This window comes from Streptomyces sp. NPDC020958, from assembly GCF_055562175.1.
Window position 1 is genome coordinate 1 of sequence record NZ_JBVHFU010000017.1, and the last position, 57671, is coordinate 57671.

A 57671-nucleotide genomic window follows, 5' to 3' on the forward strand; every position below is an offset into this window, starting at 1 on the left:
GAAGCTAAGCCTCACAGCGCCGATGGTACTGCAGGGGGGACCCTGTGGGAGAGTAGGACGCCGCCGAACAAATATTGGGAAAACCCCCGCATCCACGGATGCGGGGGTTTTCTGCGTTATAGGTCGCGTGACAGGTCTTTGAGGCCCCGGCCGCCTCCGCGCGAGGCGCACGACCAGGGTCTCAGAGTCGTCCCGCTGCCTTCAGAGCCAGGTACGCGTCCGCCAGTGCGGGGGCGAGATCGTCGGGTGTCGCGTCCACGACGGTCACCCCGTGCCGACGGAGTTGCTCCGCGGTCCGGTGTCGTTCGCTCTGGGCCTGGGCGGCCGCGGCTGCCTCGTACACCGCGTCGGTGTCTCCGCGGGCCGTCGCCATCCGGGCGATGCCCGGGTCGGCCACAGAGGCGAGGAGCACGGTGTGGCGTTGGGTCAGCTGGGCCAGTACGGGAAGCAGCCCCTCTTCGACCGGGGCGGCGTCGAGCGTCGTGAGCAGAACGATCAGTGAGCGTCGGGGAGCCGTACGGAGCGCCGTCGCGGCGAGACCCCGGGCATCGGTTTCCACGAGCTCCGGTTCGAGCGTTGCCATCGCGTTGACCAGAGAGGGAAGCACATCGCCTGCCGCGCGGCCCTGGACGAGAGCGCGGACTCGACGGTCGTAGGCCAGTAGATCCACGCGGTCGCCGGCGCGCGAGGCGAGGGCGGCCAGGAGAAGCGCCGCGTCCATCGAGGCGTCCAGGCGCGGCGCGTCGCCGACCCGGCCGGCCGAGGTGCGGCCGGTGTCGAGAACGAGCAGGATGTGCCGGTCGCGTTCGGGACGCCAGGTGCGTACCGCCACCGTGGACTGCCGCGCGGTGGCCCGCCAGTCGATGGAACGGGTGTCGTCGCCCGGGACGTACTCGCGCAGGCTGTCGAACTCGGTGCCCTCGCCTCGGGTCAGGACGCTGGTGCGGCCGTCGAGTTCACGCAATCGGGCGAGTTTCGACGGGAGATGCTTGCGGCTGGTGAACGGGGGGAGAACCCGTACGGACCAGGGCACTTTGTGGCCGCTCTGGCGGGAGAACAGGCCCAGGGGGCCGTAGGAGCGGATCGTGACGCGGTCCGCCTGGCGGTCGCCGCGGCGGGTGGGACGCAGCCGGGTCATGACGCGCCGCCGTTCGCCCGGGGGGACGGTCAGGCGGTGGCGTGAGGCCTCGGCCTCCGTTCCGGGTTGCCAGCTGCTGGGTGGCCAGCCGTCCCTGAGGCGGGCCCGGAGCAGGCGCCGGGAAGGGTTGGTGATCGTCAGGGTGACGTCCGCGGGTTCGCCGAGGCGGACCGACGTGTCGCCGGAGCGGCTCAGCACGAGGCGGCGTACGGGCGCCGCGAGGGCGACGTCGCAGGCGCAGGCCAGGGCCAGCGTGCCGTCGACCGTGAGGATCCCTGTCCAACCGGGTCCCCACAGGCCGACGGGAATCGATCCGATGGCCGCGATCAGGGCGGCCCGTCCGGTGAGCGGCATCAGCGGGGGACCGGGACGTGGGCGAGGATCGCGTTGATGACGGAGTCGGCGGTCACGCCCTCCATCTCGGCCTCGGGGCGGAGTTGGACCCGGTGGCGGAGGGTGGGCAGGGCGAGGGCCTTGACGTCGTCGGGGATGACGTAGTCGCGGCCGGTCAGCCACGCCCACGCGCGTGACGTGGCCAGCAGGGCGGTGGCGCCGCGTGGGGAGACGCCGAGGGTGAGGGAAGGCGACTCCCGGGTGGCGCGGCAGATGTCCACCACGTAGGCGGTGATCTCGGGGGACACGGAGGTCTTGGCGACCGCGGCCCGGGCGGCTTCCAGGTCGGCGGGGCCTGCCACGGGGCGTACGCCGGCGGCGCGCAGGTCGCGGGGGTTGAAACCGTCGGCGTGGCGGGTGAGGACGTCGATCTCGTCCTGGCGGGAGGGGAGCGGGATCGTCAGTTTGAGGAGGAAGCGGTCGAGTTGGGCTTCGGGAAGGGGATAGGTGCCCTCGTACTCGACGGGGTTCTGGGTGGCGGCGACCAGGAAGGGGTCGGGCAGCGGGCGGGGCGTGCCGTCCACGGTGACCTGGCGTTCCTCCATGGCTTCGAGGAGGGACGACTGGGTCTTGGGCGGGGTGCGGTTGATCTCGTCGGCGAGGAGGAGGTTGGTGAAGACCGGGCCGGGCTGGAAGGAGAACTCGGCGCTGCGGGTGTCGTAGACGAGGGAGCCCGTGACGTCGCTCGGCATGAGGTCGGGGGTGAACTGGACGCGTTTGGTCCCCAGCTCGAGGGCGGCGGCGAGGGCGCGGACGAGCAGCGTCTTCGCGACTCCGGGGACTCCTTCGAGCAGGACGTGTCCGCGGCACAGAAGGGCGACGACGAGGCCGGTCACGGCGGGATCCTGACCGACCACGGCTTTCGCGATCTCGGCGCGCAGGGCCTCCAGGGCGGCCCGGGCGTCGGCCGGGTTCCCGGTGATCCCGGCGTTGTCAGTGGTCGGGTCCATCATGGACGGCGTACCTCTCTTTCGAGGGCGTCGAGCTGGTCGGTGAGGGCGACGAGGGCCGTGTCGTCGCCGGGCGGCGGTCCGAAGAGCAGGGGGTGCAGGGCCTGTCCGTCGCCGTGCAGGTGGGCGGAGAGGGCGGGGATCAGGGCCTCGGGTGCGTGGGCCTGGGAGGCGGGGACGCCTACGAGGGGGGCGAGGCGGGTGCGAGTGGTGGAGCGAAGAGCGGCGGCCGCGCGGTCGCGGGCGTTGGCCTTGCGGTAGAGGCGGGCACGGCCTTCGACGGTTTCGGAGGCGCGGATCGCCACAGGGAGTTTCTCGGTCACCAGGGGGCCGAGTCGGCGTGCGCGCCAGAAGGCGGCGAGGCCCGCGGCGATGAAGAGCTGGAGTGTGCCCCAGAGCCATCCGGAGGGGAGCAGGTCGAACAGGCTTTTCTGGTCGCCCGCGCCGGTGGCCGAGGTGTCGTAGAACGAGGGGAGGTACCAGACCAGATGGGGCCGGGAGCCGAGGAGCTGGAGGGCGAGCGAGGCGTTGCCCTCCTTGTCGAGGTGGTCGTTGAGCAGGATGTCGGGCGAGCCGAGGACGACGGTGTCGCCGCCTTTGGAGGCGGCGGGGACGCGGATCAGCGTGGCCAGGCGCTGGCTGGGGTAGCAGGAGTCGGCGTCGAGGTGGGTGGTGGTGTAGCGGATGCCACCGGTGTCGGCGCTTCCCGCGCGGCGGGCTTCGGCCAGGTCGCAGTGCGGTTCGAGGGTGGACCTGGAGCTGGTGGCGGGGTCCGCGGTGACGCCTGGGGCGAGTCGTTCGACGGATGTGCTGCCCGCGGCGACGAGGACGATGCGGCCGCCCGACGTGCCGGTCGCCGCCCGCAGTCCGGACTGCTGGCGCGGTGTGAGCAGGTCGGGGACGGCGACGAGCAGGGTGGTGTCGGGGCCGGTCGCCGCGCGGGCTTCGGCGAGGGTGGTCACCACGCGGGTGGACACGCCCCGGTCGGCGAGGAGTTCGGCGACGGCGCGGCTGCCGGAGGGGTCCGCGGAGCGCGGGTCGAGGGTGCCGTGCCTGGTGTCGGAGCGGATGACGGCGATGGCGACCGCACCGGCGAGCAGGAGCACCACGGCGAGGACGACGCCTCGGGTCCGGGTCCACACCTGGCGGCTGCTGGGCGCGGTGGACGTGGTCGGGAGAGGGGCCGCCATGGCGGGGACCGCATCAGTGGTCATCGCGCGGCTCCCCGGTGGGCGTCGTGGGCCGTGCCGGGGGTGCTGCCGGTGAGCATCGGCCTGGTGCGTTCCAGGTCGCGGTCGAGTTCGGCGATGCGCTCGTACGATGCCTGGGTCGCCCGGCGTCCGCCGTATGTCACGTCGTCGAACTCGCGGGCGGCGGTGCGCAGCCGGTCGGTGTGGGCGGGCAGGGTGCGGCCGGCTTCGGCGGCGGCCTCGTCGGCGGTGCGGCCCGGGCGGACGTCGAGCAGGGCGCGTTCTTCCAGGGCGCGGACGACGGCGCGCATGCGTTCCTGGAGGGCCTGGCTCCAGTGGCCCTGGGCGGCGTGCGCCTCGGCCGCCGCGCGGTGTTCGGCGGCGCTGCGGGGGCGGTCGTCGAACAGGGTGGCGCCGGAGGCGGGCTGGTGGCGGGGGGTGCCCAGGCGCCACCACAGGGCGCCCAGGACGGCGACGACGGCCAGGACCACGATGACCAGGCCCAGCGTGCCTCCGGGTGTCGCGGACGCGGCGGCGGAGAGCAGGCGGTCGATCCAGTGGAAGACCGCGTTCAGTGCGCGCTGCAGCAGCCCGGGGTCGTTCTCGTGGTACATCCGTTTGGACAGTTCGTGCCGTGCCGCGTCCCGCGCGGGATCGCGCGGGACGGTCACGGGTGGCTCGTCGCCCGAACCGGTCAGCGTTGTCAGGCCCGCTTCCCGGGCCCGCAGCACGCCTCGTACGGCTTGGCCCGCTGCGCGTGGCAGGGCTGCCGGCACCGCGGTGAGGACTCCCCCCGTCCCGTTCACCGCATCAGCTCCCCGGGACGGCGCCGGGGGTGGCGGTGCCGTGGGTCCCGACACCGGAGGCGCGGGTCAGTTCGAGGTCGAGGGCCTCGCGGCGGATGCGCTGGTCGATGTAGAGGAGCACGGTGACGCCGGCGTTGATCGGGAAGGTGAGCATCGAGCCGATCACCGAGCCGATGCCGCTGATGACGAGGAACGTCCAGCCGGTGTTGTCGCCGGTGTTCTCGAGGAAGCCGGAGAAGCCGTTGCCGCTGACGACGGCTCCGAGCAGGGCGAAGGGGATCACGGCGAGCGACGAGACGATGTTGGCGATGATGCCGGCCAGGAACTGGATGCCGAAGACCCGCCACCAGGAGCCGCGGACGAGCTTGGCGGAGCGGCTCAGGGACTTGGTGATGCCCTGTTTCTCCAGCATGAGGGCGGGCGAGGCCAGCGAGAAGCGGATCACCAGCCACCCGGCGACGACGGCGCCGGCGAGGATGCCGAGGACGAGCAGGGCCGCGATGGCGCCGCCGGGTCCGCCGGCGACGGCGACGACGATGCCGGGCAGCGCGCCGGCGAGCAGGACGCCGACCGCGATGAGTCCCAGCAGGACGATGAGCCCGAACAGTTTGAGGACCTGGGGGCGGGCGTCGCGCCAGGCCTCGCCGATGGTCACGGCCCTGCCGAGCACGGCGCGGCTGGTGACGGTGGTCAGCAGGGCTGTCGCGATGATGGTGCCGACCAGGGTGATCAGCAGGACGGCGCCGGAGCTGACCACGACGCCGCCCGCGGCGCGGCTCACCTCGCTGAGGGAGGCGTTCGGGTCGTTGAGGACGTCGGTGGTCTGCGTGTCGTTCAGGACGAGGCCCTGCAGGAGGATCACCGCGACCTCGGTGACCACGGCGACCGTGAGCGAGATGCCGAGGACGGTGCGCCAGTAGGTGCGCATGGTGGAGACGGCGCCGTCGAGGATCTCGCCGACGCCGAGCGGGCGCAGGGGGATCACGCCGGGTTTGGCGGCGGGTGGGGGGCCGCCCCAGCCGCCGCCCCAGGCTCCGTATCCGCCGGGCGGCCCGTAGCCACCGGGGCCGCCGGGAGGGGTGGGTCCGCCGTAGCCTCCGTAGCCGCTGGGGGGCCGGCCGCCCCAGCCGGAGCCGGGGGGCGGTGGCGGCGGTGGTGCCTGGCCCGGTGCCGGGGCGCCGGTGGGCGCGGACCACTGGCCGGGCGGTGGCTGTTCCTTGGACCACTTCGAACCGGGGCCTTGTGGATCCGTGACCGGCTGGGCGGCAGGCTGTTCGGCGGGTCCTGCGGGGACGGGGCGGTCGGCAGGGGCGGACGCGCCGGGTTCCCGCCCGTCGGACGGGTCGGATCCGGGCGAGGCCCAGCCCGGAGTGTCGTTCATCGAAGCTCCTTCACGGTGCCCGTCCGCGGTCGCGGTGGCAGGTTGGCTGCCATCGTGCCATGGTGCGGTCGCCCAGTGACCTGCCGCGGTAGTGGCTGCACACCTTCAATTGTCCGCGGGATACGGGGAACACTGACCGCATGGCTGATCAGGACGCGTACATCGGCGAGGACAAGCGGCCGACGGGAACACCCGTGATCCGGTGGGAGGAGCCGCCCGAGGGGCCCGTGGTGGTTCTTCTCGACCAGACAAGACTGCCGGCGGAGGAGGTCGAGCTGGTGTGCACGGACGCACCGGCGCTGGTGGAGGCGATCCGCTCGCTTTCGGTGCGGGGCGCTCCGCTGCTCGGGATCGCGGGGGCGTACGGCGTCGCGCTGGCCGCCGCGCGGGGCTTCGACGTGGACGAGGCGGCGGCGGCGCTCGAGGGCGCCCGGCCCACCGCCGTGAATCTGTCGGTGGGGGTGCGCAGGGCCGCCTCGGCGTACCGGTCCGCCCTCGCCGCGGAGGGCGATCTGGGGGCGGCGGCCGCGGCCGCGCTGGCTGCGGCGCGGGCGCTGCACCGGGAGGACGCCGAGGCCAGCAGCCGGATGGCCGAGCACGGGCTGGCGCTCCTCGACGAGCTGTTGCCCGGCGGAGGGCATCGGATCCTGACCCATTGCAACACCGGTGCGCTGGTGTCGGGAGGGGAGGGCACGGCGTTCGCGGTGGCCCTGCGGGCGCATCGGGCGGGGCGGCTGCGGCGGCTCTGGGTGGACGAGACGCGTCCGTTGCTGCAGGGCGCGCGCCTGACGGCGTACGAGGCGGCTCGCAGCGGTATGGCGTACACCTTGCTCACCGACAGCGCGGCCGGTTCGCTGTTCGCGGCGGGGGAGGTGGATGCGGTGCTGGTAGGGGCGGATCGGATCGCGGCCGACGGTTCGGTGGCGAACAAGGTGGGGAGCTATCCGCTCGCGGTGCTCGCGCGGTACCACCATGTGCCGTTCATCGTGGTGGCGCCGTTGACGACGGTTGATCCCGGGACTCCGGACGGGGCGGCCATCGAGGTGGAACAGCGCCCCGGGTATGAGGTGACCGAGGTCACAGCGCCGCATGTGCCGGTGACGGGAGCGGGAGGCGGGGCTGCGGTGGCACCGTTGGGGACCCAGGCGTACAACCCGGCGTTCGACGTGACGCCGCCCGAGCTGGTGACGGCCGTCGTCACCGAGGAAGGCGTCGTTTCGCCGGTCACGGCCGAGGCCCTTGCCGAGCTGTGCGCCAGGTCGCGCCGGGGGACGACGAGTCAGTGAGGACATGGGTTGATCAGACGTGTGGTCGCCGGCGCTCTGCTGCTCTGCGGTGGGTTGCTGAGTGCGCGGGAACTCGAGCGGCGGGCTGCAGGCCGGAGCGGCGGGTGGGGCCTGCTGTGGCTTGCGGTGGCCCTGTGCGCCGGCGGCGTGCTGATCAGCCAGGCGTAGAGGCCGACGTGCGGGCGGGTGCCGGCGTCCCGGACTGACATCGACCTCGGTGGACCGGGGGCAGACAGTGACGGTTCCCTGCGACTATGGTCACCAGCCGGTGACCCTGGTCACCTGCGCAACCTTCACTGTTATGAGAATGGGATGATGTCGTTTATGAAGGGACGAGTCCTTGTCGTCGACGACGACAGCGCACTGGCCGAGATGCTCGGCATCGTGCTGCGTGGTGAAGGTTTTGAGCCGTCTTTCGTAGCCGACGGTGACAAGGCGCTGGCCGCTTTCCGTGAGACCAAGCCGGATCTGGTGCTGCTGGACCTGATGCTGCCCGGTCGGGACGGCATCGAGGTGTGCCGCCTGATCAGGGCGGAGTCCGGAGTGCCGATCGTGATGCTCACGGCGAAGAGCGACACCGTCGACGTGGTCGTGGGCCTGGAGTCGGGCGCGGACGACTACATCGTGAAGCCGTTCAAGCCGAAGGAGCTGGTCGCCCGGATCCGGGCGAGGCTGCGGAGGTCGGAGGAGCCGGCTCCCGAGCAGCTCACCATAGGTGACCTGGTCATCGACGTGGCCGGGCACTCGGTGAAGCGGGACGGGCAGTCGATCGCGCTGACCCCGCTGGAGTTCGACCTGCTGGTCGCGCTCGCCCGCAAGCCGTGGCAGGTGTTCACGCGTGAGGTGCTCCTGGAGCAGGTCTGGGGCTACCGGCACGCGGCGGACACCCGTCTCGTCAATGTTCACGTCCAGCGGCTGCGCTCCAAGGTCGAGAAGGACCCGGAGCGGCCGGAGATCGTGGTGACCGTCCGTGGTGTCGGATACAAGGCAGGACCGAGCTGACATGTCCGAGGACAGTGCCGCTTCGGCCCCCGGCCGGTCCGGGGACCGCCCGGAGCGGCCTGTCGGCGGAAACCGGCCCGGTTCGCGCCTGCGGCTGCTCTTCGAGGGCGGCCTGCTCCAGGGCGGGGTCCAGGGCAGCCCGGTGCTGCGGCTGCTCATCCGCTGGGTGCGCCGGCCGCTGCTGCCGGTCATGCGGCTGTGGCGGCGCAACATCCAGCTCAAGGTCGTCGTCACGACCCTGCTGATGTCGCTGGGCGTCGTTCTCCTGCTCGGCTTCGTCGTCATCGGCCAGGTGCGCAACGGCCTGCTGGACGCCAAGGTGAAGGCCTCGCAGTCCCAGGCCACCGGTGGCTTCGCGGTGGCCAAGCAGAAGGCCGACGAGGCCGGGGCTGGCAATGGTGGCACCGCCGCGTCGGCGGGCGGACGACAGTCGCAGAACGTCATCCAGTGGATGAGCGACCTCGTCGAGTCCCTCTCCAGCGGGGGCCAGGGAGCCTTCGACGTGGTGACGCTGCCCGCGGGCAACAACAGCGGCGGTGGGCGTAGCCCGCGCGGCTCCGGCCATGTGGACCCGACGGCGAGTGTGCCGGAGGACCTACGCACGCGGATCAACAGCGGCGCGGGGGCTGCTCAGAGCTACACCCGCGTCATCTATTTGGACAGCGACCGGCCGTCGCAGCCCGCCCTGGTAATCGGCAAGCAGGTCAACGACCCGAACGGCGACCGGTACCAATTGTACTTTCTCTTCCCGCTCACCCAGGAAGAGAAGTCCCTCAGTCTGGTCAAGGGCACGCTCGCGACCGCCGGGCTCTTCGTCGTCGTCCTCCTCGGGGCCATCGCCTGGCTGGTGGTGCGGCAGGTCGTCACGCCCGTGCGGATGGCGGCCGGGATCGCCGAGCGGCTGTCGGCGGGGCGGCTCCAGGAGCGGATGAAGGTCACCGGCGAGGACGACATCGCCCGGCTCGGCGAGGCCTTCAACAAGATGGCGCAGAACCTCCAGCTGAAGATCCAACAGCTGGAGGACCTGTCGCGGATGCAGCGCCGGTTCGTGTCGGACGTGTCGCACGAACTGCGCACCCCGCTGACGACCGTACGGATGGCCGCCGACGTCATCCACGAGGCGCGCGAGGACTTCGACCCGATCACCGCGCGGTCGGCGGAGCTGCTCGCCGACCAGCTGGACCGGTTCGAGTCGCTGCTCGCCGACCTGCTGGAGATCAGCCGCTTCGACGCGGGCGCGGCGGCGCTGGAGGCCGAGCCGATAGACCTCCGGGAGGTCGTACGGCGGGTGGTCAGCGGCGCCGAGCCGCTCGCGGAGCGCAAGGGCACGCACATACGCGTGGTCGGCGACCTGCAGCCGGTGGTGGCCGAGGCGGACGCGCGACGGGTGGAGCGGGTGCTGCGCAACCTCGTCGTCAACGCCGTCGAACACGGTGAGGGCAGGGACGTCGTCGTCAAGCTGGCCGCGGCCGGCGGCGCCGTCGCCGTCGCGGTGCGCGACTACGGCGTGGGGCTCAAGCCCGGTGAGGCGACCCGGGTCTTCAGCCGCTTCTGGCGGGCGGACCCGGCACGCGCGCGTACCACCGGTGGTACGGGGCTGGGTCTGTCGATCGCCCTGGAGGACGCACGGCTGCACGGCGGCTGGCTGCAGGCCTGGGGGGAGCCGGGCGGCGGGTCGCAGTTCCGGCTGACTCTGCCGAGGACCGCGGACGAGCCGCTGCGGGGCTCGCCGATACCTCTGGAGCCCAAGGACTCCCGGCGCAACCGGGGGCTCAAAGATGTCGCTCTGCCGCGCGGCGATGGGGACAAACGGGCCACCGTGCCGGTGCAGCCCGGCGGCGGCCAGACTTCGCCGCTCGCCTCGGCAGTGCAGTGGCCGGCCGTCGACCCGACCGCGCTACCCGGCAACGGTGCGCGCGTGGTACCCCGGCCGGCCGGCGGCGCACGGCATCAGGAAGGCACGCCCAAGCCCGGGTCGGCCGGAGACGGGAGCGCCGCCGCACCGGACGAGTTGAACAAGCCAGGGGAGGCATTTCGTGGGCGCTGACCGCGAGCGGGTCGCCGGGCGCACGTCGGTGCGCGCGGTGGTGTACGCCATCTGCGGAGCCGTAGTGCTGGCGGGCTGTGCCTCCATGCCGGACAGTGGCGATTTGCGGGATGTCGAGTCCACGCCGCGGCAGGACGCACAAGTGCGGGTCTTCGCCATGCCGCCGCAGCAGAATGCCTCGGCCAGCGCGATAGTTCAGGGCTTCCTGGAGGCCCTGACCAGCGACGATCCGCACTATGACACGGCCCGAAAGTATCTGACCACGGCTGCGGCGAAGATCTGGCAGCCGGATTCGCAGGCCACGGTGCTGGAGAACGGGCCGAGCATCCAGACCGACTCCCGGCCGGCCGGGAGGGAGGGAGCGGACAGCATCACGTACACGCTCGGGGGCAACCAGGTCGCCACTGTCGACGTCGAGCAGTCGTATACGCCCGCCGACGGCTCGTACAGCGAGAAGGTGCATCTGGCGAAGGATGCGAAGACCGGGCAGTGGCGGATCGACTCGCTGCCCCAGGGGGTCGTGATAGGCCAGTCCGACTTCCAGCGCCGGTACACGTCCGTAGACAAGTACTACTTCGCGTCTGACAGCTCGGACCAGACGAGCGGACAGCCGATGGCGGTCGCTGACCCCGTCTACGTACGCGGTCAGGTGGATGCCGTGACCCAGGTGGTGCGTTCGCTGCTCAACGGGCCCACCACCTGGCTCGGTCCGGTGGTCCGGTCGAGTTTCCCGACCGGTACGACCCTGAAGAAGGGCACGTCCGGGCTGACGCCCGACGACCGGAACAGGCTCACCGTGCCGCTGAACATCAAGGCGTCCAAGGTCGGCTCGGCCAGGTGCACCGAGATGGCGACCCAGTTGGTGTTCACGCTGCGGGACCTGACGAACACCGTGGACTCGGTTGTGCTGGAGGGTGCCGACGGTTCGCCGATGTGTGAAGTCAACGAGCGGCAGGCAGACATGATCGCTTGGCGCGCGCACACCAAGCGGCCCGACTACCTGTACTACATCGACACCAAGCACCGGCTGGTGCGGATGCCGTCCGGCGGCACTGGCACCACTGGCAAAGCCAGCACCACGCTCGTCCCGGTGTCCGGTGCCTTCGGCACGGGCACCAAGCCGCTGCGGTCGGTAGCGGTCGCCCGCGACGAGCGCACCGCGGCCGGCGTGAGCAGCGATGGCAAGGCGCTGTACGTCACCTCGATCGTGTCGGACACTGAGCTCGGCAACCCGGTGGTGAGCAGCCAGGGAGCGACCGCGGACGACCGGCTGACGGCGCCGAGCTGGGATGCCCGGGGCGACCTGTGGGTGGCCGACCGGAACCCTGACCGTGCGCGGCTGTACGTGCTGACGCACGGCTCGAGTCGGCCGCTGACCGTGCAGATTCCCGAGCTAGACGGTCGTATCAAAAGCGTGCGGGTTGCCGCCGACGGGGTGCGGATCGCGATCGTCGTCGAGAAGGACGGCCAACAGTCCCTGTTCATCGGGCGGATCGAGCGCAGTGGGTCAGACGGTCAGCAGGAGGTCTCGGTCCACGGACTACGCTCTGCGACCCCGGGCTCTGAGGAGGTCACCGCTATCTCCTGGGCGGGTGACAGCCAGCTCGTGGTGGTCGGGCGTGAGAAGGGCGGAGTACAGCAGACGCGGTACGTTCAGGTCGACGGCTCCACGCCGGACGAACAGGCGCCTGCGGCCCTAACGGGCGTGCTGGCGATCGCGGCCTCCGAGAACGAGCGGACACCGCTGGTGGCCGACTCGCAGGACGACGGGATCGTCTGGCTGCCGTCAGGGGCGCAGTGGCAGAAGGTGGCCAAGGACGGGTCGGCGCCGGTTTATCCGGGGTAGCGCCGGGGTGGCCATGCCGAAGCGGCCCGCCGGACGAACCGACGCACCGCTTCGGTACCTAGCCCGGTATGGGGACCGGTTACTTCGCCCAGCCGTACCCTTCCCAGGACGTGCAGCCCTCGTAGCCGATGTCATGGCTGTAGTCACGGGTACAGACCTTGATGTAAAAGTAGGCGCCACCGAGGTAGACGTGACATCCCACGTAGCCGTTGTTGGCGCCGTTGGAGTCCACGCAGTCGTCCTTGTCGAGGACGGTGCCGCTGCTGCTCCGTGCCTCCCAGCGCGTCACCGCGCTCTGGCCGTCGGCCTTTATGTCACGGACGCCAGCATTCATGGTGTCCTTGTCGATCGTGCCTTGGGCGGCGTTGGTCGGATTGGTGACCCACACCGGCGCGGCCTGAGCCTGAGTGGGCACGAGCATGACAATCGCGCCAGCCGTGCCCGCGAGCGTCGCGGCGATACGCCTCTTCATCGGGAATCCCCCAGTCTGCCTGTCGGCATCATGTATTGGTCGTGTACATGTTCGATCGGTTGGTAAATTACAGGCAAGACCTCTGCTGGCTCAAGCGATTTTGGATCTCCGCCCCGAGGGCTCGCTACAGCGGCGGGTACGCACCGGCGCTAGTTATCCACAGGGGTGGCCGACCGGCTGAGGCATTGGCACAGTGACGGTCATGCGGGGGTGGTGGCAGGACCTCACCGACCTGGTGCTACCGGCCGAGTGCGGAGGCTGTGGGGCGCCTCGCACGGTGCTCTGTGCGCAGTGCCGTGCCGCCCTGAGCGGGGCCGCACCGCGCCGGGTGCGACCGGTGCCGGAGCCGCCCGGGCTGCCGGCGGTGTACGCGGCGGCGCCGTACGCGGACGCGGTGCGGGCGGCTCTCCTCGCCCACAAGGAACGGGGTGCGCTGGCGCTCGCCGGGGCCTTGGGCGCGGCCCTGGCGGGAGCCGTGCGGGCCGGGTCGCGGGAGGGGCGGAGTGTGCGGATCGCCGCCTCCTGGCGGGACGGCGCGGCCGGTGCGGGTACCCCGACAGGTGACGGGAGGGACGGGGCCCGTGCCACGGCCCCCGTGCTGCTCGTCCCGGTGCCCTCGGCGCGGTGGGCCGTGCGGGCGCGGGGACACGATCCGATGCGGCGGATCGCCTTCGCGGCGGCCGCGGAACTGCGGCGCTCCGGCGTTCCGGCCCGGGTGGTACCGGTGCTGCGGCACCGGCGGGCCGTGGCCGACCAGTCGGGGCTCGACTCCCGGCAGCGGCTGGCCAATCTCGCGGACGCGCTGGAGGTGACGGCGAGCGGTGCACGGTTGCTCGCCGGGGGCCGGGTCGTCCTCGTCGACGACCTGGTGACCACCGGCGCCACTCTTGCGGAGGCGGCGCGCGCGGTACGGGAGGCCACGGCGCCTGGTGGGACAGGAGAAACCACAACGGCTGTGTATCGGCGCGCGACCTGGGAAGTAAGGGAGGAACGGAAGGCCGGATCGGGAGAAGAACCAGCGAAGTGGACACGGAACGCACCGGGAAAGACCGGAGGGAACTCCCTCGCGGGGCCGGTCCGTGCCGCTGTGATCGCGGCCGCACCAGATTCTTTCGAAAAGAACCGGAACTGACTGTCAACCAACATCGTTGCAGGTAGTGACGGGACCAATTCACTGGAATGGAGGTACGCATCAGTAGAGGGTGACGACAGCCGTCCGGGCGAGATATGTTCGGTTGTGAGGGAGAAAGCCGCAGGCCATGCCCCTCATATCCGAATGCCGTGCCGCGGTTTTTCCGTAATCATCGCGGTGCCGGGGTGCAGATCTTGCCCATGGGGGAGGAGGAGGTGAAGTCGCCGAGTCCGAGGCTCCGGGGTTCACCGGAGTCGGGTGCAAAAAGGGAGATGCTCCGCCAGTGGAGCGGAGCGATCCGGGAACGGAGTTCTGCGTGGACATCGTCGTCAAGGGCCGCAAGACCGAGGTGCCCGAGCGGTTCCGCAAGCACGTGGCCGAGAAGCTGAAGCTGGAGAAGATCCAGAAGCTCGACGGCAAGGTGATCAGCCTCGACGTCGAGGTCTCCAAGGAGCCCAACCCCCGACAGGCCGACCGTTGCGACCGAGTGGAGATCACGCTCCGCTCCCGCGGTCCGGTGATCCGGGCGGAGGCAGCGGCCAGTGACCCGTACGCGGCGCTCGACCTGGCGGCGGAGAAGCTGGACGCGCGGCTGCGCAAGCAGCACGACAAGCGGTTCTCGCGTCGCGGTTCGCGGCGGATCTCGGCCGCCGAGGTCCCCGACCACGTCCCGGGCGCGGCCACACTCAACGGGAACGGCACCCCCGTCCCGTCGGAGGAGACGGACGGCGTCCCCACCAAGAAGATCGGCTCGCTGGAGGTCCGGGGCGAAGGCCCGCTGATCGTCCGCGAGAAGACCCACGTCGCCTCCCCGATGAGCCTCGACCAGGCCCTCTACGAGATGGAACTGGTCGGACACGACTTCTACCTGTTCGTCGACTCCGAGTCCAAGGAGCCGAGCGTCGTCTACCGGCGGCACGCGTACGACTACGGCGTCATCCACCTCAGCACCGACCCGATGGTGACCCAGGCGGAGCCCCCGGCGGCGGGAGGCACGCTGGGCGGCTGACCCGCCCGGCAGACAGCTGAGCCTGTGCCCCTGGAAGCGCGTGTGCGCCCCCGGGGGCACCGGTGTGCGACCACTTCGCGCCCCGCTCTGGCACCGCGTTGTCGGCCCGGCATGGAATCATGGCGGCAGTGGCCCAACCGGTGGGCCGCTGCCTTGGGTTGGCGATGGCACAGCACCACAGGCCACAGCCTTCAGGGGGAGGAACGATGGCGGAAAGCTTCGGACCGATGCAGGACGGGGGCGCCCGCGACGGCGTCGTCGGCATGGGCCCGGACGCGGGCGGCACTCCACGCAGGGAACCGATCAGAGTCCTTGTCGTGGACGACCACGCCCTCTTCCGCCGCGGTCTGGAGATCGTGCTCGCCGCCGAGGAGGACATCCAGGTCGTCGGGGAGGCGGGCGACGGTGCCGAGGCCGTCGACAAGGCCGCCGACCTGCTGCCCGACATCGTGCTGATGGACGTCCGGATGCCCAAACGCGGGGGTATCGAGGCCTGCACCTCCATCAAGGAGGTCGCGCCCAGCGCGAAGATCATCATGCTGACGATCAGCGACGAGGAGGCCGACCTCTACGAAGCGATCAAGGCGGGCGCAACCGGTTATCTCCTCAAGGAGATCTCCACCGACGAGGTGGCCACCGCCATTCGCGCGGTGGCCGACGGGCAGTCGCAGATCAGCCCGTCCATGGCGTCGAAACTCCTCACCGAGTTCAAGTCGATGATCCAGCGCACCGACGAGCGCCGGCTGGTGCCGGCGCCGCGGCTCACCGACCGTGAACTCGAAGTGCTCAAGCTCGTCGCCACGGGGATGAACAACCGCGACATCGCGAAGGAGTTGTTCATCTCCGAGAACACCGTGAAGAACCATGTGCGCAACATCCTGGAGAAGCTCCAGCTGCACTCCAGGATGGAGGCGGTGGTCTACGCGATGCGGGAGAAGATCCTGGAGATCCGCTGAGGCGGCGACGCCGGCAGCCGGGCCGGCAGCCGTCAGCGCAGCGCGGCCACCAGGAAGCGGGTCACCTCCCGGATCAGGGGCTCACGCAGCTCGGGAGCGTCCACGCGTTCCACCCGCACCGTCGTGCAGTCCACCCAGCTCGCCGCCTCCACCAGCGCCTCCGCGACCGCCGGGACCGCCTTCGGGCCGTCCAGCGTGACCTGGCGGGCCACCAGGACCCCGCCGGCCTCGCGTGCCGGATCGACCCGGCCCACCAGACGGCCGCCGGCCAGCACCGGCATCGCGTAGTAGCCGTGCACCCGCTTCGGCTTCGGTACGTAGGCCTCCAGCCGGTGGGTGAAGCCGAAGATCCGCTCCGTGCGCGCCCGGTCCCAGATCAGGGAGTCGAACGGGGAGAGCAGCGTCGTACGGTGCCGGCCGCGCAGAGGTGCGGCCAGGACCCCGGGATCGGCCCAGGCGGGCTTCCCCCAGCCCTCCACCTCCACCGGGACCAGCCCCGAGTCGGCGATCACCGCGTCGACCTGCTCACCCTTCAGCCGGTGGTAGTCGGCGATGTCCGCACGCGTGCCGACCCCCAGCGACTGCCCGGCCAGCCGCACCAGGCGGCGCAGGCACTCGGCGTCGTCCAGGTCGTCGTGCAGCAGCTCCGGCGGGACCGCGCGCTCGGCGAGGTCGTACACCCGCTTCCAGCCGCGCCGCTCGACACACACCACCTCGCCGTACATCAGCGCGCGCTCCACGGCGACCTTGGTGCCGGACCAGTCCCACCACTCGCTGGTCTTCTTCGCGCCGCCCAACTCGGTGGCGGTCAGCGGGCCCTCGGCGCGCAGTTGCTTGATGACCTGGTCGTAGACACCCTCGGGGAGGTCGTGGTTCCAGTGCGGGCGGTCGCGGTAGGCGCGGCGGCGGAACGCGAAGTGCGGCCACTCCTCGATGGGGAGGATGCAGGCCGCGTGCGACCAGTACTCGAAGGCGTGGGTGTCCTGCCAGTAGGCGGCCTCCACCGCCCTGCGGCCCACGCGGCCGAGGCGGGCGTACGGGATGAGCTCGTGGGAGCGGGCGAGGACCGAGATGGTGTCGAGCTGGACCGCGCCGAGGTGGCGGAGCACGCCCCGGACGCCCGAGCGGCGGTCGGGGGCACCGAGAAACCCCTGTGCCTTCAGGGCGATACGGCGGGCTTCGTCCGCCGAGAGGGCGGCGGGGCGCGGAAGGGTCGTCATGTCCCGGACCCTAGAGGGTGCCACTGACAGTGCGGTACGAGCTGCGGTTCAGTCCCGTGCAGGGGCGGGGAGGTAGGGCGCGGCCGACGGCAGGCCCAGGTCCGAGGGGAGCAGGGAGCCCACCCAGCAGTCGCGTCGGACGCCCTTGTTGTTGAGGCAGGAGCGGAGGGTGCCCTCCATGGTGAAACCCGCGCGTTCCGCCACCGCGCGCGAGGGATGGTTGCCGACCTCGGCACGCCATTCGACCCGGTCGATCGCCATCTCGGTGAAGGCCCAGCGGGCGACGGTGCGGGTGGCCTCGGTGATGTAGCCGCGGCCACGGTGCTCCTGTGCGGCCCAGAAGCCCACCTCGGCCGTCCCCAGCGAGCGCATGGTGAGCGCGAGCATCCCGGCCAGGCCCTTGGTGGGGAGGAAGACCCCGAAGGTGAACATCGACCCGTCGGACCAGCCCTCGGGAACCATCTGCTCCGTGAAGCCGCGCGCGTGCTCCGGGAGGTAGGGGGAGGGAATCGTCGTCCAGCGCTGGATGTCGGGATCCTGGACGGCCGCGTACACCGCGTCGGTGTCCTGCGGGCCGACCGCGCGCAGCAGCAGACGAGGAGTGGTGAGCGTGACGGGTTCCATCGGCTGATTCTGCTCGGCCCGGCACCCGGCCCGCCATCTCTTTCGCGCTCCGTGACCGGGTGATCACATTTCGCGCAATTCCTCGGCCCGGCGCGGCACTATCTGCGCACCCCGGCCGTTGTCCCGTATGAATCGGAAAAGCAGCCGACGGTCGTCGGGCCGCCAGGCCTCCCGGCGCGCCCGGGTCCTCGCATACGATGGCCGTTGCTCAGTAAGTCAAATGGAAACCGACCGTCCCAGGCCCGACCGGCAAGGAGACAAACCCCCGTGTCCGTCCTCTCGAAGATCATGCGTGCAGGCGAAGGCAAGATCCTGCGCAAGCTGCACCGCATCGCGGACCAGGTCAACTCCATCGAAGAGGACTTCGTCGACCTCTCCGACGCCGAGCTGCGGGCCCTCACTGATGAGTACAAGCAGCGCTACGAAGACGGCGAGAGCCTCGACGACCTGCTTCCCGAGGCGTTCGCGACCGTCCGCGAGGCCGCCAAGCGCGTCCTCGGCCAGCGCCACTACGACGTGCAGATCATGGGCGGCGCGGCCCTCCACCTCGGCTACGTGGCCGAGATGAAGACCGGTGAGGGCAAGACCCTCGTCGGCACCCTGCCCGCGTACCTGAACGCGCTGGCCGGCAAGGGCGTGCACCTCATCACGGTCAACGACTACCTGGCCGAGCGCGACTCCGAGATGATGGGCCGCGTCCACAAGTTCCTCGGGCTGACCGTCGGCTGCATCCTGGCCAACATGACGCCGGCCCAGCGCCGCGAGCAGTACGCCGCCGACATCACCTACGGCACGAACAACGAGTTCGGCTTCGACTACCTGCGCGACAACATGGCGTGGGCCCAGGACGAACTGGTCCAGCGCGGCCACAACTTCGCCATCGTCGACGAGGTCGACTCCATCCTGGTCGACGAGGCCCGTACGCCGCTGATCATCTCCGGCCCGGCCGACCAGGCCACCAAGTGGTACGGCGACTTCGCCAAGCTGGTCCTGCGCCTGAAGAAGGGCGAGGCCGGCAACCCGCTCAAGGGCATCGAGGAGACCGGCGACTACGAGGTCGACGAGAAGAAGCGCACGGTCGCCATCCACGAGTCCGGTGTCTCCAAGGTCGAGGACTGGCTGGGCATCGACAACCTCTACGAGTCGGTGAACACGCCTCTGGTGGGCTACCTGAACAACGCCATCAAGGCGAAGGAGCTCTTCAAGAAGGACAAGGACTACGTCGTCATGGACGGCGAGGTCATGATCGTCGACGAGCACACCGGCCGTATCCTCGCCGGCCGCCGCTACAACGAGGGCATGCACCAGGCGATCGAGGCGAAGGAAGGGGTGGACATCAAGGACGAGAACCAGACCCTCGCCACGATCACCCTGCAGAACTTCTTCCGTCTCTACAAGCGCCACGACCACAACGGCAAGGAACTGCCCGGCCTGTCCGGCATGACCGGTACGGCCATGACCGAGGCCGCCGAGTTCCACCAGATCTACAAGCTCGGCGTGGTGCCGATCCCGACGAACAGGCCGATGGTCCGCAAGGACCAGTCGGACCTGATCTACCGCACCGAGGTCGCCAAGTTCGAGGCGGTCGTCGACGACATCGCGGAGAAGCACGAGAAGGGCCAGCCGATCCTGGTCGGCACCACCTCCGTCGAGAAGTCGGAGTACCTCTCGCAGCAGCTCTCCAAGCGCGGCATCCAGCACGAGGTGCTCAACGCCAAGCACCACGAGCGCGAGGCGTCGATCGTGGCGCAGGCCGGCCGCCGGGGCGCCGTGACGGTGGCCACCAACATGGCCGGCCGTGGTACCGACATCAAGCTCGGCGGCAACCCCGAGGACCTCGCCGAGGCGGAGCTGCGCCAGCGCGGCCTCGACCCTGAGGAGCACATCGAGGAGTGGGCGGCCGCGCTGCCCGCCGCCCTGGAGAAGGCCCAGCAGGCGGTGAAGGCGGAGTTCGAGGAGGTCAAGGCGCTCGGCGGGCTCTACGTCCTCGGCACCGAGCGGCACGAGTCGCGCCGGATCGACAACCAGCTGCGCGGCCGTAGCGGCCGCCAGGGCGACCCCGGTGAGTCCCGCTTCTACCTCTCCCTCGGCGACGACCTGATGCGCCTGTTCAAGGCCCAGATGGTCGAGCGTGTGATGTCCATGGCGAACGTGCCGGACGACGTGCCGATCGAGAACAAGATGGTCACCCGCGCGATCGCGTCCGCGCAGTCGCAGGTCGAGCAGCAGAACTTCGAGACCCGTAAGAACGTCCTGAAGTACGACGAGGTGCTCAACCGGCAGCGCGAGGTCATCTACGGCGAGCGGCGCCGGGTCCTGGAGGGCGAGGACCTCCAGGAGCAGATCCAGCACTTCATGGACGACACGATCGACGCGTACGTCGGCGCGGAGACCGCCGAGGGCTTCCCGGAGGACTGGGACCTCGACCGGCTGTGGGGCGCCTTCAAGCAGCTCTACCCGGTGAAGGTCACCATCGAGGAGCTGGAGGAGGCGGCCGGTGACCGCGCGGGCCTGACCGCCGAGTACATCTCCGAGTCCATCAAGGACGACATCCACGAGCAGTACGCCTCGCGTGAGGCGCAGCTCGGCTCCGAGATCATGCGTGAACTGGAGCGCCGGGTCGTGCTGTCGGTCCTGGACCGCAAGTGGCGTGAGCACCTCTACGAGATGGACTACCTCCAGGAGGGCATCGGCCTGCGCGCGATGGCCCAGAAGGACCCGCTGGTCGAGTACCAGCGCGAGGGCTTCGACATGTTCACCGCGATGATGGACGGCATCAAGGAGGAGTCCGTCGGCTACCTGTTCAACCTGGAGGTCCAGGTCGAGCAGCAGGTCGAGGAGGTCCCGGTCGAGGACTCCGCGGCGGCCGCGGAAGGCGTCCAGGACGCGGTGCCGGCGCAGGCGGGTTCCTCGCGTCCCGAGATCCGTGCCAAGGGCCTGGAGGCGCCGCAGCGGCGGGGCATGCACTTCTCCGCGGCCACCGTGGACGGCGAGGGCGGCCTCGTCGAGGGCGACTTCGACTACGACGACGAGAAGCCGGCCCGTTCCGAGGCCGACGGCCTGACCCGCGCGGAGCGCCGCAAGCAGGCGAAGGGCAGCCGCCGTCGCAAGTGACGGCGACGACAGCGGCTTCAGGAGGGCCGGCCATCCCGACGGGAGGGCCGGCCCTTCGGCGTGCGGGGCCTCGGCGGCCCTGGGGCCCCGGAGGGGCCGGGCCCGTCCGCTGTCTGCTCGCGTCGGGGGAGCACGGCCGTAACTCTCTCCCGGGCGTCGGCAAGCAGCCCGTCCTGGTCCCCGTCCCGTGCGGCCCCTTGACCGGTGCGCCGCCCGCGACGCTGCCGCCACCTCGCCACGATGGTCGTCATGGTGGCCGTCCCGGGTGGCGCCGTGGGCTGTTCCGCCGCTTGCGGTGCTTCGGCCGCCCGCGGAGCGCGTGGGCCGTCCGGGGGGCGTGGGCCTCGCCCCGGACGGCCCACGCGGTTGCTTGGCGTGGATCTCAACCGGTCCGGGGTGGGCGGGGGCCGCCCAGTTCCACCGCTGTGCAGCGCCAGCGCAGGTCGGGGCCCTGTTCCAGGCGGAAGGCCATGGCGCGGAGCTGGTCGCCTGCCGCGATGCGGGCGAAGACCTCCAGGGCGCCGGTGCGGGGGACGAAGTAGCCGATGTCGCGGACGACGGGATCGGTCCCGCGGGTGCGCAGGGGGCCGTGTTCGGCGAGGCGGGCCAGGTCGTCGTAGGCGGCGCCCGCGGTGTGCCGGAGCATCCAGTGGACCGGGCGGCGCCCGCTCAGCACGGCCAGCAGACGCTCCGCGAAGAGGTCGGTGGGCCGTGGGCCGGTCGGGGTCGCCGGTGGGCCGAGCGGCCTGCGGGAGGCGGGGGCGGCGGGGCGGCGGGAGTCGCGCCGGCCCGGTGGGCGGGTGGCGGTGGGGCGGGGCTGGGCGGTCCGGGTCATGACCTTGTTCATGGGGGGTCCCGTTCGGCGGCCCGGCTGGTACCGGGCGGTAACTTGAGGTTGGGGATCTTGTACGGGGACCGGGACGGCGGCGGCAAGGCGAGAGCGGCCCGTGTCAGGAGCCAGCAGAATTCACCTATCCGAGTGGTCGCGGGCGGGGAAAACCCGCCGGGCAGGCGGCGGTACCGGGTGAATCGAGGGGTGCCGGGTGGACGCCCGCGGAGTCCCCGCCCGGGACCCGAAAGGGGACGCCCGCACGTATCCTGAAGGCCCTCTCCGGAAGGCCCGACGGCCTTCGGGAGAGCGGCACCGGCAGAGTCGAAGCGTCCAGAGAGAGCGGCCAGCATGCGCGTCTACGTCCCCCTGACCCTCCCCGCGCTCGCCGAGGCGCACAAGACGGGCGAGCTGGGGACCGGTCCGTTCGTCGCCTACGCCGTCACACCCGCCCTGCGCGAGTGGTACCTCTCCGACGACATGGAGGAACTGGAGTACGCGGCGCTGAACCGCGCCGCGCTGGCCTCCCTGCGGCTGCTGGCCGCCGACCCGGACGCGCCGCGGCGCCGGGTCGTGGTCGCCGTGGACGTGCCCGACGGCGCGGCGGCGTCCGATCCGGACCGTGGCCTCGACCCGGCGGCCCTCGGTGAGGTACGGGTGGCCACGACGGTGGCGCTGGCCAGGGCGGCCGCCGTGCACGTCGACTCCGACGACGCGCAGGAGGACGTGACCGCGGCGGCCGGGGCGCTGCCGGCCGCGGACGGCGGGGACGACGACGCGCAGTTCGTGGTGGACGGTGCCGAGGACCACGAACTGCTCTGGTACGCCACGCAGGAGATCCCCCACCTGGTGGGACTCGGCTGACACCCACTGGGACCGCTTCCCGGGACCGCTTCCCTGTCAGTGGCGGCGGGTAGCGTTTTCGGCATGGGGAAGCAGGAACGCGCACACATCGTCTGGGACTGGAACGGAACGCTGTTCCACGACAACGACGCGATCATCGGAGCGACGAACGCGGCCTCGGCCGAGCTGGGCCTGGCGCCGATCACCCTCGAGCAGTACCGGGCGCTGTACTGCGTGCCGGTGCCCAGGTTCTACGAGCGGCTGATGGGGCGGTTGCCGACGCAGTCCGAGTGGGAGGTCATGGACGAGATCTTCCACTCGTACTACGCCGAGCACCGCGGCCGGTGCGGGCTGACCGAGGGGGCGGCCGAGCTGCTGGCCGGGTGGCGTTCGGTGGGGCGCAGCCAGTCGCTGCTGAGCATGTACGTGCACGACGAACTCGTGCCGCTGGTGCGTGGGTTCGGCATCGAGCCGCACTTCCTGCGGGTGGAGGGGCGGGTCGGGCCGTCCGGGGGCAGCAAGGCCGAGCACATGGTGCGGCACCTGCGGCAGCTGGAGGACGTCGCGCCCGGCCGGACCGTGGTGATCGGGGACGCGGCGGACGACGCGGTGGCCGCGCGGGCGGCGGGCGCGAAGGCCGTGCTGTACACCGGGGGGTCACACGGCCGGGCGAGCCTGGAGGAGGCCGGTGTGCCGGTGGTGGACTCGCTGGCGGAGGCGGTCGAGGAGGCGGAGAGACTCGTGGCGTGAGCCGGGGGCTCGGGAGGCTCGGGGGGCTCGGGGGCGCCGTTTTACCGCGGTATTGCCTGCGTGGGCTGTCGTCGCTGTGCAGAACGTCAAACTTGCACCCCCTGTTTTGTACACATACGGCTCATGACGGGCCCCCGGTCATGGGCGATAGCCTGGTGGCGTGATCAGCGCGATAGTTCGCGGGGGCGTCGCCCCTGCCCTGCGCCCGGTGAGCACGGAACAATTCCGTGACCGGGTGGCGGTCGCTGGTCTTCTCGGGCGGAGGGCGTCGACGACGGCCCTGGCAGTGGTGGCGCCGAGAGCGACGTCACACCCTCGGGGCCCGTCGAGAATGGCTGAATACCCCCCGCTCGTCTCACCCTGCGGCATAGCGTCGGAGCAGACCGGAGACCCCGGCCGTGGCGTCGAGCCGCAGGGGGAAGAGCCCGTACTTCCTTCTACGTCACGCAATGGCGCGCGACAGGAGCCAGAGGACAATGCAGACCAAGCTGGACGAAGCCAAGGCCGAGCTGCTCGATCGGGCCGCCCGGGTAGCTGAGAACAGCCCGGCCGGGGGCCACCTACCGACCGGGACGACGGGAGAGGTGGACCAGGAGTCCGTCCTCACGTTCCTCCAGCGCTACTACCTGCACACCGCACCGGAGGACCTGGCCGACCGCGACCCGGTCGACGTCTTCGGCGCCGCCGTCTCGCACTACCGTCTCGCCGAGACCCGTCCGCAGGGCACCGCCAACGTCCGGGTCCACACGCCGACCGTCGAGGAGAACGGGTGGACCTGCAGCCACACCGTGGTGGAGGTCGTCACCGACGACATGCCCTTCCTCGTCGACTCGGTCACCAACGAGCTGACCCGGCAGGGGCGTGGCATCCACGTCGTCATCCACCCCCAGTTCGTCGTCCGCCGAGACCTCACCGGCAAGCTGATCGAGGTGCTGCCGACCCCGGTCGCCGGCGAGGACCTGCCGCACGACACGCACATCGAGTCGTGGATCCACGTCGAGATCGACCGGGAGACCGACCGCGCCGACCTCAAGCAGATCACCGCCGACCTGCTGCGCGTCCTGTCCGACGTCCGTGAGGCCGTCGAGGACTGGGAGAAGATGCGGGAGCGCGCCGCCCGGGTCGCCGAGCAGCTCGGTGACGAACCGGTCCCCGCCGACCTGCCGCGCCCCGAGGTCGAGGAGGCCCGCGAGCTGCTGCGCTGGCTGGCCGCCGACCACTTCACCTTCCTGGGCTTCCGCGAGTACCAGCTGCGCGAGGACGACTCCCTGGCCGCCGTGCCCGGCACCGGCCTGGGCATCCTGCGTTCCGACCCGCACCACGCCGTCGACGAGGGCCACCCCGTCAGCCCGTCCTTCGAGCGGCTCCCGGCCGACGCGCGCGCCAAGGCCCGCGAGCACAAGCTCCTCGTCCTGACCAAGGCGAACAGCCGGGCGACCGTGCACCGGCCGTCGTACCTGGACTACATCGGCGTCAAGAAGTTCGACGCGGACGGCAACGTGGTCGGTGAGCGGCGCTTCCTCGGGCTGTTCTCGTCCGCCGCGTACACCGAGTCGGTGCGCCGGGTGCCGGTCATCCGGCGCAAGGTCGACGAGGTCCTGGAGCGGGCCGGGTTCTCGCCCAACAGCCACGACGGCCGCGACCTGCTCCAGATCATGGAGACCTACCCGCGCGACGACATGTTCCAGACTCCGGTCCCGGAGCTGGAGTCGATCGTCACGAGCGTCCTCTACCTCCAGGAACGCCGCCGGCTCCGTCTCTACCTGCGCCAGGACGAGTACGGCCGCTACTACTCGGCCCTCGTCTACCTGCCCCGCGACCGCTACACCACCGGCGTCCGGCTGCGCATCATCGACATCCTCAAGGAGGAACTCGGCGGTACCAGCGTCGACTTCACTGCCTGGAACACCGAGTCGATCCTGTCCCGGCTGCACTTCGTGGTCCGCGTCCCGCAGGGCACCGGGCTGCCCGAGCTGTCCGACGTCGACAAGGAACGCATCGAGGCCCGCCTGGTCGAGGCGGCCCGTTCCTGGGCCGACGGCTTCGCCGAGGCGCTCAACGCGGAGCTCGGCGAGGAGCGCGCGGCCGAGTTGCAGCGCAGGTACACCAACTCGTTCCCCGAGGGCTACAAGGCCGACCACACCCCGCGCGCGGCGGTCGCCGACCTCGTCCACCTGGAGCGGCTCACCGAGGAGACGGGCAACGACTTCGCCCTCAGCCTCTACGAGCCGGTGGGCGCCGCCCCCGGCGAGCGCCGCTTCAAGATCTACCGCAAGGGCGCGGCGATCTCCCTGTCCGCGGTGCTGCCGGTCCTCAACACGCTCGGTGTCGAGGTGATCGACGAGCGGCCGTACGAGCTGCGCTGCTCGGACCGGACCACCGCGTGGATCTACGACTTCGGGCTGCGCATGCCGAAGCTCTCGGGTGCCGCCAGTGGTGACTACCTGGGCGACGACGGCCGGGAGAGGTTCCAGGAGGCGTTCGCGGCGACCTGGACCGGACAGGCGGAGAACGACGGGTTCAACGCGCTGGTGCTGAGCGCGGGGCTGACCTGGCGGCAGGCGATGGTGCTGCGGGCGTACGCCAAGTACCTGCGCCAGGCCGGCTCCACGTTCAGCCAGGACTACATGGAGACCACGCTTCGCAACAACGTCCACACCACCCGGCTGCTCGTCTCCCTGTTCGAGGCGCGGATGTCGCCGGACCGGCAGAAGGCCGGCCTGGAGATCGTCGACGCCCTCCTCGAAGAGCTGGACGCGGCGCTCGACCAGGTGGCGAGCCTCGACGAGGACCGCATCCTGCGCTCCTTCCTGACCGTCATCAAGGCGACCCTGCGCACCAACTTCTTCCAGGAGACGGCCGAGGGCAAGCCCCACGCCTACGTCTCCATGAAGTTCGACCCGCAGGCCATCCCCGACCTGCCGGCGCCCCGCCCGGCGTTCGAGATCTGGGTGTACTCGCCGCGAGTCGAAGGCGTGCACCTGCGTTTCGGGAAGGTCGCGCGCGGCGGTCTGCGCTGGTCCGACCGGCGTGAGGACTTCCGCACCGAGATCCTCGGCCTGGTCAAGGCGCAGATGGTGAAGAACACCGTCATCGTGCCGGTCGGCGCCAAGGGCGGTTTCGTCGCCAAGCAGCTGCCGGACCCGGCCAAGGACCGGGACGCGTGGCTCGCGGAGGGCATCGCCAGCTACAAGACGTTCATCTCGGCGCTGCTCGACATCACCGACAACATGGTGGCCGGCGAGGTCGTGCCCCCGCAGGACGTGGTCCGGCACGACGAGGACGACACCTACCTGGTGGTCGCGGCCGACAAGGGCACGGCGACGTTCTCCGACATCGCCAACGAGGTCGCCGGCAGCTACAACTTCTGGCTCGGGGACGCCTTCGCCTCCGGCGGCAGCGCGGGCTACGACCACAAGGGCATGGGCATCACCGCGCGCGGTGCCTGGGAGTCCGTGAAGCGGCACTTCCGGGAGCTGGGCGTCGACACCCAGAGCGAGGACTTCACGGTCGTCGGCATCGGTGACATGTCCGGTGACGTGTTCGGCAACGGCATGCTGCTCTCCGAGCACATCCGGCTGGTCGCCGCCTTCGACCACCGGCACATCTTCATCGACCCGAACCCGGACGCGGCCACCTCCTACGCCGAGCGCCGCCGCCTGTTCGAACTGCCCCGCTCCAGCTGGGGCGACTACAACACGGAACTGCTCTCGGCGGGCGGCGGCGTCTTCCCCCGCAGCGCCAAGTCCATCCCGGTCAACAGCCACATCCGCGAGGCCCTCGGCATCGAGGACAAGGTGGCCAAGCTGACCCCGGCCGATCTGATGAAGGCGATCCTGCACGCGCCGGTCGACCTGCTGTGGAACGGCGGTATCGGCACCTACGTCAAGGCGTCGACCGAGTCCAACGCCGACGTCGGCGACAAGGCCAACGACGCCATCCGGGTCGACGGCGCCGACCTGCGCGTCAAGGTGGTCGGCGAGGGCGGCAACCTGGGCCTGACGCAGCTCGGCCGGATCGAGTTCGCCCGCCGCGGCGGCAAGATCAACACCGACGCGATCGACAACAGCGCCGGGGTGGACACCTCCGACCACGAGGTGAACATCAAGATCCTGCTCAACGGCGTGGTCGCGGACGGCGACATGACGGTCAAGCAGCGCAACAAGCTGCTCGCCGAGATGACCGACGAGGTCGGCTCCCTGGTGCTGCGCAACAACTACGCGCAGAACGTGGCCATCGCCAACGCCCTCGCCCAGTCCGGGGACATGCTCCACGCCCAGCAGCGCTTCCTGCGCCACCTGGTCAGGGAGGGCCACCTGGACCGCGCCCTGGAGTTCCTGCCCACCGACCGGCAGATCCGCGAGCGCATCGGCACCGGCCAGGGCCTGACCGGCCCGGAGACGGCCGTCCTGCTGGCCTACACGAAGATCACCGTCGCCGACGAGTTGCTGGCCACCACGCTGCCGGACGACCCGTACCTGAGCGGTCTGCTGCACGCGTACTTCCCGACGGCCCTGCGCGAGCGGTTCGCCGCCGCGCTCGCCACCCACCCGCTGCGCCGTGAGATCACGACCACCGTCCTGGTCAACGACACGGTCAACACCGGTGGTACGACCTACCTGCACCGGCTGCGCGAGGAGACCGGGGCCTCGCTGGAGGAGATCGTCCGGGCGCAGACCGCGGCCCGTGCGATCTTCCGCTCGGCCCCGGTGTGGGACGCCGTCGAGGAACTCGACAACAAGGTCGACGCGGCCGTGCAGACCCGGATCCGGCTGCACTCGCGCCGGCTGGTCGAGCGCGGCACCCGCTGGCTGCTCAACAACCGGCCGCAGCCGTTGCAGCTTCTGGAGACCGTCGACTTCTTCTCCGAGCGGGTCGAACAGGTCTGGCAGCAGCTGCCGAAGCTGCTGCGCGGCGCGGACCTGGAGTGGTACCAGCACGTGTACGACGAGCTGTCGGCGGCCGGTGTCCCGGACGAGCTGGCGACCCGGGTGGCCGGTTTCTCCTCGGCCTTCCCGGCGCTGGACATCGTCTCGGTGGCCGACCGCACGGGCAAGGAGCCGCTGGACGTCGCCGAGGTCTACTACGACCTCGCCGACCGCCTCGGCGTCAGCCAGCTGATGGACCGCATCATCGAGCTCCCGCGCGCCGACCGCTGGCAGTCGATGGCCCGCGCGTCCATCCGCGAGGACCTGTACGCGGCCCACGCGATGCTCACCGCCGACGTCCTCGCCGCCGGTGACGGCACGTCGACGCCCGAGCAGCGCTACCAGGCCTGGGAGCAGAAGAACACGGCGATCCTGGGCCGGGCCCGGGCCACCCTGGAGGAGATCCGCAGCTCGGACTCCTTCGACCTGGCCAACCTGTCGGTGGCCATGCGGACGATGCGGACGCTGCTGCGCACGCACGCGTAGCCGTACGACGCGAAAGGCGCCCCGGGCCGGTGCGGCTCGGGGCGCCTTTCGCGTACGTCCGGATCAGGTGGCCGGGGCGGTCGTCACCGGGGCGGCCTGCTTCGGCGGCGCGGCCGCCGGCTTGGGCTTCGTCTTGTCGGACTTGTCGCCGGTGAAGGACTCGTACTCGGCGAGGACCTCCTCGGTCGGCCCGTCCATGCGCAGCACACCGCGCTCCAGCCACAGCACCCGCTCGCAGGTGTCGCGGATGGACTTGTTGTTGTGGCTGACCAGGAACACCGTGCCCGCGCGCTGGCGCAGCTCGCGGATGCGCTCCTCGGAGCGCATCCGGAAGGACGCGTCACCGGTGGCCAGCGCCTCGTCGATGAGCAGCACGTCGTGGTCCTTGGCGGCGGCGATGGAGAAGCGCAGCCGGGCGCCCATGCCGGAGGAGTAGGTCCGCATCGGCAGGGTGATGAAGTCGCCCTTCTCGTTGATGCCGGAGAAGTCGACGATGTCCTGGTAGCGGTCCTTGATCTCCTCGCGGGACATGCCCATGGCGAGGCCGCCGAGGTAGACGTTCTTCTCACCGGTCAGGTCGCCCATCAGGGCGGCGTTGACGCCGAGGAGGGAGGGCTGGCCGTCGGTGTAGATGGCGCCGTTCTCCACCGGCAGCAGGCCGGCGACGGCCTTGAGCAGGGTGGACTTGCCGGAGCCGTTGGTGCCGATGAGGCCGATCGCCTCGCCCTTGTAGGCGACGAAGGAGACGCTCTTGACCGCGTGCACCAAGCGGGTGCCCGCCGCCTTCTCGGCCTGCTTGCGGCGCAGCATGCGGTTCAGGGCGGCGGTGGCGGAGCCGCGGCCGGCGCCGGTGCCGTGGACCCGGTAGACGATGTCCACCTTGTCGGCGACGACCGTGGGGATGGGGGTGTCGTTCACGTTCTCAGCCACGGCCGTACGTCTCCTCAGCCTTCCAGAAGTAGATGAAGCCGCCGACGCCCGCGAGCAGGGCCCAGCCGGTCGCCGCCGCCCACACGTGCGGGGGCAGCTGGCTGGAGTGGAAACTGTCGATCAGCGCGTAACGCATGAGGTCGATGTAGACGGCGGCCGGGTTGGTCTCCAGCGCGATCGTCACCCAGTGGGGCAGATGGTCGCCCTTGGTCAGCTTGTCGATGCTCCACATCACGCCGGACACGTACATCCAGGTGCGCAGGATGAACGGCATCAGCTGGGCGATGTCCGGGGTCTTCGCGCCCATCCGGGCCATGATCATCGCGACGCCGGTGTTGAAGACGAACTGCAGCACCAGCACCGGGGCGGCCAGCACCCAGGAGAAGGCGATGGGGACGCCGAAGCAGAGCAGGATGACGACCAGGGCGGCCATCGAGAACAGCAGCTGCTGGAGCTGCTGGAGCGCGAACGAGATCGGCAGCGCGGCCCGCGGGAAGTGCAGGGCCCGCACCAGGCCGAGGTTGCCGGAGATCGCCCGGGTGCCCGCCATGATCGAGCTCTGCGTGAACGTCCAGATGAACACGCCGGTGACCAGGAACGGGATGTAGTCCGGCACGTGCCGTTTGGTGCCGAGCAGGACACCGAAGATGAAGTAGTACACCGCCGCGTTCAGCAGCGGCGTCATGACCTGCCAGATCTGCCCGAGCTTCGCCTGGGCGTACTGGGCGGTGAGCTTGGCGGTGGCGAAAGCGGTGATGAAGTGGCGCCGAGCCCACAGCTGACGGACGTACTCCGGCAGGGAGGGACGGGCGCCGCTGACCGAGAGGCCGTGCCGGGCGGCGAGCGCCGCGAGGTCGTCCTCGGCCGTGACCGGAGTCGGGGGCGGTGTGTGGAGAACCTGGGTCACATCCGCTGCTTTCACTCGGGGGGTGGGGGTGCTGCGGCGTCCGGCTGGTCGCCCGGTCCCGTCACCCGGCGTTCGCTTACGCTTTTCTTTACGTTTTCTCACGTCGGGACGGGACCGTTTCGTCGCAACGGGAGCGTAGGCCGAGTTGGCGTCGGAACGCAACCGTTTCGTCGTCACGGAAGCCTGTGCGTCGTGACATTTCCGAGGTCAGGCCGCGATCGATTCGTTGCGGGAGAGGGCTCGGGGCCGCGTTCGCCACGGCGGTGAGCTGGGAGGGCTCGACGCCGGGCGGGTGTGGCGATCGGGTGGTGAGTGCCGTCGGAACGCAACCGTTTCGTCGTTACGCCCCTATGCTGGGGGCATGACGACGAACGCCGAGGAGTCCCAGACGCGTCCGCGCCGACGCGCCCCCGCCGGGGCGGCCGTCCTTCGCGAGGACGTGACCGAGGCCATCCGGGCCGCCGTCTTCGAGGAACTCGCGTCGGTCGGTTACGCCCGGATGTCCATCGAGGGCATCGCGCGCCGCGCGGGCGTCGGCAAGACCGCCGTCTACCGCCGCTGGCGCTCCAAGCTCCACCTCGTGCTCGACGTCGTCTCGGCCCTCGCCGTACTGGGCCTGCCGACGCCCGACACCGGCTCCCTGGAGGGCGACCTGCGCCTGCTGTACGAGGTCACCTCCCGCGCGCTGCGCCACCCGGTCGCCTCGCAGATCATCCCCGACCTCCAGGCCGAGGCGGCCCGCAACCCCGACATCGCCGAGGCCATGCAGAAGACGCTGCGCCAGGGCCAGGAGGGCGTCGCCAGCAAGATCATCGAGGCGGCGCAGCGACGGGGTGAACTCGCCGCGGACCTCGACGACGACCTGGCCATGGATCTGATCTCCGGCCCGCTGTACTGGCGTTCGGTGGTGATCCGGACCCCGAAGCTGCCGAAGGGGTACCTGGCGGCGCTGGCCCGCGGGACCGCGGAGGCACTCAAGGCGCTGTGAACCACCCGGCCGGGGCCCACGGCGGCGGCCGGCCGGACCGGTGGCGCCGGCGACGGTTTCGGGGCGTGGCTCGGCATCCTCCAACCGCCGGCCGCGGCGGGACCGGTACGGCTCGCCGGCGCCGGCGTCGCACCGGTGGGGTGCCGGTCACCGCCGCGTGCCGGATCGCGCTGCTGACCGGCGCGATCACCGCGCGCGTCCGGGGGGGGGTGGCGGTTCAGCCCCGGGCCGCCTCCGGGTGCAGGCGGAGCCATCCCTGCCAGGCCGAGGTGATCATGTCCTGGACGTCGTGCTTGGCCTTCCAGGTCAGTTCCGTGGCGATGCGGTCGGCGGAGGCGACCACACTGGCCGGGTCGCCGGGGCGGCGGGGGGCGACGGCCGGGGCGAGGTCGTAGCCGGTGACCGTGTTGATGAGGTCGATCATCTCGCGGACCGAGACACCCTCCCCTCGCCCGATGTTGAGGGTCAGGGAGCGGCCCGGCTCGGCCTGGAGGGCGCGGGCCGCGGCCACATGGGCCTCGGCCAGGTCCACCACGTGGATGTAGTCACGGACGCAGGTGCCGTCCGGCGTCGGGTAGTCGTCGCCGAAGACGAGCGGGGGCACGTTCTCCGTGAGCTTCTCGAAGACCATGGGGACCAGGTTGGAGACGCCGACGTCGGCCAGTTCGGGGCTGGCCGCGCCCGCCACGTTGAAGTAGCGGAGGGAGGCCGTCGCGAGGCCCGTGGCCCGGCCTGTGGCGCGGACCAGCCACTCGCCCGCCAGTTTGGTCTCGCCGTACGGCGACATCGGCAGGCACGGCGTCTCCTCCGTCACCAGGTCGACGTCCGGCATGCCGTAGACCGCCGCGGAGGACGAGAACACGAACGACGGGACCCTCGCCTCCGTCACCGCCTCCAGCAGGACGCGCAGGCCCTCGACGTTCTCGCGGTAGTAGCGCAGGGGGAGTTCCACCGACTCGCCGACCTGCTTCTTCGCCGCCAGGTGCACCACCCCGGTCACCTCGTGCTCGGCCAGCACGCGCGCGACGTTCTCACCGTCCAGCGTGGAGCCCGTCACCAGCGGCACGTCCTCGGGCAGCCGCTCGGCGATGCCGGTGGACAGGTCGTCGTAGACCACCGTCCGTTCGCCCGCCTCGGTCATCGCGCGTACGACATGCGCCCCGATGTAACCGGCGCCGCCGGTGATCAGCCAGGTCATGAGTGGCGGTCCCCTCCGTCAGTGGCCCGTGGTGTTCGTCAGGCACCTTGTCGTCAGTCACCTTTCAGTGAAGCAGGTGCCGCAGACAACCGGGGACGGCTGAGGTGACTCCCCGTGACCGACGTGCTGTGCGCGGTGCCCCTCGGCCGGCGGGTGGCGCGCCACAGGCGGGTCAGGGAGAGGGCGGCGGCGCCGACGAGCAGGCCGTTGCGGGTGAGCATCAGCAGGCAGCCCGTCCAGGTGCAGCCGACGACCTCGCCGTAGAAGGCGGGGTAGGCGACGGAGCTGACCGCCGTCGCCGCCACGACCAGGGCGGCGACCGGACGCTGGCTGGTGTGCCGCGAGGTCAGGCACACGGCGGCCAGGCCGAGCAGCCAGATCATGTACTGGGGGCTGATCACCCGGCTGGTGACGGTGAACAGGAGCACCGCGCTCAGGGCCGCGTCGTACGGGGTGGCCCGGGTCCAGTGCCGGGCGCGGACGCGCCACAGCAGCAGGAGCGCGAAGGCGGCCGCGGTGAGCACGAGGGACGCGGTCGCCACGGCGTGCACGTGCGGGCCGACGAGTTCCATCGCGCCGTACCGGTAGCGGACCGTGCCCCGCCAGCCGGCGTGCCGCGCGAGGCTGAGCGCGGTGCCGCCGAGCGACTCGATCTGCACACCCCGGCCGCCCTGCTGGCGCAGGAAGGCCAGCGGGTTGCGGAACGACACCACGAGGACGGCGAGGGTCGCGCTCCCGGTCAGGGCGGCGGACAACCACGCCGACCGGGTGGGGCGGCCGCGCTCCACACCCAGCAGGACCAGCGCCGGCCACACCTTCACCAGCGCGCCCAGGGCCGCGAGCGTCCCGCACGCGCGCGTGGAGCGCGACAGCGCCAGCAGGGAGAGCACGGCGAAGGCGGTGACCTCCACGTCGTAGCGGGCGAGCGGGAGATGCAGGAGGAGCGGGAGGCCGCCGGTCCACAGGGCCGCGCCCAGCAGGGTGCGCCCGGAACGCGTGCCCGCGCGCGCGAGCGCCGCCGTGACCAGCGCGTCCGTGGCCAGGGTGAGGGCCACGAACGCCTGGAAGTAGCTGACCCCGGGCACCAGCCCCGGCGCCAGCAGTACCGCGCCGGCGCCCGGCGGGTACTGCCACAACGTGTCGTGCGCCGGGAACGCGCCGTGCGCCAGCACGCCGTACCAGTGGAAGTACAACCGCCATACTTCGCGCGCGACCGCTCCGTGTCCCAGGAGTCGCTCGTTGTTGTGGACGAGGAGCCACAGCATCAGCGCGCGCGTGGCGAACCAGAGGGCGGCGAGCCCCAGAAGCCGGGAGAGCCGGGAGAGCCCGGGGAGGCGCGGGAGTCGAACAGGTGAGGCGAACGGGGCGCGGGGGAGCGGGGCGTACGGGCGGTGATTCATCAACGGTGAGCGTAAGCCGCCCGGATGGTGTATCCATGCCGATACGCCGTCAATACCCGGCAAAGGTTGGCTAATCGCAAAAGATCGGGCCGTGGTGAGTATCGGGCCTCTCGTAAAAGCACATCAGCGGACAAGGCGGAGGGAGGACTTCGGCCGACCGGCTTCGTCGAACCGACCGGAGCAGGAACCGGAACCGTTGGTCTCCGGATCACCGGCCGCATCACCGGCCGGACCGGCGCCCGGCCGGCGGCGTCGGGTGCGGTGTGCCGCCGCCGTGGGGGTTCCCGCAGCGGTGATGTTCGCGGTCGGGCTCTGGGGGCTGCACCGCGGCGGGATGTGGCGCGACGAGGCCGTCACCTACCAGGTCGCCGGGCGCACGGTGCCGCAGATCTGGCGGTTGCTGCACGGCGTCGACGCGGTGCACGGCCTGTACTACCTGCTGATGCACGTGGTGCTCGCCGCCGCCCCCGGACGCCCCGGTGAGATCGACCTCCGGCTGCCCTCGGTGTGCGCGGCCGCCGTCACCGCGAGCCTGGTGGCCGCCCTCGGCACCCGCCTCGCCCGGCCCCGCGTCGGCCTGTGGGCCGGACTGCTGTTCGCGGTCACGCCCCTGGTCGGCCACTACGCCCAGGAAGGCCGCTCCTACGCCCTGGTCGCCGCCGGGGCGACCGGCGCGACCCTGCTGTTCGTCCGTGCGGCGGCGCGGGAGGGTCGGCGGGCCTGGGCGTGGTACGGCGGTGTCCTCGCGGTCACCTGCTGGCTGCACGAGTTCGCGGTCCTGCTGCTGCTCGCGCACGCGGGAACCCTGGCGCTGGCCCGTTCGTCGGGAAGGGTGTGGCGGGGGTGGTGCTGCGCGGCCGGGGGCGTGGTGCTGTCGCTGCTGCCGATGGTCGCCGTCTCGCACACGCAGTCGGCGCAGGTGGCGTGGCTGACGGAGCCGGACGTGGAGACCGCGCAGGAGCTGCTGCGCCAGTATCTCGGCCCCACCGACGGGGTGTACTGGGCGTGCCTGGCGCTGGGCCTGCTCGGGCTGACCCGGCTGGTGGGCAGGCGCGGCGAGGTGACGCTCGCGGCGGTCGCGCTGCCGCTCGCGGTGCTGCCACCGGTGACGCTGATGCTCGCCTCGCAGTTCACACCGTTGTACGTCGACCGGTATGTGCTGTACGCGCTGGCCGGGGCGCCCCTGCTGGTGGCGCTCGGCGCGGACCGGGTCGCCGCGCTGCTCGGCCGGCTCTGGTCCCGGGGCACGGCGACCGCGCCCAGGCCGCCGGTGTTCACGCTGGCCGGGGTGCTGGCGGTGGTCCTCGCCTTCACCCACCAGATTCCGCTGCTGCGCGCGGACCGGGTGCCGGGCACCCGGCCCGACGATCTCGGCGCCGTCGCGAGGGCGGTGGCCCGGACACTGCGCCCCGGTGACCCGGTGCTGTTCCTGCCGGCCCACGCGCGCGGGACGCAGCTCGCCTATCCGGCCGACTTCAGGGGCACACGGGACGTGGCGCTGGCCGAGTCGGGGCCGCGGTCGGGGACCCTGTACGGGCGTGAGGTGACGGTGGGGACGCTGCGGCGGCGGCTGGCGGGGGCCGACGAGGTGTGGGCGGTGGTGGAGAAGTACGCGATGATGCGCGGATACCGGCCGCGGCTGCCCACCGAGCGGGCCAAGTTCGCCGTGCTGAACCAGGAGTTCGTACTGCGCGAGGAGATGGTCGTCGACCGGATCGCACTGCGCCTGTACGTGCGGCCGATCCGGGGCGCCGACGGTCAGCCGTGAACCGCGGGGCGGTCAGCAGGAACCCTCCTCCAGGGCGGCCGCGTCCAGGGTGCCCGTCAACTGGTCCAGACGGGCCTTCAGGTCGCGGATCTCGTCCACGTCGAAGCCGGTCGCCGAGACGATCCGGCGCGGCACCTCCAGCGCCCGCTCGCGCAGCGCCGACCCCGCCTCCGTCAGCCGTACGTCCACCGAGCGTTCGTCCCGTGTGCTGCGCTCGCGGCGCACCAGGCCCGCCGTCTCCAGGCGCTTGAGGAGCGGGGAGAGGGTGCCCGAGTCCAGGCGGAGGTGCTCGCCGAGCTTCTTGACCGGCAGGTCGCCCTCTTCCCACAGCACCAGCATCACCAGGTATTGCGGGTAGGTGAGACCGAGGTCCTTGAGGATCACGCGGTAGACGCTGTTGAAGGCGCGGGACGCCGCGTGCAGGGAGAAGCAGATCTGGCGGTCCAGGCGGAGCCACTCCGCCTCGGGGACGTGGGCGGAGGACGGGGCGGGGGCCTGGGCGGGGGTCGGGGTCGTCGCGGTCATGGCTCCAGCGTAGCTCTTGCGAGCCATTCAGTTGTGCACAACTTAATTGTGTGCTCTACTTGTGGTCGTGAGGGCGGCCGGAACGGAGCCGCCGGAACACCGCAGCAGTGAATTTCGAGAGGGATGGTCTTCCATGGACGCGCTCTACACCGCAGCCGCCACCGCCACCGGCCGGGAAGGACGGGCGGTCAGCTCGGACGGGCAGCTGGACCTCGCGCTGGCGTTCCCGGCCGCGCTCGGCGGCAACGGCCAGGGCACCAACCCCGAGCAGCTCTTCGCCGCCGGTTACGCCGCCTGTTTCGCCAGCGCCCTCGGTGCCATCGGCCGCCAGGCCAAGGTCGACACCGGTGAGATCTCCGTGACCGCCGAGGTCGGCATCGGCAAGGACGAGTCCGACGGCGGCTTCGCGCTCAAGGTCACCCTGCGCGTCGAGCTTCCCGAGGAGCTGGCCAACGAGACCGGCGAGAAGCTGGTCCACCAGGCCCACGAGTACTGCCCCTACTCCAAGGCGACCAAGGGCAACATCCCGGTCGAGCTCATCGTCGAGTAGTCGGCCGGGCGGCCACCGGGACGCCCCTCGTCCGGGTGAGCCGCGCGAGCACCTCGCCGGTTCGCCGGCTCCAGTCCACGACCACCGCCTCCTCGGGCAGTCGCTCCCGCCGCGTCAGCAGCAGCCAGCGCACCCGTGGGCGGTGGTCGTGGCCGTCGGTCGGCTCGATGCCGTAGCCGGGCAGCAGCCGCACGGCGTAGTACGCGTCCGTGACCACCGGCTCGCCGCGGCCGATGTGCCGAGCCGCCCAGTCGTACGACGGCCAGCGCGGCGGCTGCACGAAGCCGACCGGGTCCACCGAGCGCGGTACGACCGCTCCGGCCTGCGCGGCCAGGAGACCCAGACAGGCCCCGCCCGCGGTGGCCCAGCCGAGCGCCCGCCGCCACCCCGGCCAGGGCCGTGCCGCCGTCAGCTCCACGGCCAGGGCGCACTGGGGTGCCAGCAGCGCGAGCCCGAGCAGCTCCCCGAAGCCGTGCCGGCGCCCGCCGCCCGCCATCACCAGGCACTCCACCGCGAACAGCAGAACAAGCGGATCACGCCAGGCCGCACCCCACCCGGCCCCCTCACCACCCCGCCACCCGGCCGCCCCCCGCCCCTCCCCGCCACCCGGCCATCGGCCCGCCCCACACCGGATCCGGTACCCGCCCCGCCCCGCTCGTCGGGTGCGCAGCCACAGGGCCGGTACCCCCAGGAGCAGGGCCAGCCAGCACTGGGCGGCCAGGCCGTCGTACCGTTCGTACGGCTGTGGCAGCACGCGCGCGTGCGTGCCCGACGCGGCCACCGCGGCCGCCACCGCGCACAGCAGCCCCCACCGCACCCGGACCGGGCCCCGCCAGTCCCGCTGCCACCCCGCCGCGAACGCCGCCGCCCCGGCCGCCGCCCCCACGCCGAGCACCGGGTCGACCAGCGCCACCACCCCGTACAGGACGCCGAGAGCCGCGTAGCCGGTCCGGCTGCGCAGCCCGTCCGGGCCGACGTAGCGCACCCGGCGCAGGTCGCGGGTCCGGCCGCCGGTCAGGGCCCAGGCCCAGAAGGTGAGGCCGAGGGCGAACGCCGACGGGTAACCGAGGCTGCCGGTCAGCGGCAGCAGCGCCAGCGTGCCGCCGCCCCGGGCCGGTTCCGTGCCCCACAGCACGGCCATGAAGGCCAGGGCCAGCACCGGTGCGAAGGGGCGCGGGGTCAGGACCCGGACCAGCCGTCCGAGGCCGCTCAGCAGGAGCAGCAGGTTCAGCGGGCCGCACAGCCGCAGCAGCTGCCACCCGGTCAGACCGGTCAGCCTGGCCACCGCACCCTGCGCCAGCACGTACGGGGAGACGGCGGCGTCCGCCAGGCCCGAGCGCAGCCCCTCCACCGCCGCCGCGTGCTGACCCGCGTCGCAGCACGGCGGCACCCGCCAGGACGCCAGCGTCATCAGCAGCCAGAACAGCAGGCCGAAGGCCTGGTACGGGGTGAGCCGGCGGACCCGGCCGCGGCGCAGGGCGGTGCAGCCGTGCGCGGCGCGCCGGACCAGCGCGCCGGTGCTCACCGGCGGGAACGGACAGGACGGACCATTTGCCGAGTGTTCCCGCTCGCCCCGCCCGCTGTGCCGCCCGTCACCTCATCGAGTGAGCCGCCGACGTATTCGCGACGCTCACCTCAACGGGTGATGCCGACCGTCCTCGGCACCCCCTGCGCGGGCACCGCCGCCATCCGGTGCGCCAGTGGCTCCAGCAACAGCGGCACCCCCACCACCGGCAGCAGCCAGGCCGGCACGATCAGCCGGTCGCCCCAGACGTTGATGTCCGGATGCGCGGCCTGGGTGAGGATCCCGGTACCGGCGGCGGCCAGCAGGAAAACTCCGAACGCGGGCCGCCGCCGCGCCCCCCACGCCCCGGCCGCCAGCGCCGCCGCGAACAACGGCGCCATCGCCTGCCGGCGCAGCCACTCCACCCAGAAGTTCCCCTCCAGGTGCAGGAACTCCCCCCAGGGGTGGGCCCGGTCCGGGTGGGCGTAGTGGTTGGTCAGCAGGTCCTGCATGCTCTCCGCCTCGGAGGGATAGTGCAGCAGCCGGGCGAGGAGCAGGGTGCCGGCGACCGCCAGGCATCCGGCGGCCGCGACCGCCACCACCCCGCGCCCCGGCGCCCGGCCGTGCCGTCGGCGCCGCAGCGCGACCGCCGCGCCCGCCCCGGCCAGGCACACCCCGAGGAACAGCGCCTGCGAGTGCTTCACGGCGAACAGCGCGAGCAGCGCGCCCGCCACCAGCGCCGTCCCGGCCCGCGCCCGCCCGGTCAGGGCCAGCGCACAGCCCCACACCGCCGTCAGGGTCAGCGCCAGCATCAGGCCCTCGGTCATCGGCCGCATCGCGGTCGTACCGACCGGCAGCACGTAGTAAAGGGCCTGACCGGTCAGCGCGAGCGGCACCGGGACGGACAGCGTCCGCAGCACCAGGAAGACCAGCACCCCGCCCGCGACCGTGACCAGCACACTCGCCAGCCACACCCCCCAGGTCACCCCGAACACGGTGACGAACGGCAGCAGGAGCACTGGATAACCGGGCCGCACCTCGAAGATCGCCCGCAGCCGGGGGCCCACGAACGGCACGACGTGCCCGTCCGTCTGCTCGCCGCCCGCCGCCAACCTCCGGTCCACCCGCCCGAGTTCGTCGGACCGGCAGGCGGCGTACACCTTCCGTGCCGGACTCGGCGCATGGAAGCGCAGCACATCCACGCGCCGCGCGCGCTCCGCCCCCGACGCCCGCCCGGCGCACACCCAGTCGACCGTCTCCGCCGCCGCCTCCCGTCGGCCCGCGCCCCCCAGGGTCAGCGCGTACGACACGTAGTTCTTGGAGTCGGGGGTGTCCCGGCCGGTGACGTCGGCGAGTTGCAGCACCGCGAACACCACGGCCAGCACCAGCACCCAGGTACGCGGTCTCATGTCGCCGCCAGCAGGTCGTGTCCCGCCGCCGGTTCCGGCACCCGGGCACCGGCCGGCGGCATCGACTCACCCAGCAGCAGCGTCCGCACCACCCGTTCGGCGGCCCGTCCGTCGTCGAACTCGCAGAACCGCGCACGGAAGTCGGCCCGCAGCCGGGCCGACTCCTCGTCCCGCCAGCTGCCCGAGGCGAACAGCCAGGCCAGTTCCCGGTAGGAGTGCGAGACATGGCCGGGTGCCTCGGCGGTGATGTCGAGGTAGGCGCCCCGGCTCGCGGTGAACGTGGCCCAGTCGTCGGCGTGCACGACGATCGGCCGGTCCAGGTTGGCGTAGTCGAACATGAGGGAGGAGTAGTCGGTGACGAGCACGTCCGAGGCGAGCATGACCTCCTCGGCGTGCGGTTCGCAGGTCGCGTCGACCACGATCCCGCGCCGGTGCAGCTCGGCCAGGCCGAGACCGCGGGCCGGGCCGGTCGCCAGGGCCGGATGCAGCCGGACCACCAGGGTGTGGCCGGGACCGAGGTCGGCCGCGAACCCGGTCAGGTCGATCCGGTCGACGTGACCGCCCCTGACGTAGTCGCGGCGGGTCGGGGCGTAGAGCACGACGGTGTGGTCGGCCGGAATGCCGTACCGCTCCCGAAAGCCACCGCCCGCCGCAACCCCACCCCCGCCCTCGCCCCCGCTGCCGCCCCCGGCTTCCCGCCGGCCGGCGTTCACCAGGACGTCGTTGCGCGGGCTGCCGGTGCGGGCCGACGCGAAGTGACAGGGGTAGGCCCGCTCCCAGACCAGCTCCGAGTGGCGGTTGGCGACCAGGCTGTGGTCCCAGCGGTCGGCCCGGCGCAGCATCTGCGGCACGTCGAAACCGAGCCGGGCTCCGGGCTTGCCCAGCAGGTCGGCGCCCAGGTACTTGAGCGGGGTGCCCCGATGGGTGTGGACGTGCACACTGCCGGACCGCTTCACCAGAGTCCCGGGCCAGTTGACGTCGTTGACGAAGAACTTCGCGCGGGCGGTCAGCCGCAGGTACTCCGGGGAGTCGAGCAGCACGTGCTCCACCCCTGCGGGCAGCCCGGCCGCCACCTCCGCGTCCTTCACCACCCACACGCCACGCAGTCCCGGCGCGATCGTCCGGGCCGCGCGGTACACGGCCGCCGGGTCGCCCAGCATGCCCCGGTGCGAGGAGGCCGAGTACAGGACCAGGTTCTCGTCCAGCGGCCGCAGGGAGCGCAGCCCGGTGAGCGCGCGCCGCCCCCGGACGCCCGCCGCCCGCCGTACCCGCAGTGCCTGCCGTCCGCTCTCCCGGCCGGCCCGCTCCGCCTGCTGCCTCAGCCGGTACGCGGCGTACGAGCTGCCCAGCACACCCAGGTCGGCCCCCTCCGGCCGGAACGCCCGGTACAGCTCGGCCGTGCGCCGGAAGAACTCGCCCCGGGCGGCGGGCGGCAGCCGGTCCGGCTTGGCCAGGATGTCCAGGCAGTGCTCGCCCATCTTCCGGTGCAGACAGGGCCGCCAGCCGGCCAGTTCCGGACGGGAGTCCAGGAAGGCGAAGACCCGTCTGTACTGGTCGTGGACGTCGAAGTGCTTGCGGCTCGTGGTGGAGAGGATGTTGCCCTGGCGGCGCTGGCGGTAGTTCAGGCAGATCCGGTCGAGGGTGGCGATCCGGTCCGCGCTGAGCATGACCGGGAAGGTCCACGGGGTGTCCTCGTAGTAGCCCGGCGGGAACTGGAAGCCGTTCTCCTCGACGAAGTCCCGCCGGTACACCTTGTTCCAGACGACCATCAACAGGTCCAGGATCTCCGGGTGTTCGGCGGCCGTGAAGGTGTCCGACCGGGCGCCGAGGAGGTCGGCGAGGGCGTTGCGCCGGGTGCCGCCCCACCAGTACGTGCGGGCGTAGTCGAAGACCAGCACGTCCGGGTCGCCGGTCTCCGCGAGCCGGTCGGCGATCGCCCGCAGCGCGCCCGGGGTGAGGGTGTCGTCGCTGTCCAGGAAGAAGACGAAGTCACCGGTGGCGTAGGGCAGTCCGGCGTTGCGGGCGCGGCCGAGGCCGACGTTCTCCGGCAGGTGCAGCACCCGCACGCGCGGGTCGCTGGCCGCGTACTCGTCGAGGATGGCGCCGCAGCCGTCCGGGGAGCGGTCGTCCACGGCGATCACCTCGATGTCGTGGAAGGACTGTTCCAGGACCGAGTCGAGGCACTCGCGGAGATAGCCCTGCACCCGGTAACAGGGGACGATGAGACTGAAGCGGGGCACGGTCAGCTCCTGACGAGGGTCGCGGACGGCGCGGGCAGGCGTTCCGCCAGCGGGATCACCGCCGGGATCGACTCCGGCGGCTGGCCGAGCAGCACCCGCCGTACCACCCGTTCGGCGGCCAGGCCGTCGTCGAACTGGCAGAACCGCTCCCGGAACGCGGAGCGCAGCTCCTTGGACTCCGCGCCCCGCCAGGAGCCGTCGCGGAAGATCCGGGCCAGTTCCTCCGGGGTGCGGGCGACCGGTCCGGGCGGCTCGGCCATCAGGTCGAAGTAGACGCCCCGGGTCGCCCGGTAGACCTCCCAGTCGTCGGCGTAGATCACGATCGGCCGGTCGAGGTTGGCGTAGTCGAACATGATCGACGAGTAGTCGGTGACCAGCGCGTCCGCGGCCAGGCACACGTCCTCGGCGGAGCGGTGCCCGGTGACGTCGATGACCCGGCCGGTGCTTCCGCGCAGGCGTCCCCGGTCGTAGAAGTAGTGGGCGCGCAGCAGGACCACCACGTCCTCGCCGGCCGCCTCGCAGAACGCCTCCAGGTCGAGGCCGGGCTCGAACCCGGTGTGGTGGTCGCGGTGGGTCGGCGCGTACAGCACGGCCGTGCTGCCGTCCGGGACGCCGAGCCGGCGCCGGATCCGGATCACGTCGTGGGCGGAGGCCGTGTAGTACACGTCGTTGCGCGGATAGCCGTACTCCAGCGCCTGGTACGAGCCCGGGAAGGCGCGCTCCCACGTCTGCGTGGAGTGCCGGTTGGCGGAGAGGTTGAAGTCCCAGCGGTCGACGCGGCCGAGCAGTCTGGTGAAGCTGCCGCTGCGCGCGGCGACCACCGGGTACGTCGACTGGTCGACGCCCATCTTCTTCAGCGGCGTGCCGTGCTGCGTCTGGAGGTGGACGCTGCCGGGCCGTTTGACGACCCCCTCGGCGAAGTTGGCGTTGTTGATCAGGTACTTGGCGCGGGCCAGCAGCTGCCAGGAGCGGCGGCTGCCGATCACCGCGTGGTCGACGTCCTTCGGCAGGGTGTGCTCCTGTCCGGCCTCCACCAGGAACACCGAGTGGATCCGCGGGGCGAGCGCGCGGGCCACGGCGTGGATCGCGGCCGGGTTGCAGACGTAACCGCGCCCCCAGTACGCGCAGTACACGGCGAGGTTCGGATCCAGCGGCCGGCGCAGTTCGAGGGCGTAGCGCAGCCGGGTGAGCGGCATCCGCGGCCGGGGCAGCCGCCCGGCGGCGCCGACCGCCACCCGGTTGACACCGCGCAGCGCCCGGAACGCCGTGTACGCACCCGCCGCGAGCAGCCGGTGCTGCACCCCCACGCTGCCGCCCGGCATCCGGAACCCGGCGGGCCGGTGCGCGCGGTGCAGCCGCCCGGCCCGGCGGAAGAACGCCCGGTGCCCGGACGGCATCCGCTCCGGCCGCGCGGCCGTCCTCAGCACCAGCCCGAAGACCTGCTCGAACAGCACCCGCGCCCGGTCGTCCGGCAGTCCCGCGGCCCGCTGGAGGACCAGTTCCACCTGGTCGAGGAGGTCCTGCTGGTGCGGTCCCGGCAGATTCAGCCGGCTGCCCTGCCGGCGCAGCCGGTGCCGTACGACCACCGCCCGCAGCGTTGCGATCCGGTCGGCGGCGACGGTGGTCAGGCCGCCCCAGCCGACGTCCGTGAAGTGACCGGCGGGGAACACCAGCCGCCGGTCCGCGACGAACGCACGGCGGTAGGCCGCGCTCCAGGCCGGCAGCGCCACCCCGGTCAGCCCCGGCGCCTGCTCCGGCGTGCATGGCCCGGGCGGGGCGGACGCCAGCAGCGGTGCCGCCGGGTTGGTCGGCTCACCCTCCCACCACGGCGTCCGCTCGTGCTCGAAGTACAGGACGTCCACGTCGCCGGTGGCGGTGAGCCGTGCGTCGAGGAGCGCCAGCGCGCCCGGCACCAGCACGTCGTCGCCGTCCAGGAACAGCAGGTACGCGCCGCTCGCCGCCCGCACGCCGGTGTTGCGGGCCCCGCTGAGCCCGGCGGACGGTGGTGAGTGCACCGGGACCACCCGGGAGTCCCGCTCGGCGTAACCGGCGGTGACCGAGGCGGCCGGGGCGTCGGGACCGTCGCAGACCGGGATCAGCTCCAGGTCGCCGAAGGACTGGGCGAGGACCGAGTCCAGCGCCTGGGACAGCCGGCCGGCGACCCCGTGGGACGGGACGATGATGCTGAAGCGGGGCATGCTGCTCTTTCTCAGGTGTGCAAACGACCCGGTCGCCCCGCCGGCCGCCAGGTGGACGGCCGGGACGGAGTGGGCCGCGAGGTGTTCGGGGGCATGTGAGAACTCCCTGCGAGGCAAACGGCGTTCAGCGGCTCTCGGTGACGGGCAGATGGCCGGAAGGTTGCGGAACAGTGGCCAGCGGGGACTGGGCCGGCCCCGAGGCGGCCGACGGCACCGGGTGCCGCTCGCCCGGCGGGATGACCTCCGGCAGCCCCGCCGGCTCGCCGAGCACCACATGCCGTACGACCCGTTCGGCGGCGCGTCCGTCGTCGTACCGGCAGAACCGTTCCCGGAAGGCGGCGCGCAACTGGGCGGAGCGGGAGCCGCACCAGTGCCCGGTGGCGAAGATGTCGATCAGCTCGCCCTCGGTGCGGGCGACCGCGCCGGGCGGGCTGGCGCGCAGGTCGAAGTAGGTGCCGCGGGCCGCGTGGTAGGCGTCCCAGTCCGCGGTGTGGACCACGATCGGGCGGTCCAGGTTGGCGTAGTCGAACATGATCGAGGAGTAGTCCGTGATCAGCGCGTCCGAGGCCAGGCAGAGGTCTTCCACGCTCGGGTGGTCGCTGACGTCGATCACCCGGGAACCCGTCGCCAGGGGGCCGCCGTGCCAGTAGTGGGCGCGGGCCAGGACCACGAACCGCGGGCCGAGGCGGCGCACGATCCGGTCCAGGTCCAGGACCGGGCGCTGGGTGCGCCGGTAGTCGCGGTGGGTGGGCGCGTACAGGAGGGCGACCGCGCCCTCGGGGACACCCAGGGACTCCCGGATGCGGGTGACGTCCGCCGAGGTGGCCTGCTGGAAGACGTCGTTGCGCGGATAGCCGTACTCGAGGGTGGTGTAGCCGCCGGGGTAGACGCGTTCCCAGGTCAGGGTGGTGTGGCGGTTCGCGGACAGTACGTAGTCCCACTTGTCGACGCCCCGCAGGAGTTCCTCGAAGTCCATGCCGGCGCCGGCCGCCGGGTGTTCCTGGAGGTCCAGGCCCATGTGCTTGAGCGGGGTGCCGTGCTGGGTCTGGACGAACACCTGGCCGGGGCGCTTGCGCAGCCGCCGGTCGAAGTTGACGTTGTTGACCAGGTACTTGGAGCGGGCCAGCGCCGTCCAGTAGCCGAGGCTGCCCGGGCGCAGCCGGCGCGGGCCCGGCGGGATGGTGTGCTGGTGCTCGGGGCGGGCGATCCAGGCGGTCCGGATGTGCGGGGCATGGGTGCGGAACGCCTTCTCCAGCGCGCCCGGATTGCAGCCGTGGCCGCGGTTCCAGTAGGCGGCGAACACGGCCCGGTCGGCGCGCAGCGGAAGCCGCAGCTGGACGCGGTAGTGCAGCTGGAGCAGGGCCGAGCGCACCCCTCGGGCGGACTTGACGCCGGCTTTCAGCGCCCGGCGACGGGCCCACAGCGCCAGCTGGAGGGCGCGGTAGGTGCGGTGCATGCCGTGGTGGACGAGGGCGTGCCGGAGCCGGGTGCGCCAGGGGACCGGGCCGCCCCTGGTCCGGTAACGGCGGCAGTGGGCGCGGGCCTTGCGCAGGAACTCGGCGCGGGTGCCGCGGGGCAGCCGCTCCTTCCTGGTGAACACCGTCGAGAAGTGGTCGATCATCCGGCGGAACAGCACGGGCCGCCAGTGCGCCAGGTCGGGCCGCTCGTCGAGGAACGCGAAGACCCGGTCGTACTGGTCGAAGACGTCGAAGTGCCTGCGGCTGGTGGTGCCGAGGATGCTGCCCTGCCGTCGCTGCCGGTAGTGCACGCACACCCGGTCCAGGGTCGCCAGCGATCCGGCGGCCATCAGGACCGGGTAGGTCCAGGGAGTGTCCTCGTAGTAGCCCGGCGGGAAGGTGAAGCCGTGCTCCTCGACGAACTCCCGCCGGTACGCCTTGTTCCAGGCCACCATCAGCACCCGGAGCAGCCCCGGCCGGTCCTCGAGCCGGAAGGGCGCCGGGCCCTGTTCGGTCAGCTGCGCGGCGAGCTTGTTGCGCTCCGCCCGGCCCGTCCAGAAGGTCCGCGCGTAGTCGTACACCAGGACGTCCGGCTCGCCCGCCTCCTTGACCCGGTCGGCGACCGCCCGCAGCGCGTCCGGGGTGAGGGTGTCGTCGCCGTCCAGGAAGACCAGGTAGTCGCCGCTCGCCTGCGCCATCCCCGCGTTGCGGGCGCCGCCCAGACCCTCGTTCTCCGCCAGGTGGACCGCCCTCACCCGCGCGTCCCGGGCCGCGTACTCGTCGATGATCGTGCCGCAGGCGTCCGGGGAGCGGTCGTCGACGGCGATCAGTTCCAGATCGGGGTACGACTGCGAGAGCACCGAGTCCAGGCACTCGGGCAGATACGCCTGGACCTTGTACGCGGGGACAATGACACTGAACCTGGGCAAGGGGCATCCATGGGTCGGTCGGCGCGGGCGTTCTGCCCGGGAACGGCCGATGGAGTGATGTGGTTACGGTTCCCTACGTCATGTGGGTTACGTACCGCGAGCGGAAAGAGGGCGGCCCGGTGACCGGCCCGCCCCCTTCCGTCGACACGGATGCCTCCGACACGGATGCCGCCGGCACGGATGCCTCCGGCGCGGCTATTTGACCGCGCCCGCCATCACCCCGGTCACGAACTGCCGCTGGAACGCGAAGAACACGGCCAGCGGGATGACCATCGAGATGAACGCGCCGGGTGCCAGCACGTCGACGTTGTTGCCGAACTGGCGTACCTGGGTCTGCAACGCGACCGTGATCGGCTGGGTGCCCGACTTGGTGAACACCAGCGCGACCAGCATGTCGTTCCACACCCACAGGAACTGGAAGATGCCGAGGCTGGCGATGGCCGGTCCGCCGAGCGGCATCACCACCCGGGTGAACAGGCGCAGTTCACCGGCGCCGTCCAGGCGGGCCGCCTCCAGCAGTTCGCGCGGGATCTCCGCGAAGAAGTTGCGCAGCAGGAACACCGCGAACGGCAGACCGAAGCCGACGTGGAACAGGATCACGCCGACGATCGTGCCGAACAGGCCGATCTTGCCGAAGAGTTCGGCGATCGGGATCAGCGCCACCTGCACCGGCACCACCAGCAGGCTGACCACGATCAGGAACCACCAGTCCCGGCCCGGGAACTCCATCCACGCGAACGCGTACCCGGCCAGCGCCCCGATGACCACGACCAGGATCGTCGCCGGGACGGTGATCAGGACCGTGTTCCAGAGGGAGTGGGTGATGTCGCCGTTCTCCAGGAGCTTCCGGTAGCTGTCGAACGTCAGCTGGGACGGCTTGCTGAACACGTGCCACCAGCCGTTCGCGCTCATGTCCTCCGGCGAGCGCAACGACGACGCCAGCAGCCCGATCGTCGGCACCAGCCAGAACAGCGCGACGACGATCAGGAAGACGCGCACCAGACCGCCGTTGACCTTCTCCAGCAGCCAACTCATCGCCGCTCCTCCCGCCGCAGTCGCCGGACGTTGAACCACATCACCGGGATGACCAGGAGGAGCAGGAAGACCGCGATCGCGCTCGCGATGCCCGGCTGGCCCTCCGAGAAGCCCTTGCGGTACAGCTCCAGGGCGAGCACGTTCGCGTCGTCCTGCGAGGAGCCCGGCGCGATGATGTACACGAGGTCGAAGACCTTCAGCACGTTGATCATCAGGGTGACGGTGACGACCGCGAGGACCGGGGCCAGCAGCGGCACGGTGACCTTGCGGAACACCTGCCACTCGGTCGCCCCGTCCACCCGCGCCGCCTCCAGGAGCTCCCGCGGCACGCCCGCCAGCCCGGCCGCGATCAGCACCATCGCGAACCCCGCCCACATCCAGACGTACGACCCGATGATGGCGGGCGTCACCAGGGACGGGCCGAGCCAGTCGACACCGTTGTAGGGCTGCTTGAAGTTGCTCGCGGGCAGCCGCAGCCGGGCCCCGTCGGCGGTGGCCGGCAGGGTGAAGGTGCCGTCGGCGGCGGCCTTCGTGGACGCCACCACCGTGCCGTTCTTCACCGCCTCGATCCGCATCCCGTCGTAGCCCAGCTCGGACGGGTCGGGAACGCCGAGCCTGCCGACGCCCTTGCCGCGGGTGAAGTCCTGCCAGGTGGTGCCGGTGATCTTCCCGGGATCCGGCTTCGCCGCCACGGCGCTCTTCGCACCGCCCGGCATCTGGTCGGGCGCTACGCCGACCAGGGGGAGGGCGACGGTCTGGCCGGTGTGCACGGTGGCCGTGGTGAGGAAGCCGCCCTGGTCCGGCTTCAGGGGCGACTCCCGGCCCGGGTGGGCGTTCGGGAACGCCGAGGACTGGGCGAAGGTGTCATGGATGCCGACCCACACCGCGTTCGCCACGCCCTTGTCCGGGTCCTGGTCGTACACCAGCCGGAAGATGATGCCGGCGGCCAGCATCGAGATCGCCATCGGCATGAAGACGACCAGCTTGAACGCCGTTCCCCAGCGCACCCGCTCGGTCAGCACCGCGAAGACGAGACCGAGGGCGGTGGAGACGGTCGGCGCGAACACCACCCAGATGATGTTGTTCTTCAGGGCGGTGCGGATGCCGTCGTCCGTGAAGATCGCCTTGTAGTTGTCGAAGCCGGCGAAACCGCTTCCGTCGGCGTTGTAGAAGCTGCGGATCAGCGAGTACCCGATCGGGTAGACCACGAGCGCGCCGAGCAGCACCAGGGCGGGCAGCAGGAAGAGAGCCGCCACGGTTCTGCGGGTGCCGGTCACGCTCTTGCGACGGCCGGGAGCGGCGGGGGTCCTCCCGACCCCCGCCGCGGCGGGCGATGCCATCCCCGGGTCAGCTTCCGCTGCCGTAGGCGGCCGCCGCGTCCTTCTCCAGCTTCGCCTGGGTGCCCGCGACGTCCTTCGGGTTCTGCAGGAAGTCCTGGAGGTCCTTCCACTCGCCCTTGCCCGGGGTACCGCCGAACGCCTGCGGAGCCTGGTCGGACATGTCGAAGCGGAAGTCGTCACCGGAGGCGATCAGCGCCTGGGCGATCTTGCGCTGCACCTCGTTCGGATACGCCGAGTTCGCCACGCTCTTGTTCGGCGAGAGGTAGCCGCCGAGCTTCGCCTGGATCGTCGCCGCGTCCGGGGAGGCCAGGAACTTCGCCAGCGCCTGGGCACCCTTGGAGTCCTTGAAGACGACGGCCGCGTCACCACCGGAGACCACCGGCGCGGTCGAGCCGACCGCCGGGAACGGGAACACCTTCGCGTCCGTGCCCACCTTCGCCTTGGTCTCCCCGATGTTGACCTGCACGAAGTCGCCCTCGTAGACCATGCCCGCCTTCGGCTGGTCGCCGCCGGTGAAGGTCTGGGTGACCGACGCCGGGAACTCCGTCTGGAGCGCACCGGCCGCGCCGCCCGCCACGTACCCCTTCTTGCCCCAGACCTGGGCCAGCGTGGTCAGCGCCTGCTTCACGGACGGATCCGTCCACTTGATCTTGTGCTGGGCGAGCTGGTCGTACTTCTCCGGACCGGCCTGTGAGAGGTACACGTTCTCGAACCAGTCGGTCAGCGTCCAGCCGTCCGCGCCGCCCACCGAGAACGGGGTGACGCCCGAGTCGTACACCGCCTGCGCCGCCGTCAGCAGGTCCTGCCAGGTCTTCGGCTCCTTGGCGCCCGCGTTCTCGAAGACCTTGGTGTTGTACCAGATCAGCGACTTGTTGGCGGCCTTGTAGTAGACGCCGTACTGCTTGCCGCCGACCTTGCCGATGTCCTGCCAGCCCTGCGAGTAGTTCTTCTGCACCTCCGTGACGGTGTCGGCGCTCAGCGGTTTCGCCCAGCCCTTCTGCACGGCCTGCTTGATGGCGCCCGGCTGCGGCAGCAGCGCGATGTCCGGCGGCTGACCGCCCGCGATCTTCGACCCGAGGAAGTTGATGATCGGGTCCTGGGCGGGCACGAAGGTCACCTTCGCGCCGGTGCGCTTCTCGAACTCGGCGAGCACCTGTTTGAAGTTCTTCTGCTCCTGCCCGGTCCACACGGCGGCGACCTCCAGGGTCGTGCCGTTGAGCTTCGGGAGGCTGAGGGTGCTCGTCGGAGTGGCGGAGGCGCTGTTGCCGTCGGTGGACTTCTTGCCGCTGCCGCCGCCGCAGGCGGTGAGCGCGAGTGCCCCCGCCATCAGCGCGGCGAGTGTGGTGACGGCCCTGCCGGTCCGGATGGTGCTGCTGTTACTGCGCATCACTTCCCCGTTCGTCGTTCTTCATTGAACGTCAGAACTCTGTCCCGTGCGCTCCGGTGTACGCGGGGGCCGCCTGCCCGGCAAGGGTGCCTACAGGTCAGCGCGGGGGATCGTGATCACGTTGTGATCGGCGGCAGCCGGAGAACCGCTCCTAGAGAAGGGACGGCACCCGCGCAGCCGCCACTTCCTTCGCCGCCCGCTCCACGGCGCTCGCCAGCAGCGCCAGGTCCGTCGGTCCGTTGCCCAGTTCCCGGACCGGGCGGCGGGCGGGCGGATCACCCATCCGGTGCCATTCGAGGGCGACCACCGTGGGGCGCTGGGTGGCCGTGCGAGGGATCCGGCCGGTGACCCGGCCCGCCTGGAACGCCGTGCTGCGGCCGTCCGGGGTGGTCAGGCGACCACGGCCCGGCGCCGGTTCGTCCGGGCCGGACGCGGGCGCGTCCAGGGCGACGCGCAAGGTGGCCTGCCGGGCGGGTTCCGTCTCCGCCGTACGACCGCCCGTGCCGGCCGCCGCGACCAGGTGGACGCCGAGCCGGTCGCCCTCCTTCGCCACCGCCTCCAGCGCCCGCATCACGGAACCCGCGGCCGGGCGGCCCGGCGAACCGAGCGCGGGGGAGACCAGGGCGTCCAGGTCGTCGACCACGACCACCAGACGGGGCAGCGGGGGCGGTGCCTCGGCCTGCCTGCGGGCCGCCGCACCGGCCGACGGACGCAGCCGGAGCGTGGAGCTGGACGGCGCTTCTATGTCGGCGGCTCCCGCGGCGGCCGGGCGGCCGCGCTGGGGGACGATCCGGCCCGAGATCTCCCGCTGCGCGTGCCACTCCGCGAAGTCGCAGCGGCCCAGCAACTCGGCCCGCCGCTTCAGCTCGGCGCTCAGCGACTGCGCCAACTCCCGCATCCGCACCGGGTCGTTGGCGGTGAGATGGGTGGTGACATGCGGTATGTCCGTGCACACCCGCAGGCCCTCGCCCTGCCCGGCACCCGTGCCGACGCCGTCACGGCCGTCGATCAGCACGATCCCGAGCCGGTCGGGGCGCTCGGCCGCCGCCAGCGACGCGACCAGCGCCCGCAGCAGCTCCGTACGGCCGCTGCCGGGCGGCCCCTCGACCAGCAGATGCGGTCCCTCGGCGACCAGGTCGGCGACGAGCGGACCGCGCGGCCCCGCGCCGAGCACTGCCCGGGCCCGGCCGCCCAGCGCCTCGGCGTCGTCGGCCGCGTCCGCCCACCGGGCCATCAACGACGCCGGGGTGGCCCGCGCCAGCCCCAACTCGTCCAGCAGCCGCGCGGACTGGGGCAACGGGGTGGCCACACGCGCGTGCCGATCCGGGACGGGGCCGTCGGCGCGGAGCGGGGCCAGCGCCCGCGCGAACCGCTCCGCCCAGGCGGGCGAGACCGCGTCCACCGCGGCCAGGGTGCCGGGACCGACGGGGCCGGCGGAGACCCGCACCAGATGCAGCGCCGTGGCCACGTCCCCGCTCAGCAGGGCCACCGCCCCGCACTCGCGGAACGTCGGCGCCACCGCGCACGCCTGCTCGTAGGTCTCGGCGACCGGTGAGGCGGGGGAGGTGGGCGCCGTCTCCGCCAGACAGATCACGTGCACCCCGGCCCGCGGTCCGGCGACGGCCAGCCGGGCCACCGCGTCCCGCAGCGCCGCACCACCCGGATCGCCGTCCACGACGACGACCGTGTACGGCCCCGGGAAGCCGCCGCTGCCGTCGTCGAGGTCGTCGCCCTCGCCGCCGGCGCGCGCCCAGGAAGGACGGTGGACGTCGTCGGCGGGCGGCGCGTCCGCCGTCCCACGGGCCAGGGCAGGGCGGTCGGACGGGGTGGCCGGGCGGCGGGGCACGGCGAGGTCCTCCACCCTGCGCAGCAGCTCCTCCACACGGGCCGCCGCCTGCTCCCGGTCGTACGCCAGCAGCAGCCGGCAGTCCTGCCCGTGCCCGGGGCGGACGTGCGGGAGCCAGCCGAGCCAGGACCACTCGGCCGTCCGCTCCTCCAGGGGGCGGGCCCGGTCCGCGCTCACCAGCACGATCTCCAGCAGGTCGGGCGAGTGCAGGGCGGCGAGCTGCGCCAGCACGGAACGGGCGAGCCCGGCGAGGCGGCCTCGCGGGCCCGCGAGGCCGAGGGCACCCGACTCGCGCAGACCGGCGGTGACGGGTACGGCGGGCAGCAGTCCGGAGCCGTCGGGTGCCGGGCGGTCCGCCGTGCCGAGCCGGACCGTGAGCGCCTCCGGGTGACCGGGGCCGCGCTCCCAGAGGCGGGGGCCGGGGCCGAGCGCGGTCAGCAGCAGGGCGGCCGGGTCGGGCCAGGTCTCGGGCTGGGCGGCGACACCGGCCGGCGGGGCGACGCCGTCCTCGGCCGCGGTCTCGCCGACGGCGGCGGACGGGGGCTCACCGCGCCCGCCGGCCAGCCGCCGCGCCCAGGCCCCGAGACCGCCGCGCCTGCGGGCACCGCCGGGCAGGGCCGGGGCGTCGGTTCCGCGGAGGGGGGTGCCTTTGCGCCTCCCGGAGGGGGCGGCGGGGTCGCCGGCTTCGCCGGTCGGGGACGCGGGGTGCGGGAAGGGTCGGTGCGGCGCGGCCGGACCGGGGTGCGCCGGGTCGGATGTGGAGGAGGCGCGGCCGGGGCCGGTGGTCCGGGTGCCCGGGGCGGGGTCGGTGCGTGCGCTTCGGGCGTCGGGGTGGGTGCCGGTGTTTCGGCCGTCGGTTCCGGGGGTGGTGCGTGTGCTTCGGGTGTCGCGGCCGGGGGGTGTGTCCCTCCTCACGGGTTCGGGACGCATGCCGGTGTCCCGGCCGCCCGGGCCGCCGAGGACCCCGGCACGACCGGCGTGCGTGTCGCCGGTGCCGTATGTCCCCCCGGTTCCGGAGCCGGACCCCGTGCCGGAGCCGTACGTCCCCTCGGGTCCCGAGCCGGACCCCCTGCCGGTGCCGTGTGTTCCGCCGCCGGACCTGGCGCCGACGCCGTGACTCGTCCCGCCGTCGGACGGGCTGTCGGCACCGCGGACCCCCGTGGCTCCACCGCGCGGACCGGGCAGCCCTCCGCGCCCGCCCTCCGACGCCGGCTCATGGTGCCCGCGCCCCCCGTCGGCCGCCTCCGCCCACTCGTACGACCCGTGTCCGGTCCGGGCCGCGCCACCTCCGGCCCGGCCCTGCGGCGCCCCGCCTCCCCACGCGCCCTGCGACGCGGAGCCGCCCCGCTCGTCCTGCGGTGCGCCCCCTCCCCGGCCGGGCCCCGGGAGTCCCTCCCGGCTCTCTATCCGCGGCGCGTCCCCCTGCGCCGGGACGACCGGCGCATCCGCCGGGCCGTAGTCGTGGTCCCCCGTCGGCCCGCCCGGGGCTCCCCAGCCCGCCGTGCCGTACGCGTGCGGGGTGCGGCCCGCCGGACCCGACATGGCCTCGACGACGGGGGCGTCCACAGCGTCCCCGCCGGCCTCCCCGCCCTCCCCGTCGAGCAGCACCCGTACGCAGCCCTCGCCGTCCGGGGCCGTACCCACCCGGGCCCCCGGCCCCCCGGACGGCGTAAGCCGCAGGGCGGATTCCCCGATGCGCAGGAGCGCTCCCGGGGTGAGGCGGACCGGGCGGTCGGTGACGCGGCTGCCGTCCAGGGCCGTGCCGTTGGTGGAGTGCAGGTCGGCGACCGAGACCCGGCCGTCGGCGCCGACCGTCACCGCGCAGTGCAGCCGGGAGACGTCCGGGTCGTCGAGCGGGATGTCGGCGTCGGCGGACCGGCCGATGGTGATCTGGCCGCCGTGCAGCAGATGGACCCCGCCCGCGTCCGGGCCGGCGATCACATGCAGCTGGGTGGGGGCGTCGTCCAGCTCGGGATGCGGTTCGGGAGCGGCGGGGGCGCCCAGGGACAGCACCGCGCCGTCGACCAGCGGGGGCTCACCCAGGACGCGGCGACGGGCGTCCAGCCGCTCCACCCCCGCGTACAGCACGACCGGGGCCCCGCTCGCCTCACGGCCGCCCAGGCTGCCGTCGCCGGTGACCGCAGCGGCCAGCGCGGAGGCCACCGCGGCCAGATCCGTGCCCGTCGGCGCCGTCACCAGCACGTCGCGGCTCACGGCCCTACCCCGCTGCGCGGCAGGGCCCAGCGGGTCTACGACGGTCAGCCGGATCTGCATCGCCGTCAGCGGTCCCTTCTGCGCGGGCGCGGAATTCCCCCCACCGCCACGAGCACGTCGGCCAGTTCTGCTGTCGCACGCATCCTCGCACCTGCCGCTGACAACGCGCCCACGCCCCGATGGTAAGTGATCTTGATTGGTCGGCTCTGCCCCCAAAAGTGCCTGACCGGTACCGCGCGCGCGATCACTTGAGATCGGTCACGTCCGGACCCGGCAACCGACGGACCGAAGCACGCGTCTTTCCATCGAACGCGCGCGGGAACGCCTACGTATGGGGACACGTCCGGAACGCTTGTCGGCGGCCGACCGGACAGGGCGAGGCACAGCCGGACGACAACCCGGCCCCGGGCACCACAGCACTACAGTGGGTCGGACACACACAAGGCCCGGACACACCAGCAAGCAGCAGGGAGCGCATGACGTGCGGCCGGTAGGCAGCAAGTACCTCCTGGAGGAGCCGCTCGGACGCGGCGCCACCGGCACCGTCTGGCGTGCCCGCCAGCGGGAGACCGCGGGCGCCGAGGCGGCCGTGCCCGGCCAGCCCGGTGAGACCGTCGCGATCAAGGTGCTCAAGGAAGAGCTCGCGAGCGACCCCGACATCGTGATGCGCTTCCTGCGGGAGCGCTCCGTCCTGCTCCGCCTCACCCACCCGAACATCGTCCGGGTCCGCGACCTGGTCGTAGAGGGCGATCTGCTCGCCCTGGTCATGGACCTCGTCGAGGGCCCCGACCTGCACCGCTACCTGCGCGAGAACGGGCCCTTCACGCCCGTCGCCGCGGCCCTGCTCACCGCCCAGGTCGCCGACGCGCTCGCCGCCAGCCACGCCGACGGCGTCGTGCACCGCGACCTGAAACCGGCCAACGTGCTGCTCGCGCAGTACAACGGCCAGATGCACCCGATGCTGACCGACTTCGGCATCGCCCGCCTCGCCGACTCCCCGGGCCTCACCCGCACCCACGAGTTCGTCGGCACGCCCGCGTACGTGGCCCCGGAGTCCGCCGAGGGCCGCCCGCAGACCTCCGCCGTCGACATCTACGGCGCGGGCATCCTGCTGTACGAGCTGGTCACCGGCCGTCCGCCGTTCTCCGGGGGCAGTGCCCTGGAGGTCCTCCACCAGCACCTCAGCGCCGAGCCGCGGCGCCCCTCGACCGTCCCCGACCCGCTGTGGACGGTCATAGAGCGCTGCCTGCGCAAGAACCCCGACGACCGGCCCAGCGCCGAGAACCTCGCCCGCGGCCTGCGCGTCGTCGCCGAGGGCATCGGCGTGCACGCGAACTCCGCGCAGATCGCCGCGGCCGAGGGCGTCGGCGCACTGCTGGCCCCCGACCCGGCGCCGGCGGCCGTACCGGGCTCCGCCGATCCCACGCAGGTGCTGCCGAACACCGGCGCGTACGACCCGAACGCCGCGACCAGCGTCCTGCCGCACACCGGCGGTCCGGCCGGCGCGGCGGACCCGACCGCGGTGCTGCCGAACACCGGAGCCGCCGACCCCACCGCCGTCCTGCCGCCGATGCCCCAGGGGGCGCCGGGCGGCCAGCAGCAGCCGGAACAGCCGCACCCCTGGCAGACCCAGCTCCGCGCGGCCCGCGACCGCAACGAGCAGACCCAGGTCCAGTACCTCGACCCGGGCGAGGACCCGCTCCGCCGCCGCCCCCAGCGCCAGGTCGCCCGGCCGCAGCAGCAGCCGCCGCGCCAGGCCCCGCAGCAGCAGCCGGTACGCAGGCCGCAGCCGCGCGGCCAGCAGGGCGGGTACGGGCAGCAGCCGGCCGGCTACGGACACCAGCCGCAGCAGTACGCCCCGCCGCCGCAGCCGCAGCAGCGCTACGCGCCCCCGGCCGAGCCGCAGCGGGCCCCGCGTGAGCCCCGCGAGCCCCGCCGGCGCAGCGCCAACCCGATGCGGATCCCCGGTCTCGGCTGCCTCAAGGGCTGCCTCTTCATGATCGTCATCCTGTTCGTCGCGGGCTGGCTGATCTGGGACCTGACCCCGGTGCACACCTGGGTGGGGCAGGGCCGCGGCTACTGGCACCAGCTGAGCGACTGGGCCGGCACGGTCAGCAGCTGGGTCAAGGACCTGGGCAGCGGCTCCGGCAACTGATCGCGAGTTTGGGGACTTGTCGACATCCGGCGGGTGATTTCCGCCTCCGTGGTGAAGGTTGGCTCTTCGGACGCGTACTTTTATCGGCAACACGCGTCGGTAGGAGCAGCCTTGGCACGGAAGATCGGCAGCCGGTACACCGCCCACCAGATCCTGGGGCGGGGCAGCGCCGGCACGGTGTGGCTGGGCGAGGGTCCCGACGGGCCCGTCGCCATCAAGCTGCTGCGCGAGGATCTCGCGTCCGACGAGGAGCTGGTGGGCCGCTTCGTGCAGGAGCGCACGGCCCTGCTGGGCCTGGAGCACCCCAACGTCGTCTCCGTCCGTGACCTCGTCGTCGACGGCAACGACCTCGCCCTCGTCATGGACCTGGTCCGGGGCACCGACCTGCGCACCCGGCTGGAACGGGAACGGCGCCTCGCCCCCGAGGCCGCCGTCGCCATCGTCGCGGACGTCGCCGACGGGCTGGCCGCCGCCCACGCGGCGGGCGTCGTCCACCGCGACGTCAAGCCGGAGAACGTCCTCCTCGACATGCAGGGTCCGCTGGGCCCCGGCGGCTCCCACCCGGCCCTGCTGACCGACTTCGGCGTCGCGAAGCTGATCGACTCCCCGAAGCGGACCCGCGCGACGAAGATCATCGGCACCCCCGACTACCTGGCCCCGGAGATCGTGGAGGGCCTGCCGCCCCGCGCCTCGGTGGACATCTACGCCCTCGCGACGGTCCTGTACGAGCTCCTCGCGGGCTTCACCCCCTTCGGCGGCGGCCACCCCGGCGCGGTCCTGCGCCGTCATGTCACGGAGACCGTCGTCCCGCTCCCCGGCATCCCCGAGGAGCTCTGGCAGCTGCTCGTGCAGTGCCTGGCCAAGGCGCCGGCCTCCCGGCTGCGCGCCTCCGAGCTGGCCGCGCGGCTCAGGGAGCAGCTGCCGATGCTGGCCGGGATGCCGCCGCTGGACGTCGACGAGCCGGACGCGGAGTCGCCGGAGGAGAAGGCCGAGGAGCCGGCCGCCCCGGCCGCGGAGGAGCAGCGGGTACGTCGCCGGGGCGCCGTCTCCCTGGTGCCGGGTGCGAAACCGGACTCCAACCGCGACACCCACACGTCCATGCGGGTGCCGGGACCCGACGAGCTGGCGGGCGGCGCCCTGGGCACGGCCCGGGTGCCGCGGGCGTCGGGGGCCCCGCGCCCCGGCTCCGCGCGGCACCGCGCGGCGGCGCGCCGCCGCCGGGTGACCCTGGCCGTGGCCGGCGTGCTGGTGGCCGCCGTGGTGGGGGTGGGCGCGTGGCTGGCGTCCTC

The 57671-nt window shown here is 72.2% G+C and carries 39 protein-coding genes and 1 rRNA gene (1 of these 40 running past the window's edge); 17 read left to right on the forward strand and 23 right to left on the reverse strand.

Annotated features, from left to right (window positions below; all coding sequences use genetic code 11):
- Positions 1–69 (forward strand): 5S ribosomal RNA (gene rrf, locus ACZ3KP_RS34360); the annotation flags it as partial.
- A gap of 112 nt (positions 70–181) precedes the next feature.
- On the opposite strand, the gene ACZ3KP_RS34365 is transcribed toward rrf, so the two are convergent.
- Genes ACZ3KP_RS34365 through ACZ3KP_RS34385 form a run of 5 tightly spaced genes read right to left on the reverse strand, consistent with a single transcriptional unit; the run spans position 182 to position 5858 of the window.
- Entirely contained in the window at positions 182–1492 is a 1311-nt protein-coding gene (locus ACZ3KP_RS34365; RefSeq protein WP_467504355.1) for a DUF58 domain-containing protein, read from the reverse strand.
- On the reverse strand, positions 1492–2481 hold the full coding sequence (locus ACZ3KP_RS34370) for an AAA family ATPase (RefSeq protein WP_358986674.1): 990 nt from the start codon (positions 2479–2481) through the stop codon (positions 1492–1494). The genes ACZ3KP_RS34365 and ACZ3KP_RS34370 overlap by 1 nt, the downstream gene beginning before the upstream one ends.
- Positions 2481–3695 carry a DUF4350 domain-containing protein gene (locus tag ACZ3KP_RS34375; protein ID WP_467504357.1) on the reverse strand — a complete coding sequence of 405 codons (1215 nt, stop codon included), beginning with the start codon at positions 3693–3695 and terminating at the stop codon, positions 2481–2483. The genes ACZ3KP_RS34370 and ACZ3KP_RS34375 overlap by 1 nt, the downstream gene beginning before the upstream one ends.
- Positions 3692–4477 (reverse strand): DUF4129 domain-containing protein, encoded by a 786-nt coding sequence (locus tag ACZ3KP_RS34380; RefSeq protein WP_467504359.1) that lies wholly within the window; start codon positions 4475–4477, stop codon positions 3692–3694. The genes ACZ3KP_RS34375 and ACZ3KP_RS34380 overlap by 4 nt, the downstream gene beginning before the upstream one ends.
- Positions 4478–4481: 4 nt before the next feature.
- A complete protein-coding gene (locus ACZ3KP_RS34385) occupies positions 4482–5858 on the reverse strand; it encodes a DUF7847 domain-containing protein (protein ID WP_467504360.1) in 1377 nt (458 codons plus the stop codon).
- Between the two features lie 140 nt (positions 5859–5998).
- On the opposite strand from ACZ3KP_RS34385, the gene mtnA reads away from it, so the two are divergent.
- The 4 genes from mtnA (at position 5999) to ACZ3KP_RS34405 (ending at position 12039) form a co-directional block, all read left to right on the forward strand.
- A complete protein-coding gene (mtnA, locus tag ACZ3KP_RS34390; protein WP_467504361.1) occupies positions 5999–7144 on the forward strand; it encodes an S-methyl-5-thioribose-1-phosphate isomerase in 1146 nt (381 codons plus the stop codon).
- 312 nt (positions 7145–7456) lie between these two features.
- A complete protein-coding gene (gene mtrA / locus ACZ3KP_RS34395; RefSeq protein WP_207921802.1) occupies positions 7457–8146 on the forward strand; it encodes a two-component system response regulator MtrA in 690 nt (229 codons plus the stop codon).
- Between the two features lies 1 nt (position 8147).
- Entirely contained in the window at positions 8148–10193 is a 2046-nt protein-coding gene (gene mtrB, locus ACZ3KP_RS34400) for an MtrAB system histidine kinase MtrB (RefSeq protein ID WP_467504363.1), read from the forward strand.
- Complete coding sequence (locus ACZ3KP_RS34405) at positions 10183–12039, forward strand: LpqB family beta-propeller domain-containing protein (protein ID WP_467504365.1); 1857 nt, start codon at positions 10183–10185, stop codon at positions 12037–12039. The genes mtrB and ACZ3KP_RS34405 overlap by 11 nt, the downstream gene beginning before the upstream one ends.
- 79 nt (positions 12040–12118) lie before the next feature.
- On the opposite strand, the gene ACZ3KP_RS34410 is transcribed toward ACZ3KP_RS34405, so the two are convergent.
- The gene (locus ACZ3KP_RS34410) at positions 12119–12454 is read right to left on the reverse strand and encodes a hypothetical protein (protein WP_467504367.1); all 336 of its coding nucleotides are present in this window, start codon (positions 12452–12454) and stop codon (positions 12119–12121) included.
- Positions 12455–12713: 259 nt separating this feature from the next.
- Between ACZ3KP_RS34410 and ACZ3KP_RS34415 the strand changes: the two genes are divergently transcribed.
- From ACZ3KP_RS34415 to ACZ3KP_RS34425, 3 genes are all read left to right on the forward strand, one after another.
- On the forward strand, positions 12714–13643 hold the full coding sequence (locus ACZ3KP_RS34415) for a ComF family protein (protein ID WP_467504368.1): 930 nt from the start codon (positions 12714–12716) through the stop codon (positions 13641–13643).
- Between the two features lie 316 nt (positions 13644–13959).
- Positions 13960–14652: a ribosome hibernation-promoting factor, HPF/YfiA family gene (gene hpf / locus ACZ3KP_RS34420; protein WP_467504370.1), complete on the forward strand. Its 693-nt coding sequence runs from the start codon at positions 13960–13962 to the stop codon at positions 14650–14652.
- Positions 14653–14858: 206 nt separating this feature from the next.
- Entirely contained in the window at positions 14859–15608 is a 750-nt protein-coding gene (locus ACZ3KP_RS34425; protein WP_132890474.1) for a response regulator, read from the forward strand.
- Between the two features lie 32 nt (positions 15609–15640).
- Here ACZ3KP_RS34425 and ACZ3KP_RS34430 read toward each other — a convergent pair whose 3' ends face one another.
- Positions 15641–16828: a winged helix-turn-helix domain-containing protein gene (locus ACZ3KP_RS34430; RefSeq protein WP_467504372.1), complete on the reverse strand. Its 1188-nt coding sequence runs from the start codon at positions 16826–16828 to the stop codon at positions 15641–15643.
- 48 nt (positions 16829–16876) lie between these two features.
- Positions 16877–17452 (reverse strand): GNAT family N-acetyltransferase, encoded by a 576-nt coding sequence (locus ACZ3KP_RS34435; protein ID WP_467504373.1) that lies wholly within the window; start codon positions 17450–17452, stop codon positions 16877–16879.
- 267 nt (positions 17453–17719) lie between these two features.
- Between ACZ3KP_RS34435 and secA the strand changes: the two genes are divergently transcribed.
- Positions 17720–20566: a preprotein translocase subunit SecA gene (gene secA, locus ACZ3KP_RS34440; protein WP_358986640.1), complete on the forward strand. Its 2847-nt coding sequence runs from the start codon at positions 17720–17722 to the stop codon at positions 20564–20566.
- A 382-nt stretch (positions 20567–20948) separates the two neighbouring features.
- On the opposite strand, the gene ACZ3KP_RS34445 is transcribed toward secA, so the two are convergent.
- Entirely contained in the window at positions 20949–21413 is a 465-nt protein-coding gene (locus tag ACZ3KP_RS34445; RefSeq protein ID WP_467504376.1) for an Rv3235 family protein, read from the reverse strand.
- A 333-nt stretch (positions 21414–21746) separates the two neighbouring features.
- On the opposite strand from ACZ3KP_RS34445, the gene ACZ3KP_RS34450 reads away from it, so the two are divergent.
- From ACZ3KP_RS34450 to ACZ3KP_RS34460, 3 genes are all read left to right on the forward strand, one after another.
- Positions 21747–22259, forward strand: a complete 513-nt coding sequence (locus tag ACZ3KP_RS34450; protein WP_467504378.1) for a DUF6912 family protein — start codon at positions 21747–21749, stop codon at positions 22257–22259.
- A 63-nt stretch (positions 22260–22322) separates the two neighbouring features.
- Entirely contained in the window at positions 22323–22988 is a 666-nt protein-coding gene (locus ACZ3KP_RS34455; protein WP_467504379.1) for an HAD family hydrolase, read from the forward strand.
- Positions 22989–23464: 476 nt separating this feature from the next.
- Positions 23465–28402 (forward strand): NAD-glutamate dehydrogenase, encoded by a 4938-nt coding sequence (locus ACZ3KP_RS34460; RefSeq protein ID WP_467504381.1) that lies wholly within the window; start codon positions 23465–23467, stop codon positions 28400–28402.
- 63 nt (positions 28403–28465) lie between these two features.
- Here ACZ3KP_RS34460 and ACZ3KP_RS34465 read toward each other — a convergent pair whose 3' ends face one another.
- The gene (locus ACZ3KP_RS34465) at positions 28466–29332 is read right to left on the reverse strand and encodes an ABC transporter ATP-binding protein (RefSeq protein WP_467504383.1); all 867 of its coding nucleotides are present in this window, start codon (positions 29330–29332) and stop codon (positions 28466–28468) included.
- Positions 29325–30239, reverse strand: a complete 915-nt coding sequence (locus ACZ3KP_RS34470; protein WP_467504385.1) for an ABC transporter permease — start codon at positions 30237–30239, stop codon at positions 29325–29327. The genes ACZ3KP_RS34465 and ACZ3KP_RS34470 overlap by 8 nt, the downstream gene beginning before the upstream one ends.
- A 361-nt stretch (positions 30240–30600) precedes the next feature.
- Here ACZ3KP_RS34470 and ACZ3KP_RS34475 point away from each other — a divergent pair, with 361 nt between their 5' ends.
- Positions 30601–31227, forward strand: coding sequence for a TetR/AcrR family transcriptional regulator (locus tag ACZ3KP_RS34475; protein WP_467504387.1), 627 nt, complete (start codon positions 30601–30603; stop codon positions 31225–31227).
- Positions 31228–31444: 217 nt separating this feature from the next.
- Here the strand turns inward: ACZ3KP_RS34475 and galE are convergent, their stop codons facing one another.
- Positions 31445–32425 (reverse strand): UDP-glucose 4-epimerase GalE, encoded by a 981-nt coding sequence (galE, locus tag ACZ3KP_RS34480; RefSeq protein WP_467504388.1) that lies wholly within the window; start codon positions 32423–32425, stop codon positions 31445–31447.
- A 53-nt stretch (positions 32426–32478) separates the two neighbouring features.
- Positions 32479–33690: a glycosyltransferase 87 family protein gene (locus tag ACZ3KP_RS34485; RefSeq protein ID WP_467504532.1), complete on the reverse strand. Its 1212-nt coding sequence runs from the start codon at positions 33688–33690 to the stop codon at positions 32479–32481.
- Positions 33691–34099: 409 nt separating this feature from the next.
- On the opposite strand from ACZ3KP_RS34485, the gene ACZ3KP_RS34490 reads away from it, so the two are divergent.
- On the forward strand, positions 34100–35593 hold the full coding sequence (locus ACZ3KP_RS34490) for a glycosyltransferase family 39 protein (RefSeq protein WP_467504390.1): 1494 nt from the start codon (positions 34100–34102) through the stop codon (positions 35591–35593).
- A gap of 12 nt (positions 35594–35605) precedes the next feature.
- Here the strand turns inward: ACZ3KP_RS34490 and ACZ3KP_RS34495 are convergent, their stop codons facing one another.
- Positions 35606–36118, reverse strand: coding sequence for a MarR family winged helix-turn-helix transcriptional regulator (locus ACZ3KP_RS34495; protein ID WP_467504391.1), 513 nt, complete (start codon positions 36116–36118; stop codon positions 35606–35608).
- 133 nt (positions 36119–36251) lie between these two features.
- On the opposite strand from ACZ3KP_RS34495, the gene ACZ3KP_RS34500 reads away from it, so the two are divergent.
- Positions 36252–36668 carry an organic hydroperoxide resistance protein gene (locus ACZ3KP_RS34500; RefSeq protein WP_358983449.1) on the forward strand — a complete coding sequence of 139 codons (417 nt, stop codon included), beginning with the start codon at positions 36252–36254 and terminating at the stop codon, positions 36666–36668.
- On the opposite strand, the gene ACZ3KP_RS34505 is transcribed toward ACZ3KP_RS34500, so the two are convergent.
- From ACZ3KP_RS34505 to ACZ3KP_RS34545, 9 genes are all read right to left on the reverse strand, one after another.
- Positions 36655–38193: a hypothetical protein gene (locus ACZ3KP_RS34505; protein ID WP_467504393.1), complete on the reverse strand. Its 1539-nt coding sequence runs from the start codon at positions 38191–38193 to the stop codon at positions 36655–36657. The genes ACZ3KP_RS34500 and ACZ3KP_RS34505 overlap by 14 nt on opposite strands.
- Positions 38194–38303: 110 nt before the next feature.
- Positions 38304–39581: a hypothetical protein gene (locus ACZ3KP_RS34510; RefSeq protein WP_467504395.1), complete on the reverse strand. Its 1278-nt coding sequence runs from the start codon at positions 39579–39581 to the stop codon at positions 38304–38306.
- On the reverse strand, positions 39578–41821 hold the full coding sequence (locus ACZ3KP_RS34515) for a bifunctional glycosyltransferase/CDP-glycerol:glycerophosphate glycerophosphotransferase (RefSeq protein ID WP_467504397.1): 2244 nt from the start codon (positions 41819–41821) through the stop codon (positions 39578–39580). Before ACZ3KP_RS34515 ends, ACZ3KP_RS34510 begins: the two co-directional genes overlap by 4 nt.
- A gap of 2 nt (positions 41822–41823) precedes the next feature.
- Positions 41824–44019 (reverse strand): bifunctional glycosyltransferase family 2 protein/CDP-glycerol:glycerophosphate glycerophosphotransferase, encoded by a 2196-nt coding sequence (locus ACZ3KP_RS34520; protein ID WP_467504399.1) that lies wholly within the window; start codon positions 44017–44019, stop codon positions 41824–41826.
- A gap of 124 nt (positions 44020–44143) precedes the next feature.
- Positions 44144–46405, reverse strand: coding sequence for a bifunctional glycosyltransferase/CDP-glycerol:glycerophosphate glycerophosphotransferase (locus ACZ3KP_RS34525; RefSeq protein WP_467504400.1), 2262 nt, complete (start codon positions 46403–46405; stop codon positions 44144–44146).
- A 195-nt stretch (positions 46406–46600) separates the two neighbouring features.
- Positions 46601–47440: a carbohydrate ABC transporter permease gene (locus tag ACZ3KP_RS34530; RefSeq protein ID WP_467504401.1), complete on the reverse strand. Its 840-nt coding sequence runs from the start codon at positions 47438–47440 to the stop codon at positions 46601–46603.
- Entirely contained in the window at positions 47437–48780 is a 1344-nt protein-coding gene (locus ACZ3KP_RS34535) for a carbohydrate ABC transporter permease (RefSeq protein WP_467504402.1), read from the reverse strand. Before ACZ3KP_RS34535 ends, ACZ3KP_RS34530 begins: the two co-directional genes overlap by 4 nt.
- A gap of 7 nt (positions 48781–48787) precedes the next feature.
- A complete protein-coding gene (locus ACZ3KP_RS34540; RefSeq protein WP_467504404.1) occupies positions 48788–50167 on the reverse strand; it encodes an ABC transporter substrate-binding protein in 1380 nt (459 codons plus the stop codon).
- A gap of 151 nt (positions 50168–50318) precedes the next feature.
- Entirely contained in the window at positions 50319–54287 is a 3969-nt protein-coding gene (locus ACZ3KP_RS34545; protein ID WP_467504406.1) for an FHA domain-containing protein, read from the reverse strand.
- A 421-nt stretch (positions 54288–54708) separates the two neighbouring features.
- Between ACZ3KP_RS34545 and ACZ3KP_RS34550 the strand changes: the two genes are divergently transcribed.
- Entirely contained in the window at positions 54709–56382 is a 1674-nt protein-coding gene (locus tag ACZ3KP_RS34550) for a serine/threonine-protein kinase (RefSeq protein WP_467504407.1), read from the forward strand.
- Positions 56383–56493: 111 nt separating this feature from the next.
- On the forward strand, positions 56494–57671 hold the 5' portion of the coding sequence (locus ACZ3KP_RS34555) for a serine/threonine-protein kinase (RefSeq protein ID WP_467504409.1). The gene runs 52 nt beyond the window's last position; 1178 of the gene's 1230 nt are visible here — the first part of the coding sequence; its start codon is at positions 56494–56496; the stop codon falls past the right edge of the window.

Bases quoted from the DNA above. Each gene is read 5' to 3' on its own strand.
- ACZ3KP_RS34415 (WP_467504368.1), top strand. From the start codon at position 12,714: ATGCGGGGGTGGTGGCAGGACCTCACCGACCTGGTGCTACCGGCCGAG.
- ACZ3KP_RS34495 (WP_467504391.1), bottom strand. From the start codon at position 36,118: ATGACCGCGACGACCCCGACCCCCGCCCAGGCCCCCGCCCCGTCCTCC.
- ACZ3KP_RS34385 (WP_467504360.1), bottom strand. From the start codon at position 5,858: ATGAACGACACTCCGGGCTGGGCCTCGCCCGGATCCGACCCGTCCGAC.
- ACZ3KP_RS34425 (WP_132890474.1), top strand. From the start codon at position 14,859: ATGGCGGAAAGCTTCGGACCGATGCAGGACGGGGGCGCCCGCGACGGC.
- ACZ3KP_RS34540 (WP_467504404.1), bottom strand. From the start codon at position 50,167: ATGCGCAGTAACAGCAGCACCATCCGGACCGGCAGGGCCGTCACCACA.
- ACZ3KP_RS34530 (WP_467504401.1), bottom strand. From the start codon at position 47,440: ATGAGTTGGCTGCTGGAGAAGGTCAACGGCGGTCTGGTGCGCGTCTTC.
- ACZ3KP_RS34520 (WP_467504399.1), bottom strand. From the start codon at position 44,019: ATGCCCCGCTTCAGCATCATCGTCCCGTCCCACGGGGTCGCCGGCCGG.
- ACZ3KP_RS34500 (WP_358983449.1), top strand. From the start codon at position 36,252: ATGGACGCGCTCTACACCGCAGCCGCCACCGCCACCGGCCGGGAAGGA.
- ACZ3KP_RS34545 (WP_467504406.1), bottom strand. From the start codon at position 54,287: ATGCAGATCCGGCTGACCGTCGTAGACCCGCTGGGCCCTGCCGCGCAG.
- ACZ3KP_RS34475 (WP_467504387.1), top strand. From the start codon at position 30,601: ATGACGACGAACGCCGAGGAGTCCCAGACGCGTCCGCGCCGACGCGCC.
- ACZ3KP_RS34435 (WP_467504373.1), bottom strand. From the start codon at position 17,452: ATGGAACCCGTCACGCTCACCACTCCTCGTCTGCTGCTGCGCGCGGTC.
- ACZ3KP_RS34370 (WP_358986674.1), bottom strand. From the start codon at position 2,481: ATGGACCCGACCACTGACAACGCCGGGATCACCGGGAACCCGGCCGAC.
- mtnA (WP_467504361.1), top strand. From the start codon at position 5,999: ATGGCTGATCAGGACGCGTACATCGGCGAGGACAAGCGGCCGACGGGA.
- ACZ3KP_RS34450 (WP_467504378.1), top strand. From the start codon at position 21,747: ATGCGCGTCTACGTCCCCCTGACCCTCCCCGCGCTCGCCGAGGCGCAC.
- ACZ3KP_RS34430 (WP_467504372.1), bottom strand. From the start codon at position 16,828: ATGACGACCCTTCCGCGCCCCGCCGCCCTCTCGGCGGACGAAGCCCGC.
- ACZ3KP_RS34365 (WP_467504355.1), bottom strand. From the start codon at position 1,492: ATGCCGCTCACCGGACGGGCCGCCCTGATCGCGGCCATCGGATCGATT.
- ACZ3KP_RS34445 (WP_467504376.1), bottom strand. From the start codon at position 21,413: ATGAACAAGGTCATGACCCGGACCGCCCAGCCCCGCCCCACCGCCACC.
- ACZ3KP_RS34485 (WP_467504532.1), bottom strand. From the start codon at position 33,690: ATGCTGTGGCTCCTCGTCCACAACAACGAGCGACTCCTGGGACACGGA.
- ACZ3KP_RS34375 (WP_467504357.1), bottom strand. From the start codon at position 3,695: ATGACCACTGATGCGGTCCCCGCCATGGCGGCCCCTCTCCCGACCACG.
- ACZ3KP_RS34455 (WP_467504379.1), top strand. From the start codon at position 22,323: ATGGGGAAGCAGGAACGCGCACACATCGTCTGGGACTGGAACGGAACG.
- galE (WP_467504388.1), bottom strand. From the start codon at position 32,425: ATGACCTGGCTGATCACCGGCGGCGCCGGTTACATCGGGGCGCATGTC.
- mtrB (WP_467504363.1), top strand. From the start codon at position 8,148: ATGTCCGAGGACAGTGCCGCTTCGGCCCCCGGCCGGTCCGGGGACCGC.
- ACZ3KP_RS34535 (WP_467504402.1), bottom strand. From the start codon at position 48,780: ATGGCATCGCCCGCCGCGGCGGGGGTCGGGAGGACCCCCGCCGCTCCC.
- mtrA (WP_207921802.1), top strand. From the start codon at position 7,457: ATGATGTCGTTTATGAAGGGACGAGTCCTTGTCGTCGACGACGACAGC.
- ACZ3KP_RS34510 (WP_467504395.1), bottom strand. From the start codon at position 39,581: ATGAGACCGCGTACCTGGGTGCTGGTGCTGGCCGTGGTGTTCGCGGTG.
- ACZ3KP_RS34460 (WP_467504381.1), top strand. From the start codon at position 23,465: ATGCAGACCAAGCTGGACGAAGCCAAGGCCGAGCTGCTCGATCGGGCC.